General features: G+C 58.5%; 63 protein-coding genes and 5 pseudogenes (1 of these 68 cut by a window edge). 41 read left to right on the top strand and 27 right to left on the bottom strand.

The genetic code is table 11. The features are described 5' to 3' along the window. The 3 genes and pseudogenes from EV561_RS27715 to EV561_RS27705 all read right to left on the bottom strand — a co-directional run. A protein-coding gene (locus tag EV561_RS27715; protein WP_132526541.1) for a hypothetical protein crosses the window boundary here: on the bottom strand, nt 1-879 show its 5' portion. The gene continues 696 nt to the left of window position 1, outside the view; 879 of the gene's 1,575 nt are visible here — the first part of the coding sequence; it begins with the start codon at nt 877-879; its stop codon lies off the left edge, out of view. 289 nt (nt 880-1,168) lie between these two features. Continuing rightward, on the bottom strand, nt 1,169-1,654 hold the full coding sequence (locus EV561_RS27710) for a hypothetical protein (protein ID WP_245512982.1): 486 nt from the start codon (nt 1,652-1,654) through the stop codon (nt 1,169-1,171). 54 nt (nt 1,655-1,708) lie between these two features. Beyond that, nucleotides 1,709-1,990, bottom strand: a pseudogene (locus EV561_RS27705) (Tn3 family transposase); the annotation flags it as partial. Between the two features lie 155 nt (nt 1,991-2,145). On the opposite strand from EV561_RS27705, the gene EV561_RS27700 reads away from it, so the two are divergent. The 3 genes from EV561_RS27700 to EV561_RS27690 are packed head-to-tail and all read left to right on the top strand — an operon-like array spanning nt 2,146 to nt 5,504. Continuing rightward, nucleotides 2,146-3,762 (top strand): Mu transposase C-terminal domain-containing protein, encoded by a 1,617-nt coding sequence (locus EV561_RS27700; RefSeq protein ID WP_132526539.1) that lies wholly within the window; start codon nt 2,146-2,148, stop codon nt 3,760-3,762. Between the two features lie 6 nt (nt 3,763-3,768). Next, the gene (locus tag EV561_RS27695) at nt 3,769-4,644 is read left to right on the top strand and encodes a TniB family NTP-binding protein (protein ID WP_132526537.1); all 876 of its coding nucleotides are present in this window, start codon (nt 3,769-3,771) and stop codon (nt 4,642-4,644) included. Then, nucleotides 4,641-5,504: a TniQ family protein gene (locus EV561_RS27690; protein ID WP_132526535.1), complete on the top strand. Its 864-nt coding sequence runs from the start codon at nt 4,641-4,643 to the stop codon at nt 5,502-5,504. The genes EV561_RS27695 and EV561_RS27690 overlap by 4 nt, the downstream gene beginning before the upstream one ends. On the opposite strand, the gene EV561_RS27685 is transcribed toward EV561_RS27690, so the two are convergent. The 7 genes from EV561_RS27685 to EV561_RS27660 form a co-directional block, all read right to left on the bottom strand. Continuing rightward, a complete protein-coding gene (locus EV561_RS27685) occupies nt 5,496-6,452 on the bottom strand; it encodes an IS110 family transposase (RefSeq protein WP_245512980.1) in 957 nt (318 codons plus the stop codon). The genes EV561_RS27690 and EV561_RS27685 overlap by 9 nt on opposite strands. A gap of 95 nt (nt 6,453-6,547) precedes the next feature. Then, entirely contained in the window at nt 6,548-7,036 is a 489-nt protein-coding gene (locus EV561_RS38570) for an IS5 family transposase (protein ID WP_348633760.1), read from the bottom strand. After that, nucleotides 6,934-7,302, bottom strand: coding sequence for a transposase (locus EV561_RS38565; protein ID WP_348633758.1), 369 nt, complete (start codon nt 7,300-7,302; stop codon nt 6,934-6,936). The genes EV561_RS38570 and EV561_RS38565 overlap by 103 nt, the downstream gene beginning before the upstream one ends. 413 nt (nt 7,303-7,715) lie before the next feature. Continuing rightward, nucleotides 7,716-8,516, bottom strand: a complete 801-nt coding sequence (locus tag EV561_RS27675; RefSeq protein WP_112445865.1) for an SDR family NAD(P)-dependent oxidoreductase — start codon at nt 8,514-8,516, stop codon at nt 7,716-7,718. 17 nt (nt 8,517-8,533) lie between these two features. Further along, entirely contained in the window at nt 8,534-9,703 is a 1,170-nt protein-coding gene (locus EV561_RS27670) for a zinc-dependent alcohol dehydrogenase (RefSeq protein ID WP_132526533.1), read from the bottom strand. Nucleotides 9,704-10,150: 447 nt separating this feature from the next. Beyond that, nucleotides 10,151-10,726, bottom strand: coding sequence for a cysteine hydrolase (locus tag EV561_RS27665; RefSeq protein ID WP_113300443.1), 576 nt, complete (start codon nt 10,724-10,726; stop codon nt 10,151-10,153). Between the two features lie 10 nt (nt 10,727-10,736). Continuing rightward, nucleotides 10,737-11,090 carry a response regulator gene (locus tag EV561_RS27660; RefSeq protein ID WP_113300442.1) on the bottom strand — a complete coding sequence of 118 codons (354 nt, stop codon included), beginning with the start codon at nt 11,088-11,090 and terminating at the stop codon, nt 10,737-10,739. Nucleotides 11,091-11,206: 116 nt separating this feature from the next. On the opposite strand from EV561_RS27660, the gene EV561_RS27655 reads away from it, so the two are divergent. Continuing rightward, entirely contained in the window at nt 11,207-11,563 is a 357-nt protein-coding gene (locus EV561_RS27655; RefSeq protein ID WP_113300441.1) for a response regulator, read from the top strand. 103 nt (nt 11,564-11,666) lie between these two features. On the opposite strand, the gene EV561_RS27650 is transcribed toward EV561_RS27655, so the two are convergent. Beyond that, on the bottom strand, nt 11,667-13,457 hold the full coding sequence (locus tag EV561_RS27650) for a thiamine pyrophosphate-requiring protein (protein WP_132526531.1): 1,791 nt from the start codon (nt 13,455-13,457) through the stop codon (nt 11,667-11,669). 236 nt (nt 13,458-13,693) lie between these two features. On the opposite strand from EV561_RS27650, the gene EV561_RS27645 reads away from it, so the two are divergent. From EV561_RS27645 to EV561_RS27635, 3 genes are read left to right on the top strand one after another with little or no spacing between them, the layout of a single operon-like run. Next, on the top strand, nt 13,694-14,008 hold the full coding sequence (locus EV561_RS27645) for a plasmid stabilization protein (protein WP_112445845.1): 315 nt from the start codon (nt 13,694-13,696) through the stop codon (nt 14,006-14,008). Between the two features lie 51 nt (nt 14,009-14,059). Further along, the gene (locus EV561_RS27640) at nt 14,060-14,356 is read left to right on the top strand and encodes a DUF3175 domain-containing protein (RefSeq protein WP_112518394.1); all 297 of its coding nucleotides are present in this window, start codon (nt 14,060-14,062) and stop codon (nt 14,354-14,356) included. Nucleotides 14,357-14,391: 35 nt separating this feature from the next. Then, nucleotides 14,392-14,619, top strand: a complete 228-nt coding sequence (locus EV561_RS27635) for a hypothetical protein (RefSeq protein ID WP_112445847.1) — start codon at nt 14,392-14,394, stop codon at nt 14,617-14,619. On the opposite strand, the gene EV561_RS27630 is transcribed toward EV561_RS27635, so the two are convergent. Beyond that, on the bottom strand, nt 14,616-15,293 hold the full coding sequence (locus tag EV561_RS27630) for a UdgX family uracil-DNA binding protein (RefSeq protein WP_113335675.1): 678 nt from the start codon (nt 15,291-15,293) through the stop codon (nt 14,616-14,618). The genes EV561_RS27635 and EV561_RS27630 overlap by 4 nt on opposite strands. Before the next feature lie 6 nt (nt 15,294-15,299). Next, nucleotides 15,300-15,917, bottom strand: coding sequence for an NAD(P)H-dependent oxidoreductase (locus EV561_RS27625; RefSeq protein WP_112445849.1), 618 nt, complete (start codon nt 15,915-15,917; stop codon nt 15,300-15,302). Nucleotides 15,918-16,250: 333 nt separating this feature from the next. Here EV561_RS27625 and EV561_RS38560 point away from each other — a divergent pair. The 15 genes and pseudogenes from EV561_RS38560 to EV561_RS27555 form a co-directional block, all read left to right on the top strand. Beyond that, nucleotides 16,251-16,322, top strand: a pseudogene (locus tag EV561_RS38560) (hypothetical protein); the annotation flags it as partial. A gap of 166 nt (nt 16,323-16,488) precedes the next feature. Next, nucleotides 16,489-17,694: pseudogene (locus tag EV561_RS27615) on the top strand (IS701 family transposase); the annotation flags it as partial. Between the two features lie 96 nt (nt 17,695-17,790). Next, nucleotides 17,791-18,339 (top strand): NADP-dependent oxidoreductase, encoded by a 549-nt coding sequence (locus EV561_RS27610; RefSeq protein WP_281026137.1) that lies wholly within the window; start codon nt 17,791-17,793, stop codon nt 18,337-18,339. Beyond that, nucleotides 18,336-18,464, top strand: a complete 129-nt coding sequence (locus EV561_RS38455) for a zinc-binding dehydrogenase (RefSeq protein ID WP_281026136.1) — start codon at nt 18,336-18,338, stop codon at nt 18,462-18,464. The genes EV561_RS27610 and EV561_RS38455 overlap by 4 nt, the downstream gene beginning before the upstream one ends. Nucleotides 18,465-18,621: 157 nt before the next feature. Beyond that, on the top strand, nt 18,622-19,149 hold the full coding sequence (locus EV561_RS27605) for a DUF4142 domain-containing protein (protein ID WP_132526527.1): 528 nt from the start codon (nt 18,622-18,624) through the stop codon (nt 19,147-19,149). A gap of 26 nt (nt 19,150-19,175) precedes the next feature. Further along, nucleotides 19,176-19,754 (top strand): DUF2934 domain-containing protein, encoded by a 579-nt coding sequence (locus EV561_RS27600; RefSeq protein WP_132526525.1) that lies wholly within the window; start codon nt 19,176-19,178, stop codon nt 19,752-19,754. Then, on the top strand, nt 19,751-19,987 hold the full coding sequence (locus EV561_RS27595; RefSeq protein ID WP_112445852.1) for a hypothetical protein: 237 nt from the start codon (nt 19,751-19,753) through the stop codon (nt 19,985-19,987). Before EV561_RS27600 ends, EV561_RS27595 begins: the two co-directional genes overlap by 4 nt. 119 nt (nt 19,988-20,106) lie before the next feature. Beyond that, nucleotides 20,107-22,503, top strand: coding sequence for an FdhF/YdeP family oxidoreductase (locus EV561_RS27590; protein ID WP_132526523.1), 2,397 nt, complete (start codon nt 20,107-20,109; stop codon nt 22,501-22,503). A gap of 20 nt (nt 22,504-22,523) precedes the next feature. Further along, complete coding sequence (locus tag EV561_RS27585; RefSeq protein WP_245512978.1) at nt 22,524-23,123, top strand: c-type cytochrome; 600 nt, start codon at nt 22,524-22,526, stop codon at nt 23,121-23,123. After that, nucleotides 23,120-24,109: a cytochrome c oxidase subunit II gene (gene coxB / locus EV561_RS27580; protein WP_245512976.1), complete on the top strand. Its 990-nt coding sequence runs from the start codon at nt 23,120-23,122 to the stop codon at nt 24,107-24,109. The genes EV561_RS27585 and coxB overlap by 4 nt, the downstream gene beginning before the upstream one ends. Continuing rightward, nucleotides 24,106-26,019, top strand: coding sequence for a cytochrome c oxidase subunit I (gene ctaD, locus EV561_RS27575; RefSeq protein WP_132526519.1), 1,914 nt, complete (start codon nt 24,106-24,108; stop codon nt 26,017-26,019). Before coxB ends, ctaD begins: the two co-directional genes overlap by 4 nt. Beyond that, entirely contained in the window at nt 26,016-26,618 is a 603-nt protein-coding gene (locus EV561_RS27570; RefSeq protein WP_113300430.1) for a cytochrome c oxidase subunit 3, read from the top strand. Before ctaD ends, EV561_RS27570 begins: the two co-directional genes overlap by 4 nt. Next, nucleotides 26,615-26,923, top strand: coding sequence for a hypothetical protein (locus EV561_RS27565; RefSeq protein ID WP_132526517.1), 309 nt, complete (start codon nt 26,615-26,617; stop codon nt 26,921-26,923). Before EV561_RS27570 ends, EV561_RS27565 begins: the two co-directional genes overlap by 4 nt. After that, complete coding sequence (locus tag EV561_RS27560) at nt 26,911-27,789, top strand: cytochrome c oxidase assembly protein (protein WP_132526515.1); 879 nt, start codon at nt 26,911-26,913, stop codon at nt 27,787-27,789. Before EV561_RS27565 ends, EV561_RS27560 begins: the two co-directional genes overlap by 13 nt. Then, the gene (locus EV561_RS27555) at nt 27,782-28,198 is read left to right on the top strand and encodes a c-type cytochrome (RefSeq protein WP_112445860.1); all 417 of its coding nucleotides are present in this window, start codon (nt 27,782-27,784) and stop codon (nt 28,196-28,198) included. The genes EV561_RS27560 and EV561_RS27555 overlap by 8 nt, the downstream gene beginning before the upstream one ends. A 2-nt stretch (nt 28,199-28,200) precedes the next feature. Here EV561_RS27555 and EV561_RS27550 read toward each other — a convergent pair whose 3' ends face one another. From EV561_RS27550 to EV561_RS27525, 7 genes and pseudogenes are all read right to left on the bottom strand, one after another. Further along, nucleotides 28,201-29,100, bottom strand: coding sequence for a cytochrome c (locus EV561_RS27550; protein WP_132526513.1), 900 nt, complete (start codon nt 29,098-29,100; stop codon nt 28,201-28,203). Between the two features lie 65 nt (nt 29,101-29,165). Continuing rightward, nucleotides 29,166-29,366, bottom strand: coding sequence for a hypothetical protein (locus EV561_RS27545; protein ID WP_113335666.1), 201 nt, complete (start codon nt 29,364-29,366; stop codon nt 29,166-29,168). Nucleotides 29,367-29,648: 282 nt separating this feature from the next. Then, entirely contained in the window at nt 29,649-29,777 is a 129-nt protein-coding gene (locus tag EV561_RS38450) for a hypothetical protein (RefSeq protein WP_281026135.1), read from the bottom strand. Then, complete coding sequence (locus EV561_RS27540) at nt 29,774-30,229, bottom strand: sensor histidine kinase (protein ID WP_245512974.1); 456 nt, start codon at nt 30,227-30,229, stop codon at nt 29,774-29,776. Before EV561_RS27540 ends, EV561_RS38450 begins: the two co-directional genes overlap by 4 nt. 7 nt (nt 30,230-30,236) lie before the next feature. Continuing rightward, nucleotides 30,237-30,458 (bottom strand): annotated as a pseudogene (locus EV561_RS38000) (PAS domain-containing protein); the annotation flags it as partial. A gap of 42 nt (nt 30,459-30,500) precedes the next feature. Beyond that, a complete protein-coding gene (locus tag EV561_RS27530) occupies nt 30,501-30,791 on the bottom strand; it encodes a hypothetical protein (protein ID WP_113297429.1) in 291 nt (96 codons plus the stop codon). Nucleotides 30,792-30,889: 98 nt separating this feature from the next. Continuing rightward, complete coding sequence (locus EV561_RS27525) at nt 30,890-31,162, bottom strand: usg protein (protein ID WP_113297428.1); 273 nt, start codon at nt 31,160-31,162, stop codon at nt 30,890-30,892. A gap of 275 nt (nt 31,163-31,437) precedes the next feature. Here EV561_RS27525 and groES point away from each other — a divergent pair, with 275 nt between their 5' ends. The 6 genes and pseudogenes from groES (at nt 31,438) to EV561_RS27495 (ending at nt 37,607) form a co-directional block, all read left to right on the top strand. Further along, complete coding sequence (groES, locus tag EV561_RS27520; RefSeq protein ID WP_113297427.1) at nt 31,438-31,752, top strand: co-chaperone GroES; 315 nt, start codon at nt 31,438-31,440, stop codon at nt 31,750-31,752. Between the two features lie 52 nt (nt 31,753-31,804). After that, nucleotides 31,805-33,433, top strand: coding sequence for a chaperonin GroEL (gene groL, locus EV561_RS27515; RefSeq protein ID WP_132526507.1), 1,629 nt, complete (start codon nt 31,805-31,807; stop codon nt 33,431-33,433). Nucleotides 33,434-33,492: 59 nt separating this feature from the next. After that, nucleotides 33,493-33,737 (top strand): annotated as a pseudogene (locus EV561_RS37995) (hypothetical protein). A 42-nt stretch (nt 33,738-33,779) separates the two neighbouring features. Beyond that, a complete protein-coding gene (locus tag EV561_RS27505; protein WP_132526505.1) occupies nt 33,780-34,202 on the top strand; it encodes a hypothetical protein in 423 nt (140 codons plus the stop codon). 89 nt (nt 34,203-34,291) lie between these two features. Then, the gene (locus tag EV561_RS27500) at nt 34,292-35,386 is read left to right on the top strand and encodes a glycosyltransferase family 4 protein (RefSeq protein ID WP_132526503.1); all 1,095 of its coding nucleotides are present in this window, start codon (nt 34,292-34,294) and stop codon (nt 35,384-35,386) included. Nucleotides 35,387-35,402: 16 nt separating this feature from the next. Next, nucleotides 35,403-37,607: an amylo-alpha-1,6-glucosidase gene (locus EV561_RS27495; protein ID WP_132526501.1), complete on the top strand. Its 2,205-nt coding sequence runs from the start codon at nt 35,403-35,405 to the stop codon at nt 37,605-37,607. 28 nt (nt 37,608-37,635) lie between these two features. Here EV561_RS27495 and EV561_RS27490 read toward each other — a convergent pair whose 3' ends face one another. Next, nucleotides 37,636-37,857, bottom strand: coding sequence for a hypothetical protein (locus tag EV561_RS27490; protein WP_112389076.1), 222 nt, complete (start codon nt 37,855-37,857; stop codon nt 37,636-37,638). 215 nt (nt 37,858-38,072) lie between these two features. Here EV561_RS27490 and EV561_RS27485 point away from each other — a divergent pair, with 215 nt between their 5' ends. The 11 genes from EV561_RS27485 (at nt 38,073) to EV561_RS27435 (ending at nt 46,898) form a co-directional block, all read left to right on the top strand. Continuing rightward, nucleotides 38,073-38,549 carry an Hsp20 family protein gene (locus EV561_RS27485; protein WP_112389075.1) on the top strand — a complete coding sequence of 159 codons (477 nt, stop codon included), beginning with the start codon at nt 38,073-38,075 and terminating at the stop codon, nt 38,547-38,549. A gap of 98 nt (nt 38,550-38,647) precedes the next feature. Beyond that, on the top strand, nt 38,648-39,157 hold the full coding sequence (locus EV561_RS27480; RefSeq protein ID WP_112389074.1) for an Hsp20/alpha crystallin family protein: 510 nt from the start codon (nt 38,648-38,650) through the stop codon (nt 39,155-39,157). 71 nt (nt 39,158-39,228) lie between these two features. Next, complete coding sequence (locus EV561_RS27475) at nt 39,229-39,990, top strand: NADH dehydrogenase ubiquinone Fe-S protein 4 (protein WP_132526499.1); 762 nt, start codon at nt 39,229-39,231, stop codon at nt 39,988-39,990. A gap of 9 nt (nt 39,991-39,999) precedes the next feature. Further along, the gene (locus tag EV561_RS27470) at nt 40,000-40,323 is read left to right on the top strand and encodes a DNA-directed RNA polymerase subunit omega (protein ID WP_132526497.1); all 324 of its coding nucleotides are present in this window, start codon (nt 40,000-40,002) and stop codon (nt 40,321-40,323) included. Between the two features lie 32 nt (nt 40,324-40,355). After that, a complete protein-coding gene (locus tag EV561_RS27465) occupies nt 40,356-40,721 on the top strand; it encodes an SPW repeat protein (protein WP_112389071.1) in 366 nt (121 codons plus the stop codon). A 105-nt stretch (nt 40,722-40,826) separates the two neighbouring features. Beyond that, nucleotides 40,827-42,212, top strand: coding sequence for a DegQ family serine endoprotease (locus tag EV561_RS27460; RefSeq protein ID WP_112445716.1), 1,386 nt, complete (start codon nt 40,827-40,829; stop codon nt 42,210-42,212). A 144-nt stretch (nt 42,213-42,356) separates the two neighbouring features. Continuing rightward, the gene (locus EV561_RS27455) at nt 42,357-43,280 is read left to right on the top strand and encodes a DnaJ C-terminal domain-containing protein (RefSeq protein WP_112389069.1); all 924 of its coding nucleotides are present in this window, start codon (nt 42,357-42,359) and stop codon (nt 43,278-43,280) included. 2 nt (nt 43,281-43,282) lie between these two features. Then, nucleotides 43,283-43,615, top strand: coding sequence for a chaperone modulator CbpM (locus tag EV561_RS27450; RefSeq protein ID WP_132526495.1), 333 nt, complete (start codon nt 43,283-43,285; stop codon nt 43,613-43,615). Between the two features lie 296 nt (nt 43,616-43,911). Next, on the top strand, nt 43,912-45,354 hold the full coding sequence (locus EV561_RS27445) for an ATPase domain-containing protein (protein WP_132526493.1): 1,443 nt from the start codon (nt 43,912-43,914) through the stop codon (nt 45,352-45,354). Beyond that, complete coding sequence (locus EV561_RS27440) at nt 45,351-46,400, top strand: sensor histidine kinase (protein WP_132526491.1); 1,050 nt, start codon at nt 45,351-45,353, stop codon at nt 46,398-46,400. The genes EV561_RS27445 and EV561_RS27440 overlap by 4 nt, the downstream gene beginning before the upstream one ends. A 135-nt stretch (nt 46,401-46,535) precedes the next feature. Continuing rightward, nucleotides 46,536-46,898: a response regulator gene (locus tag EV561_RS27435; RefSeq protein WP_132526489.1), complete on the top strand. Its 363-nt coding sequence runs from the start codon at nt 46,536-46,538 to the stop codon at nt 46,896-46,898. Between the two features lie 119 nt (nt 46,899-47,017). Here the strand turns inward: EV561_RS27435 and EV561_RS27430 are convergent, their stop codons facing one another. From EV561_RS27430 to EV561_RS27415, 4 genes are all read right to left on the bottom strand, one after another. Continuing rightward, complete coding sequence (locus EV561_RS27430; protein ID WP_132526487.1) at nt 47,018-47,227, bottom strand: hypothetical protein; 210 nt, start codon at nt 47,225-47,227, stop codon at nt 47,018-47,020. A 49-nt stretch (nt 47,228-47,276) separates the two neighbouring features. After that, the gene (locus EV561_RS27425; protein ID WP_132526485.1) at nt 47,277-47,702 is read right to left on the bottom strand and encodes a response regulator; all 426 of its coding nucleotides are present in this window, start codon (nt 47,700-47,702) and stop codon (nt 47,277-47,279) included. Continuing rightward, nucleotides 47,699-48,826 (bottom strand): PAS domain-containing protein, encoded by a 1,128-nt coding sequence (locus EV561_RS27420; protein WP_132526483.1) that lies wholly within the window; start codon nt 48,824-48,826, stop codon nt 47,699-47,701. Before EV561_RS27420 ends, EV561_RS27425 begins: the two co-directional genes overlap by 4 nt. Nucleotides 48,827-48,888: 62 nt before the next feature. Then, entirely contained in the window at nt 48,889-50,649 is a 1,761-nt protein-coding gene (locus EV561_RS27415) for a PAS domain S-box protein (protein WP_132526481.1), read from the bottom strand. Between the two features lie 254 nt (nt 50,650-50,903). On the opposite strand from EV561_RS27415, the gene EV561_RS27410 reads away from it, so the two are divergent. Next, nucleotides 50,904-51,140 carry a hypothetical protein gene (locus tag EV561_RS27410; protein ID WP_112445734.1) on the top strand — a complete coding sequence of 79 codons (237 nt, stop codon included), beginning with the start codon at nt 50,904-50,906 and terminating at the stop codon, nt 51,138-51,140. A 325-nt stretch (nt 51,141-51,465) separates the two neighbouring features. Next, nucleotides 51,466-52,080, top strand: coding sequence for a hypothetical protein (locus EV561_RS27405; protein ID WP_132526479.1), 615 nt, complete (start codon nt 51,466-51,468; stop codon nt 52,078-52,080). On the opposite strand, the gene EV561_RS27400 is transcribed toward EV561_RS27405, so the two are convergent. Both EV561_RS27400 and EV561_RS27395 read right to left on the bottom strand, forming a co-directional pair. Then, a complete protein-coding gene (locus tag EV561_RS27400; protein ID WP_245512972.1) occupies nt 52,073-52,936 on the bottom strand; it encodes a reverse transcriptase domain-containing protein in 864 nt (287 codons plus the stop codon). The two genes, EV561_RS27405 and EV561_RS27400, sit on opposite strands and share 8 nt — an antisense overlap. A gap of 428 nt (nt 52,937-53,364) precedes the next feature. Then, a partial coding sequence (locus EV561_RS27395) for a hypothetical protein (protein ID WP_207910603.1) occupies nt 53,365-54,661 on the bottom strand: 1,297 nt, incomplete at its 5' end.

Below are 54,661 nucleotides of genomic sequence, written 5' to 3'. Positions count from 1 at the left end.
GATCGTCGCGTCCTGGTACTCATCGCCGTAAGCATGGAAATAATAGCAGTTGGTGCCGCCTGGTGCACATGCGGTATCACGAGGCGCTATACTATCAAGGAATGCCGCCGCAGCGCTGTCCTGCGTCACGTCGGCGGCTGTCGCGTCAACCTGCTTCAGCGCCTGCATTGTTAGTTCGCCGATGGCGACATTGACCGCATCCTGACTGCAGCCGGAGGGACTAGTGGCGTTGCCGCAAAGACGCTGATCATAGGCGAACTGCGCCGCATTGTTCTTGATAAGGTTGGCCTCATCGATGTGCAGCTGCCGGTTATACTTTTCCGCGTCCAGCGCGGTAGCAGCACCTTGCGTGCCACCGGCCGCCATGCCAACCAGAACGGAGGCCCATTGACCAAGCGCATTGCGCTCGTCCTGTGTAAGATCGGGATTGTCTGCGAGTGCCTTGTCGACAACTGCGCCAATCAGCTCCTGCGCAGCGCCGGACAGCGCGCCTGTGCTAACGCTGCCACCTGAGATTAGAGCAGTGAGTGCACCAGCGGCCGCATGCAGCGCGACCTTTTCGGAGCCACCATCGGCGAGCCCGTACTTCTGCCCGAGATAGCCGATTGCCATATTCATCAGTTGCGACAGCGCCGCCGCACTTTGCTGCTGGGCCTTCAGCTTGTCGATGTCGAAAGGATCGACCTGGGTGCTGGCTTTGGAGGCGTCGGTGTTGAGCCCGGAGAGATCCTGCTGCTGGTTCGTCAAGTTCCAGTTGCCAGGCGTAATCGTCGCCAGCGTCTCGCCATGATCGTCTTGCTTGGCCGGCTGGCCGACGACCGGGACGGGAATGCCGGCACCGATCAGGCTGAAGCCGTAGCTCGTTGAGGAGGCCGACATCGAGTTTTCGATGTTGGAATAAAGGATCTGGTTGGCCGTCAGATCGTTATTCTTGGGATCGGCGGTCGAGCCAATAAAGCCGCCGGCAAGCTCGATGGTGCCGTCGGTATCGACGTGATAGCCGCCAGCGCCGGCAAAGATGCCGCTTTGCTGCGATACGTTGGCGTAATCGCCCGTGATCGTGCCCTGGTTATAGCCGCCGCTGATGCCACCCGAGCTGATACCGGGGTTTGAATAGCAACGGAACAGAAAACCTACATAAGAGTTTGCTGCGCGCTCAGCTCAGCGCTCATGCATATGGTTCCAGCGCTTGCGGTTCACGCCATCGATGCGGCTGTGTCGCTTTATGGTTTTCACGGTATTGCACGAGATTTGCGGCGGACACGACCGAAATTGGCTCGCCGCAGATTTCTACGAGAGACCCATGAAGGAGAGGGCTTTCCCACGCGTAGGGAACGTCTCCCCAGAACAGGGTTGTCGGCCGCTCTTCTGGCCCTTGAACAAGCGTAAGCTCGCACACTGTTCCAAGAAAACGAAACGCCCGTTTATGGCGGAAGCGCTTTTGTGGCACTTCCTGGAAATCGGGAAGTTCGCGAAGCACCCTGTCAAATACCTGGAAGTCCTCGCCACAGTAAAGCAGATCGATATCACCGTGCGTGGATGGCGCACGCACGCCAAGGATCTCCTCGGCCCAGCCTCCGAACACGTGGCAGATAACTCCGGCCTGTCGGAGAGCGGTGGCGACTATAGCCACTTTCTCACGGGTGTTTTCCATCATTCCTCCCAACGGGGCTCGATAGCGATCGGTGAATCTGTAGTCCGGGGGACCTCATGGTTCATCGTCCGGATCGGTGGCTTTAGGGTCGCGTAGGGGCCTCAGTTCGCCTCGGGCGACGAATTCCGGGAGTGTGAAGGCATAACGACCGAGCATGTTGATGTGGCGGAAACTGAGCGGCGACAGGCGCGCGACATCTTCTGGCCTGACCTCGTAGCTTTCGGAGACAAGCTGGTCGATGGCAGCATCCATGTAGATCGTGTTCCAGAGGACGACGAGATTGACGACCAGGCCGAGCGCACCAAGCTGATCTTCCTGTCCTTCGCGATAACGCTGTCGTTTTGCATTTAACCGCAAGACTCCGACGACAACAATTTCAACAAGATAGGCTTTGCACTTAATTTGAGACTTGGCAGTTAATTTGAGATTTCCCCTTTGATTTTGGCACGTAATGTGAGATTCAACCGTCGACGAAATAGACGGTGTTTCTGATGAACGATCCATTGCCCGACGAGATTGACGAAGCGCTTTGGGATGAGGCGTGTCGACGAGCCGAGGCGATTCGAGAATTTCTGATGCGTCGATGTGGCAAGGTGGCAGCCGGGGATATGGTGCAGCTGGCCGGCGAACTCGAAGTTAGTCGGGCAACCGCATTCCGTCTTATCAAGCTATTTCGAGATGGGGGAACCGCAATGTCGCTGGTGGAGCGTAAACCCGGCCGGCCGGACGGCAGCCGAGTGCTCGACGACAAGCGAGAAGAAATCATTCGCACCACTATCAACCGATATTACCTGAATAAGAACCGCTCCAGCATCTCTCAACTGGTTCGGGATGTACAAACGGGCTGCATATCGGCCGGGCTCAAGCCGCCACATCGCCGGACGATTGAAAATCGTCTCGAGGACATCGACCTGCAGAAGCGCGCCAAACGACGGGGCGAAACCGAAGTCGTCAAGCGAACAACTGCTGTTCCAGGAATGCTCACTGCCTCCCGTCCACTTCAGATCGTCCAAGTCGATCATACCAAAGCAGATATCTTTGTCGTCGACGAGGAAACGCGTCTGCCACTCGGTAGGCCTTGGCTAACTCTGGCGATGGACGTTTGCAGCCGGATGGTGACTGGGTTTTACCTCACAATGGAGGCTCCTTCCCGGCTCTCGACCAGCTTATGTTTGCTACATTCCGTCTTTGACAAATCACCTTGGTTACGGGAGCGCGAGATCATCGAACCGTGGCCCGTCGCCGGACTCCCAGAGACATTGCATGTCGATAACGGCAGCGACTTCAGGAGCCGTGCTTTCAAGAGGGGGTGTGAGGACGCCGGCATCGCCATCGATTGGCGACCGCCTGGTGAACCGCGCTTCGGCGGCCATATCGAACGGTTGATCGGCACCCAGATGGGAAAACTCCACTTGCTACCGGGCACGACTTTCAGCAATCCGCAGGAGCTTGGCGAATACGACTCCAAGCGGCATTCAGCTTTGACTTTGCGGGAACTTGAGCGATACATCACTCTCGACATTGTCGGCACCTATCATCAGTCGATTCACAGGAGTCTAGGCCGCCCGCCAATCGCAGTCTGGCGCGAGCACGAAGGTCAAATTCCACTCCGATTGCCGCAGAACCGCATGCGTTTTTGGCTGACATTCCTGCCCGAGCAAGAGCGCAGATTGCAGCCAACCGGGATCCATCTGTTTGGACTGCGCTATTGGTCGGCAGCCCTGAGTGCCGACGTCGGGAGGACGGATCGCCGACTGCTCGTCAAATACGACCCAAGGGATATGTCCCGAGTCTTCGTGCGGCGGCCTTCGGGCAGCTTCGTGGAAGCTCGCTACGCCGATCTCACCCTAGCCTCGGTAACGCTGCACGAAGCATTGGCTGCAAGGCGTACGCTGCTGGCGAAAGGGCGGCGAGAGGTCAACTCGCGCACTATCGTTAGCACAGCCATTGAACGGCGAAAACTGGTGGATGCGGCAGTGAAGGCGACAGCGTCCGCACGACGAGGCCGCCCTGCCAGCACAAAGACGAAGGTGGATGACGGCGGTTGGGGCTCGCTTCGGGGTATCGACTCCAGCAAACCTGTGGCTTTTGACGAGGACACGGAGTGAGCGAGAATGAACACAGAAACCTCCCACCTGACTGCAAACGCCGCGGCACTGCTCGGCGAAGCGGGCAAGCAGCGCGTCCGCGCGATAAGATCACGTCGCTGGCTCGTCTATCCACGTGCCAAGCAGGTACTCGATCGCCTCAACTTCTTGGTAGACCATCCACGCGGAACGCGAATGCCTTCCATCGCCATATACGGCGACAGCGGAATGGGCAAAACAATGATCATGAAGCGTTTCCGTGACCAGCATCCGCCAAGCTTCGATGCGCTCACCGGCAGGTTGAAGACGCCTGTTCTCGCGATGGAGATGACCAGTCGGCCTGGCGAAAGACGATTCTATGCTGAACTTCTGACCCTCCTCGGCGCACCGCAGCGGCCGCGCGCCGATATCGCACAAATGGAGCAAGCTGCGTTGCGCATCATGGAAGCGATCGGCGTGCAAGTGCTGGTAATCGACGAGGTGCATAACATCCTCGCTGGAACATATCGCGAGCAACGGATCGTCCTCAATACGCTGCGTTTTCTGAGCAACCGCCTTCAGATCTCGCTCGTCGGGGTCAATGACGCCCGTGAGGCCATTGGTGGCGATGTACAACTGGCGCGCCGCTTCGAACAGTTCACACTGAGCCGCTGGGCTGCAAATGAGCAGTTCGAAATCTTGGTCGCCTTGATGCTGCGCAATACGCCATTGCGTCACCCATCCGTTTTGACCGCAAAATCATTGCGACGGATATTGCAGATTACCGAGGGTATCACTGCCAACATCTTCCACATGATCAACTCCGTGGCGATCGAGGCAATCGAAAGCGGAAGCGAGCGCATTACCGATGAAGCCATTGAAAAGTGGGAGCCGGAATTTGACGCCGAAGCAGCGTTCGCATGACGGGGATATACGCACGGCAATTGCCGGTAAGGTTCCCTCCCTGCACCGATGAACTTCTGTCGTCGTGGATCATTCGGCACGCCGCATTTTACGCCATCTCTCCCTTGGCCATGCTTCGGCATTGCCTTCCGGAGGTGCTGTCATTGCGCACGGCCGATTTAGATCTCACCGAAGGTCAGGTCGACCGCATCGCCTCTATGTTCTCAGTCAATCCGGTCACTGTCCGCCGCATGACTTTCACGAATATTCCGCAATCGTCGCGGCGGCTGATTGCCGGCGAGCCTCGGCAATTATGCAGCAGCTGTCTACGAATTGTCGACGGGTCGCACATCGTTCTTCGAAGCCAGCTTCTCGGCTGGCGGATCACCTGCCCGCTTTGCGGAGGTCGCCTTCAATCCATTGGCGGGCGTGACTGCCCCTCTCCTTTCAGCGGCTATCGCCGTCCTGCGCTGATAGGTGAAGGGATGCTTCACGACGAGGCCGAGCATGGTATCCGAAACTGGTTATCGCCAAGTGAGATTGCCCGCCTCCTGCTGATGCGGCGCGTTCCAAAGCCGTTCCCCGATCGCTACGAACCGTCAAGCTACAGAGTGCTCGGCGTCATTATTCCCGATCTCGATGACGTTCTAAAGATGCAAACTAGGGAACTTCCGACCCCAGCAAGTCCGATTTTGCAGCTGCACTTGCGGCCAGCTCTTTTGGCGGGTGTGGCCATCGTCCAGCGAGCCGGGCCGGAGATGCTTTCTATGCTGCGTGGCCATCTGATGGGTGAGAATAAAGCCCGCTTCGGCAACGCCATAGAAGAGATGGTGGACTGCGGGCGCCAGTCGCGGACGGCTTCGCAGTTGCATTTAATCTGAGACTCCCAGCCCGCGGAATCTCAAATTAAATGCCAACCAAGAAAGGAACGGCCGCATTCTTACATTTAAGTGCAAAACGACACTGCGTGTGAGGATCGAGTTGGCCGCTTCGTAGAGGAGTTTCCGCACCGTGCTGTCACCTTGTTTGGTGATCCGCCCCGTCCAATCGATTTCTCCTGATTGATGACGTTTGGGGACGAGGCCAAAGTAGGCACCGGCAGTGCGTGATTGTCGGAAGCGGCCGACTTCATCAACGGCAGCGACAAAAGCAGCAGACGTTTGCACACCGACACCGGGGATGCTCATGAGTTGCCGGCAAGATTGCGATCGATGAGCGAGCTCACGTAAAACCCGATCCATCTCCTTGATCTGCGCCGTCAGGCCTGTTCTCACTGCAAGCAGCGCGGTAATGCTCTGGCCGAGACTTGGTATCTTTGCTGCCGCCATCACTCGGTCGATAAACGCCTTGCCCTGACCAGGGCCGGGTTTGAAGCCGAAGGTCGCGCACAGACCACGGATCATGTTGTCGAGCCGTACCCGGGCTTCGACCAGGTGGTTGCGTGTCGTAATGATGCTCCGCACGCCATGCGCGGCGGGGGATTTAACATGCACCTCCTTGTAGAACCCGGTTCTGGCCACTTGGGCCAGACCGGCGGCGTCATGTGGATCGGTCTTATTCGCCTTCAATGCTTTTAGGCTTTGATGTGCCTGCCGGGCATCGATGCAGACAATCGGAATATCCAGAGCACGCAAACCATGGCATATCGCCGGCGACATACGTCCGGTTTCTATGACAGCTCGTTCGACGCCGCCGACGTCGCGTAATGCATTTGCGATCATATCGGGACTGCTCTCGACCTTCATCGAGGCGACCTTCTTACCAGTTTCGTCCACAATGCAGACCTGCGTGGTTTCCATCGACAGGTCCAGTCCGGCGTAATACGTCATGGCTGCGTCCTTCCTTCAGCTTTCGATAGCCAGAAGTGTGACCCATCTTTCAGGTCCGAGGGAGGCAGCCACAAATTACCCGATGACTCGTTAAATCAAAGCCAGAATATGACGGCTGCTGCGATACATATCGCGGAGAAGAAGGTGTGGGCGCATCGATCATATCGGGTGTGAATTCTGCGCCAGTCCTTGAGTCTGGCGAACATGTTTTCGATCTTGTGGCGCTTTTTGTAGAGCACTGGATCGTGTGGGATCGCCACCTTCCGATTTGCCCGTGATGGAATGCAGACAGATATCTTACGCTCCGCCAGCGCGTCTCGAAACCAGTCTGCATCATAGCCCTTATCGGCCAGCAGGGTCCTGGCCTTGGGAAAGGCGTGGAGCATCTTCGCAGCACCTTTATAATCGCTCATCTGCCCTTCGCTCAAAAGCAAGATCAAAGGTCGACCATGACCATCGCAGACAGCATGCAGTTTGGAGTTCAAGCCGCCCTTGGTGCGTCCGATACGTCGGGGAACATCCCCTTTTTTAGCAGGCTGGCTGCGGTGCGATGGGCTTTCAAATGGGTGGCATCGATCATCAATTGCTCGGGCTTGCCCCGTTTGGCGGTCAATTCGGCCAAAATCCGGTTGAATACGCCGAGCCTGCTCCAGCGGATGAAACGGTTGTAGATCGTCTTGTGCGGGCCATATTCCCTGGGCGCGTCGCGCCACCGCAGTCCGTTGCGCAGGACGAAAATGATACCACTCAAGATCAGCCGATCATCAACGCGCGGGACGCCGTGGGACAGCGGAAAATACGGCTCGATCCGCCGCATCTGGGCTTCCGACAACAACAGCAAATCACTCATCGCTGGCTCCTTTCGATCCAAATGAATCAAAGCCATCGCGCGTGCGCAAGCTATTTAATGGGTCCTGAACCTAGTCGGTCGAGTAACGGCCTCATCGCGCTCGCGCGGCTTCGCCGCCGCGGGCGCGGAAGCGATGTTTATTTTTTTCAATGGGTTTCCTTAGCCGGCCAGTCGGCTGGCATCAATTTGATTGGGATTCGCCCGTCACAAAACATGGAGGGTAAGCGTTTGCTGCCGCAGGCAAACTCTGCAGTCAAACCCTAGGGTTTGCTCAGCAAGTCCCGCATATGGGGATTCGCAATGGCGATTACAATCTTCCGAGGAATGTAGTACTAGCGAAAGCAGAGGAGAGCCTCACTCAGGTGGGGCCCTCAATAGCACCAGACCTCCCGAAGCCGAGCAGTGGTGTCTGCTCAGTTCTTTGCCGTTCCCGGCGCCGCCATCTTCGCATGCTGAGCCGCCAGAACTGACGCCGGCGTGACGTTGGCCATCGCCGCCTGGAATTTGTTCTTCCAACCGGCGACCACATCGCCCTCCCCATCCATCATGGCATCGAATCCGACCTTGGCAACGTCGGCCGGATCGTCCTTCTCGGCCTGGCCGACGTCGGTATCCAGCATGTTGGCGCGCTCGAAGAAGCGCGTGTCCGTCGGGCCCGGCATCAGGCACGAGACGGTCACGCCGGTATCCTGAAGCTCGTTGCGAAGGGCAAACGAGAAGCTGTTGAGGAAAGCCTTGCTGCCGTTATAGACGGCTTGATAACTGCCCGGAATGAACCCGGCGATCGATCCGGTGATGAGGATTTTACCCGCGCCCCTTGCCCGCATCTGGTTGCCGATCTGCTGGATCAGATAGACCGTACCGACGACGTTCGTATCGATGACCTTGCGAGCCTCTGCGAAGTCCTGGTCGAGGAAGCCCTTGCCCAGCCCGCGCCCGGCATTTGCCAGCAGCAGATCGACAGAGCGGCCGTCGGCCTCGATGCTTTCGGCAAGCCGATCGACGCCTTCGACAGTCGAGAGGTCCGTGACGACAGCATCGACGTTTGCTCCCATCCGGCGGAGTTCGGCGGCCGCGTCATTGATCTCCTCCTCGTCGGCAGCAATGATCAGATCGTAACCCTTCGATGCAGCAATCTTTGCGAGTTCAAAACCGATACCACTCGAGGCGCCGGTGACGACGGCGAGGCCGGTTTTCTGTTGTGCGCTTCCCATGATCATGCTCCTCTTCCTCAGGGTTTCAGAGCGACCTTGATGCAGCCGTCCTTTTTCTCAAGAAACGTCTTGTAAAGATCCGGTCCATCTTCCAGGCTTCCCGTGTGGGTGATGATGAACGATGGATCGATCTCGCCATTCTGGATGCGGTCCATCAGGATCGGCAGGTAGTGCTGCACCGGCGTCTGGGCCATCTTGAAGGTAAGGCCGCGGTTGATCGCCGAACCCATGGGAATCTTGTCGAGGAAGCCGCCGTAAACGCCGACGATCGAGACAGTCCCGAAGTTGCGGCAGCAATGGATCGCCTGACGCAGCACATGCGGACGATCGGTGCCCATAAAGGTCGCGACCTTGATGCGATCGAGACGCGCGTCCCAACTGGCGGATGGGTCTGACTCCGTTCCGACAGCGTCGATGCAGGCATCCGCGCCGCGGCCGTTGGTCAGCTCCATGATCCGGTCATAAATATCCTTGTCCATGTAGTCGAGCGTGATGGCTCCGGATCTTTCGGCAAGCGCCAATCTTTCCGGCACTGTATCGATGGCGATGACCCGCTCGGCGCCGAGAATGAACGCGGACTTGATCGCCATCTGACCGACGGGACCGCAGCCCCAGATGGCGATCGTATCACCCGGCTGGATGTTGCAGAAATCGGCCGCCATGTAGCCGGTCGGGAAGATGTCGGACAGGAAAAGGACCTGCTCGTCTGTCAGTCCCTCGGGCACTTTGATCGGACCGACATCGGCATAGGGCACGCGCAGATATTCTGCCTGCCCCCCGCTATAGCCGCCGAGCAGATGCGTGTAGCCGAATAGCCCCGCAGGTGAGCTTCCCCAAAGCTTCTTCGCTTTCGATGGATCGGGATTGCTTCGTTCGCAGCCAGAAAAAAATCCGCGTTTGCAGAAGAAGCATTCGCCGCAGGAGATGGTGAAGGGAACGACGACGCGGTCGCCGACCTTGAGCTTCTTGTTGTCCTTGCCGACCTCGACAACCTCGCCCATGGTTTCGTGTCCCATGATGTCGCCACTATGCATATCGGGCATGATCCCATTATACAGATGGAGGTCGGAGCCACAGATTGCACAGGCGGTGACCTTGATGATCGCGTCGCGGCCTTCTTCAATCTGCGGGTCAGGAACGCTTTCGCATCGAATGTCGTGCTTGCCGTGCCAGGTTAATGCTTTCATATCTTCCTCCCGCGGCCGTCATGCCGTGCTGCGACGGAAACCACGACTTCGAGAAGTTGTTCCCTTTCGCATGGTTGTAAGAGAGCAGAACCTGGAGGCAGGCTGCGCATTTCTCCGCCATGGCCGGACGATCACGATTTCTTCGGATCCAGAGATTGCCGTTGCACTCGCGCGACATCGTCATGATGTCGCGGCAGCTGCCCTGTCGGCGGCGGGTTGGTGCGCGGTCGGTGTCGGGCTTGATTTTCGGCAGAAATGGTTTCTTCTCACAACATGCTCTGACCCTTGTCGTTTTGCTCCTCTTGCTTCTGATGGAGCATTCTCAAAACCTAAACCTGAGGGCGCTCCAGGCCAAAACTGACGAAATGATCCGTTCAAGCGATAGCCAACATAACCGATGATCGGCGCCGAGCAGCGTGAACCACATGAACTCGACGCGAATTCGGGTTAGACTGATTGCAAAAATTCCTCTGTCATGAGGAGTTCGAGCTGCACCGAAAAACGGTCGCCCAGCAGTTCGAGCGACGCATCATGGGTCTCGTCGGCGCCGGAACAGACGGCGTCACGAAGAACGATAACGCTATAACCGAGGTCAATTGCTCCTAGTGCCGCCGATAGAACGCAGACGTCAGTCTCGCCGCCGGTCAAAACCACGGTGCCGACGCCCTCGGCCGAAAGTATCCCATGAAGCGTGTCGCCCATCCACGGCGAATAGGTCATCTTGTCAAAAACGCGCGCGGGAGGGACCAGTCGTTGCAGGATGGGCAGAAGATCGAGCATCTGGGGGTCTAGACGCTCGCGCGTCATTTGCGACCACTTTTCATAATAGTCCCGCCACATGCCGGGCATGTCACTGGAGCGCGAGGGGGTAATGAACCGGGTGAAGATGGTGCGCTCCGGGAAGCGCCCTGCAAGTTCCTCGACTTGCGGACAAACTTCCTTCATCCACGGCACGTGCCAGGGCGTTTCCTCTGCAAAGATCCGTTGCATGTCGATGCAGAGATGGATCCAGGGCCCTCTCATTCTGGTCTCCCTACGCAGCCATCGCCACAAGCGTTTTTGTGACAGCAATGGAGTCACAGGGTTTGGCGAAAAATACGCCTCGCGACGGCAGTTTGTCTGGGCGCGGCATTTTCATGCCGGAGACCACGATGATCTCCATTGGCCAGCGGTCGCGGATGGAGACGGCGAGTTTCAGGCCGTCCATCCAGCCCGGCAGGTCGATATCGGTGAACCGGATAAAGACTTCTGGCACAGTCTTCAGGATCCGCACCGCATCCGCGGTGTTCATTGCCTCAAGCGCCTCGAACCCGGCTTCTTCGACCAGATCCACGGCGGCCAGGAGCAAGAGGGGTTCGTCTTCGACGACCAGGACTTTGGGCTTCATGCTACTTCCTAATTTTACAGTTCTACGGCAAAATTCCCGTCGGCGGCACAAGTTCCGGAGCCCACTTTTTACAGCCCCGGCCTCAAACGTGCGTACGGCGGTGGCAGGAGATTCATGTGTCCACGATCCTCATCCTCGAAGACGAACCGTTTATCGCGCTGGACCTTGAGGAGACGCTGGTTGAAAGCGGCCATCAGGACCATGTGACACTTTCGACGTGCAAGGACGCCTCGGCCTGGTTGGACGCCCACACACCAGCCGCCGCGATCATCGACCCGCGACTGTCGGACGGGATCTGCACCACCGTCGTTCGACGCCTTTCAGATCTTGGCGTTCCCTTTGTCGTCTACTCCGGAGAACCGGATTCGCTGATCGAAAACGAGCCGGTCTTTGGCAAGGGCGAAATGCTCGGAAAACCGGCGTCGCCCGACCAGGTCAGTGCGGCCCTTAGCCGAGCGCTCCAAACGGAATAGCCTCTGCATATCCATCGACCGAGACGTCTGATGCCCTTGCCAGGGCGTCTTCCTCTTGTCTGACCGATTTGTTCTGAAGGGTGATTTAATAGGTCCACAGACACTACCCGTCGCTCTTTCCGGGAAGCACCGAGCTCAATACCTGCCGCACCGTGCCGCGGATAATGCCTCCTTCATTGGGATCACCTTTTATCAGCGTCGAGGTGAGGTTCTTGACCTGCTCGAACGTCAGGTGTGGCGGCATCGGCGGGACTTCAGGGTCGGTCTTGACTTCGAGTAGCACCGGCCGGTCCGAGGCAAGTGCTTCGTCCCAAGCATGCCCCAGGTTCTCCGGGCGATCGACAAACAGGCCTTTGAGGCCAATGAGTTCGGCGAACCGGTGGTACGGCACGTTCGGAATGCCTTGTGAGGCCTCGAACTTCGGATCGCCCTCCATCACCCGCTGCTCCCAGGTCACCTGGTTCAGATCCTCGTTGTTGAAAACGCAGATGATGAAGCGGTGGTCGGCCCAGTCACGCCAGTATTTTGAAACGGTGATCAGCTCCGCCATGTTATTCATCTGCATGGCGCCATCGCCGACGAGACCGATGACAGGACGGTCCGGATGGGCGTATTTGGCAGCAATAGCATAGGGAACTGCGGCACCCATCGATGCCAGTCCGCCCGAAAGCGACGCCATTATCCCGGGCCTAATCTTGATATCGCGCGCATACCAGTTCGCACAGGAGCCGGAATCGCTGGTCAAGATGACGTTGTCAGGCAGGCGTGACGACAGCTCCCAAGCGACCAATTGCGGGTTGACGGGATTGGCTTCGGCGTGGGCCCGTTCCTCAAGGAGCTTCCACCAGGCGGCAACGTTCTTTTCTATGCGGTTGCGCCATTTGCCATCTTTCTGCTCAAGTAGGGGCAGCAATGCGTTCAACGTTTCCTTCGCGTCGCCGACGAGATTGACGTCCATTGGATAGCGGAGCGACAGCATGCCCGGCTGGATATCGATCTGGACCGCCTTCGCCTGTCCTTCCTCGGGCAGAAACTCCGCATAGGGAAAGCCGGAACCGATCATCAACAACGTGTCGCAGTCGCGCATCAGGTCCCAGGAGGGCTCAGTTCCGAGAAGACCAATCGACCCTGTGACCCAGGGCAAGTCGTCGGGAAGTACGGCCTTGCCAAGTAATGCTTTCGCAGCCCCGGCACCAAGCCGATCGGCGATGGCGATCACCTCGTCGGTTGCGCCGAGCGCGCCGGCACCCACCAAGATTGCAACCTTTTCGCCGGCGTTGAGGACATCCGCTGCGGCTTGCAGGTCCTCTTGGTATGGCACGATCTTGGGGGCTCGATAGCCAAACCCAGAATGGACGGTCCCGTGGGCGCGCGCCGGTTCTTCGTAAGCCATTTCCTGTAAGTCATTGGGCAGGATCAGCGCCGTCACCGTTCGATTTGCCAGCGCGATGCGTACGGCGCGATCGATGAGATGGCGAACTTGCGCAGGTGTCGATGCCTGGTGCGCGAAGTCACCGGCGACATCCTTGAAAAGAGCCGCGAGATCGACCTCTTGCTGGTAGTGTCCGCCAAGTGCACCCCTTGCCTGCTGGCCGACGATGGCAAGAAGCGGCTGATGATCGGCTCGCGCATCGTACATGCCTGTCACGAGATGTGCCGCCCCTGGGCCTGAGGTCGCGATACATACGCCGAGCTCGCCGGAAAATTTCGCATAGGCAGACGCCATGAACGCGGCCATCTCCTCATGGCGTGCCTGGATGAACTCGATCTTGTCGCCGGCACGGTTCAGCGCGCCGAACACGCCGTTGATGCCATCGCCGGGATAGCCGAACATGCGGCGGACGCCCCACACGTGAAGACGGGAAACGACGAAATCGCCGACGGTCTGTGTCATATCGATGCCTCTTGGGTCACATCAAAATAGGTCTGCAACAAACCCTTGTTTCCGGGTGTTGGTTCCGCAATGGCGGCAGATCCCTTCTGCTCCGAAAATCCGATCTGGAGCGGTTCGATCCGGACGTCCTGAGCGTCAGTCGCAGAGACGCGATCACAATTCACAGTCAGCGGAACTTTGGTCGAAAACCGCAGTTTTCCCTGCGTCAAATCTCATGTCAGTCAAGGAGATGTTCCATGCCCCAAGGTGACAAGTCCGCCTATACCGACAAGCAGAAGCGCAAGGCCGAGCATATCGAGGAAGGCTACGAAGATCGTGGCGTTTCCGAAAAGGAAGCCGAGCGCCGCGCCTGGGCCACCGTCAACAAGGAGAGCGGCGGTGGCAAGAAGTCCGGATCGGGCCGTGGCCATGCCGAAAACCATGCATCCTCCGAAAAAGGCGGGCGCAGGGGTGGTGCCGCTGCTGCATCGCGGACCAAGGAAGAGCGTTCCGCTTCGGCCAAAAAGGCCGCTGCCACTCGCAAACGCAATGAGCACCACGCCCATCATTGACCCCTGATATGGCGCCCGACCCAGGGCGCCGCTTCACATGCGGAGGATCCGATGCCGAAAAAGAAACCCAAGCAGAAATGGTCGCAGGACGTGACCGACAACAGCGATGCGATGGACCTCGAAGGCGGGGTGTTCAAGCAGCGCAGCGCCAAGAAGATCGCGGATTCGCTCAAGCATTCCGCGGAGGAAAGCCCGCGGCGAAAGGCCAGCCCTTTCCAGTCTGCGATGTCGATGCTTACCTTCTATATCAATCGTGCCGGTAAGCAGTTGTCTCGATCACGCCTGGCGACCCTCAATCGCGCCAAGGACGAGTTGCGCAAGGACTTTGGCAAGCAGCCGAAGCGCTAAAGAGCCTCTCGTTTGATGCTGAAGGGAGAGTGGCTATGCCGGTCATAAAAGCGCCGAATGACAATCCGCGCGACGACGATCTCGAATGCCAGCAGGCTTTGGAACCGTCGTTTCTGTCGATCATCGAGGAAGCCGTTGCTGCCGGCTGGCCCCGCCGCCTCGTGCTGCAATCGCTGGGCGATCTCGCCGATAACCTTTGGACCGATGAGGAGCAGCTCGGACCGCAACCGGAACTACCGGCCGTCGGGAGTTTCGATCCTTAAGCATTTTGCCGTGCCGTCATCAGTGACGCATTCAGATGGTCGCCAATGCTCTTGAGGTCGCTGATAAAGCGCTGGCGCTCGCTCTCACGATCATCGTGATCGCGGATCCGGAGCAGATAGGACGGATGGATCGTGACCAGGATAGGCGTCCCGCTTGCTGCAGGTAGAACGTGTCCTCGTTCCTTGGTCAGTCCGACCGATCGGCCCATCAGAGTGTAGAGGGCTGTCGCCCCGAGCGCCACGATGAGGTCAGGCCGGAGGAGCTCAAGTTCGCCGCCCAGCCACCAGGCGCAACGTTGTATCTCACCGGCGTTTGGCTTGGCATGAAGGCGCCGTTTGCCGCGTCGTTCGAATTTGAAGTGCTTGACCGCATTGGTCACGTAGCAGAGTGATCGATCAACGCCGGCTTCCTGCAGACATTCGTCGAGCAGCCTACCCGCGGGGCCGACGAAAGGCTTGCCGGCGATGTCCTCCTGATCTCCCGGTTGCTCGCCAATCAGCACAACCCTTGCCTCGGACGGGCCTTCGCCGAACACGGTTTGGGTAGCATCCCGGTAGAGATCACAGCGTTCACAGGCCTCAGCTTGGTGCCGCAACGCGCTCAAACTTGTTGCCTGTGGATGGGGTTCTGCAAGAGCAGGCGGGACCTGCGCCTTGCGGGTGGTCGTCGGCATTGCCTGCTAGCCCTCCTCGCCCGGATATTGGGATTTCTTCAGAAGCTTGGCGAGATGAACCGTATTGCGCGCCAGCATCGATATCATCGTCTGAACCGCCTCCGGGGTCTTTTTGAGATCGACAAAGTTCGTCGATCCCATGGCCTCGCCGACCCAGTAGGCAACCGCATTGGCCGGAATCGTGAAGCCGACATCGTTGAGGGCCTGAAACACTTCCGCGGAAACGTGGTGGGCGCCATCCTCGTTACCGACCACCGCAACTGCTGCGACCTTGCCATAGGACACCATGCGGCCCTGATCGTCGGTCTCTTCGAGAAACGCGTCCATCCGCTCGAGAGCCCGCTTGCAAACGCTTCCCGGCTGCCCGAGCCAAATCGGCGTGCCGATCAGCAGAATATCGGCTTCCAGAACCTTTTTGCGGATGGCTGGCCACGCGTCTCCTTCGCCTTCGTCCGACGTCACGCCCGGCTTGATGTTATGATCGGAAAGCCGAATGCTCTCGGTTTCGACGCCGTGCGTCTTGAACTCTTCGGCAATGAGTTCGAGCAATTTGCCGGTGGAGGATGGCTCTGAGGCATCCGAGGATTTCAGAGTGCCGTTCAAGGCAAGTGCTTTCAAAGACATAGTTGCTCCTGCTGTGAAAATGGGCCGGCTGTTCCAACAGCCTGATGGTCGGGAAGCGTTGGTACCTCCAACTCGCAAAGCGAAACCGATCATCACCCGAGTTGTTCCCTGCGCGCCGACTGCAAGGGAACGATCGCATTGCGGTGCGGTTTCCGTTTTGAACAACAAAAAATCCCGAACATCAAAGGAGTTTCATCATGCAGGCTGTGCGCATTCATCGCTTCGGCGGACCGGAGGTCATGGCAATCGAGGGAATTGACCGTCCGATCCCGTCTGCTAACGAAGTCCTCATCAAAGTCTTTGCCGCAAGCGTCAAATCCGGTCGATGCCAAGATGCGCGAAGGGAAATGTCCTGTGGTTACCGAGAAGGACTTGCCCTATGTGCTCGGGCGCGATGTCAGCGGACAAATCGCGGCCGCCGGCGACGATGTCTCAAGCTTCCTCATCGGCGACGAGGTCTTTGCGTTTCTCTCGCCAGAACATGGCGGCTACGAGGAATTCGTCCTAGCACTACTTTGGCAGATTAATCCTCGGTTAACGATGATCGGCCATCTTTGGCATTCCAACAGGGGTGCGAAGGGTGGCAGAGCAGGATGTTGCGCTGACGGAATGGTTGAAGCCGTTCGTCGAGAAGCTTGGCCACAAGAAGCGGCGGCAGATGTGCCCGGTGTATATTTCGGGCCTCATCGGGCCGGGAGATCGCAAGAGTATCGAGCCGATGGCGGAACGGCTTGCGCCTGATCGCTACGACCGCCTACATCATTTCATCTCGGATGGCATTTGGGACGCCGGTCCGCTTGAGGCGGAATTGGCCGTGCAGGCTGACAGAATAGTCGGAGCTCCAGATGCATTTCTGGTGATCGACGATACGGGCCTTCCGAAGAAGGGCGACCACTCGGTAGGGGTCGCGCCGCAATATGCGTCGATGCTGGGCAAGCGCGCCAATTGCCAGACGCTGGTGTCACTGACGCTGGCACGCGACGAGGTTCCTGTCCCGGTGGGTTTGCGGCTGTTCCTGCCCGAGAGTTGGACCAGCGATCAGGACAGAATGGCAAAAGCGGGCGTTCCCGAGCTGTCGCGCCTATCGCGCACCAAGCCGGAGATTGCGCTCGACGAGATCGATCGGCTGATTGCCGCAGGTGTTCGGTTTGGTACTGTGCTCGCGGATGCAGGTTATGGTCTATCAGCCGCATTTCGCCAGGGTTTGAGTGCGCGGGGTCTCACCTGGGCCGTCGGCATTCCCAAGCATCAGAAGGTTTATCCCCATGATGTCGCATTGATCTTTCCTGTTGCTGGTCATGGACGGCCACGTAAACATTCCATCCCCGATACGCTGTCGACAGCCGCCGAAACGATGCTGGCGGCCTCGACGTGGACGAAACTCAGCTGGCGGCGTGGCACCAAAGGCCGATTGACCGCGCGCTTTGCTGCCCTGCGCATTCGAATTGCGGATGGCAGCCCCCAACGTATCCTCGACAAGGGACAGCAGCATATGCCAGGCGAGGAAGCCTGGCTGGTTGGCGAGTGGCGCTCAAACGACGAACGCAAATATTACCTGTCCAATCTTCCAGCAGAGGCGACATTAAAGCAGTTGGCGGCGGCCATTAAAGCTCGTTGGGTCTGCGAGCAGGCTCATCAGCAGATGAAGGAAGAACTCGGCCTCGATCACTTCGAAGGCCGATCATGGCAAGGCCTCCATCGACACACGCTGATGACCATGATCGCTTATGCCTTCCTGCAACATCAGCGCCTATACAAGGCAAAGCGGGAAAAAAAGGAACAGACGCGGCCCGCCTAAACCGACACTGCCAGCTATTCGACGCGCCGTCATAGCCGCGCTCTCAAACCACCATCCACCACAACGATGTCCACATTGCCGTATCCGCTTTCAAATCATCCCAAAATCAATTCTGCCAAAGTAGTGCTAGCACGAGTTGACGAAGTCGCCGCGAAGCCAAAATCACTGGATGCGGTCGGCGCGGCCGCCGTGCCGCTTGCCGGCATCACCGCCTGGCAGGGTCTCTTCGACCAGGGCGGTCTGCGGCAGGGCCAGCGCGTTCTTATCCACGGTGGCGCCGGCGGGGTCGGACATTTCGCCATTCAGTTCGCCAAGGCAAAGGGCGCCTGGGTCGCAACCACTGTATCGGCGTCCGACAAAGAGTTCGCCAGAGACCTCGGCGCCGATCAGGTGATCGATTACAAGTCCGAAAAATTCGAGGACCTCGTTGAGCCTGTGGACCTCGTGTTCGACCTGGTCGGCGGTGAGACCCAGGAGCGCAGCTTCAAAGTCGTGAAACCGGGAGGCGCGTTGATTTCCACGCTGCAGGAGCCGGACGAGGCGCGCGCTGCTGATTGCAACATTCGCGCTGCCCGTTACACCGCGCAGCCGAACGGGCTCAATTGCAGCAAATCGCGGACTTGATCGATGAGAGCAAGGTCAAGGTGGTGATCGCGAGCACCTTTGAGCTTCGCGAGGCCGCAAAAGCGCAGGCAGCCCTCAAGGAGAACCACATCCGCGGCAAGGTCGTTCTGAAAGTCGTGGATTAATCCACCGATCTGGAGGCGCACCTGGAGACCCTTCATCCGGGCGCGTCTCTCTTGTCGATATCTTGGCAGCGGGCACCGCGCTCCGCTCGGTCGATTTTCCGTGGAACAGTCAGGCTGGCAAATCCGTTTTTAGGCGATGACAATTCAGGAGATCCCTATGAAACATCTTGCTATCGCTTCGCTTGCCCTCGTGCTTGCCGGTCCGGCCTTCGCGCAATCTGCCGCCGAAAAAACAGGCGTCAATTCGCTGATGGGCGTCGCGCCGAAGACGGAAGACTTCGTCAAGGAAGCCGCCACCAGCGATATGTTCGAGATCGCCTCGAGCAAGCTTGCCCTGGAGCGTGGTGACGAAGCAACGAAAGCCTTTGCCCAGCAGATGCTTACCGATCACCAGAAGACCACGGATGAACTCAAGGGCTTGGTGACCAGCGGCAAGGTCAAAGCACCGCTTCCGGCAGCGATGACATCCAGTCAGCAAAGCATGCTCGACAAGCTGAACGGCCTTCAGGGCGCCGACTTCAACAAGCAATACCACTCTGATCAGGAGTCCGTGCATGAAGATGCGGTCGATCTGTTCAAGCGATATGGCGATGAAGGCGACAATGCCGATTTGAAAGCGTGGGCCGCCAGTACACGTCCAGCTCTGGAACACCATCTGATGATGGCAAAGGACCTCAACAAGTAGTGCTGTGAAAAAGTCAGGAGGCAGTCATGATCGACGAAGAGGAAAAAAGACTGCGCGCCTATCAGATCTGGGAAAGCGAGGGGCGGCCGGAAGGACGGGATCTTGCGCACTGGTATCAGGCGGCAGACGGCGAGGCCAGCGCTACAGGTCAAGGCGCTCACTACATGCCTTACTCTGCTGGCGCGGCGTCTGCCGGGTCACTGGTGATCAAGTTCTATCATTCCGGCAATCAAGTTCGCGGATATGTCCGCAAGATCGCCGAGACCGGGCAAGACGATTCGATATTTCCTGGTGAGGAGATGGAGCCGGAGGCTGCTTTCGAACTGGCCCAATCCCACAATGGAGGTTGCGGCGAGCCGATCTTCGTGGAGCTGACAGAAGGCGTCGAATGGGATCCGTCATGGGGGGCACTCGAAAATAATGATCTCGAGACGGTTCCAGCCGAAACGGATGCTTCTCGCGCTGCGGATAATCCGACCGCCGCCCGGCGTCGCACGCGTCTGGCTCGAGAGGCAGAAAAGGGACTGCGCCGCGCGGTGGGCGAGACGCAGGCCGAGGAGGATGTGAGAAACCGCCGGTCCGAACGCTCAGGAGCTCAATCATGACAAAAAATGGCAAACCGTCCAAGGCGCAGATTGAACAGGACGCCAGAGGGCAGTCCGAAAGCAACCATGCTGGTGGATCCAACAACGGCGTCAGCAGCGCCAAGCCGCGCGTGATCACTCATTCCGACGACGCGACGGTCAACAAGAAAACGCCCGGCAAGGGCAAAGACTCCGCGGACTGGCACATCAATTATGACGAGCGCGACATGAACGAGGGCGAGTTTCGAGGATAGAGCTATGAAGCAAGCTGCGCCTTCCCGGCGCAGCGGAACTTGGTGCGACATCGAAGGTTTACTATAACCGAGGAGCCTCAACCGAGATGGCTCGCCTCGTGGTATCTCTTGAGGCATCCATGACGTCGAAAACACGCTCTCCCAAAATCAAGCCCTATTCCGGACCTGCGGGCGGATGGGGTTCTGCAAAATCCGTGGCCGAGATCACCCTGAAAGAGCATGTCGCTCTGCGTGGGCCGAAGCTGCTATCGGCGCAGAACAAGCCGGAAGGTTATATGTGCGTGAGTTGCGCCTGGGCAAAACCTGCCAAGACTCACCCTCTTGAGTTCTGCGAGAATGGGGCCAAAGCCACAGCCTGGGAGGTGACATCGCGACGTGCCGACCGGGCATTCTTCGATAAACATCCTCTTCGCGAATTGGAGCTTTGGAACGATCACGACCTCGAAGAACAAGGTCGTTTGACGCATCCGATGCGCTGGGACGCAGCCACCGATCAATATCTTCCGGTCACCTGGGCCGAGGCGTTCGAAGAGATAGGTCGGGAGCTACGCGCTCTCGACCCGCATCAGGTCGATTTCTACACGTCGGGTCGGGCATCGCTCGAAACGAGTTACATGTACCAGCTGTTTGCGCGCATGTACGGCAGCAATAACATGCCCGACAGCTCCAACATGTGTCACGAGAGCTCATCGGTCGCTCTTCCGGAAAGCATCGGGGCCGCTGTTGGAACAGCCGTCCTTTCGGACTTCCAGAATACCGACTGCATCTTCTACATCGCGCAGAACGTTGGTACGTCGTCGCCGCGCTTGCTGCACGATCTCCAGGATGCCGTCGATCGCGGCGTCAAGATCGTCACTTTCAATCTGTTGCGCGAACGCGGCCTTGAGCGGTTCGTCAACCCGCAGTCGCCGACGCAGATGCTCACCGGCAACGAAACGAAGATTTCCTCCGAATATTATCAGGTCAACAACGGTGGCGATATCGCCGCACTATTTGGCGTCTGCAAGGCGCTGATCGAAGCCGACGATGCCTTGAAAGCCTCCCATCAAAGCCGTGTCGCCGGTGACGACGGCAAACCAAAGGATCCAGATAACGCTGCAATGGTTGCCTTTGCGGCCTCGATTGCGGCCGCCGACAAGAAGCATGTCCTCGACCATGACTTCATCAAGGAGCACACCACCGGCTTCGAGGAATTCGCCAACGCCGCACGCGGCCATCGGTGGGAGGAGCTGGAGCGGGTTTCAGGTCTCAGCCGTGATGAGATGACGCAGGCAGCGGCCACCTACGCCGAATCCGAGGCGGTGATGCTGGTTTATGGCATGGGTTTGACGCAACAGCTTATGGGCGTCCAGAACGTCCATATGGTCTGCAATCTGGCACTGTTGCGCGGCAATATCGGCAAACCGGGCGCCAACATCTGTGCCGTCCGCGGTCACTCCAACGTCCAGGGACAGCGGACTGTCGGCATCACCGAGAAGCCGGGCTTAGCGCCGCTGGACAAGCTCTCTGAACTCTACGGCTTCGAACCGCCGCGCTGGACGGGCCGCTCGACGGTGGAGACCTGTGAGGCGATCATGAGCGGGCAGTCGCGAGCCTTCATCAGTCTCGGCGGCAACTTCCTGAGAGCCGTCCCCGACACGATTGCCATGGAAAAAGGGTGGCGTAGGCTGCGGCTTAGCGTGCAGATCGCCACCAAGCTCAATCGCAGCCATGTCGTCCATGGCGAGATTGCCTATCTGCTGCCGTGTCTCGGTCGCATCGAACTGGACGAGCAGGCGACCGGTCCGCAGGCCGTATCGATGGAGAGTTCCATCGCCCATTTCCACGGCTCCCGCGGCAAGACGAGACCGGCAAGCCCGGAACTCCTTTCGGAGCCGGCAATCGTCGCCGGCATGGCCAAGGCGACCCTCGGCGAAACCAAGGTACCCTGGGAAAGCTGGGTCGGGAATTACGCGGAGATCCGCGATGCGATCGAGCGAACCTACCCGGAGACGTTCAAGGATTTCAATAAACGCCTGTTTACGCCGGGTGGGTTTGTCAGGCCGCTGCCGGCGCGCGAACGCAAGTGGGTGACGAAGAGCGGCAAGGCGAACTTCCTGACGCCGGAGAAACTCTTTCCGGATTTTTCGACGGCGCGGAGCACCGACGTCCTCCACCTGGCGACGCTGCGATCTAACGACCAGTTCAACACCACGATTTATGGGTACAGCGACAGATTTCGCGGTGTGGAAGGCACTCGCAAGGTGGTGTTCATGAACCCGGAGGATATCCTTCGGTTTGGTTTCAAGGATGGCGACAGTGTCGATCTGACCACTGCGATCGATACAGACAACGTTCGGACTGTGACGGCGTTGAGGATCGTTGCCTATGATATTCCCAGGGGATGTTGCGGCGCGTATTATCCTGAGACGAACCCGCTCTTTCCGCTGGCTCACCATGATCCGAAATCGAAAACGCCCTCCTACAAGCTCCTTCCGGTGCGTCTCGATCGATCCTCAGAAGTTCCACATGATTGAGGGGGTGACCGGGTGAGCACATGATGTTCGGGAGCATCAACGACGCAAAGTGGTCGTTTCTGGCAACCTTTCTGCTGGTCGCCGCCGGGGCCGCGCTTCTCGGCTGGGCTCGGCAGCCGCGGGAACTCCGGACCGATCCACCCGTCGTCGCCGACCTCGACCGGTTCCGGCTAATGTCCAATGGCATCAGCGGTGCGCCGCCCGAGAGTTATTTCGCTGAGGGGAAACCTTACGAAAGCGACGCTTATAATCTCAGCCAGGGCCAGCGACTCTATAGCTGGTTCGGCTGCCAAGAGTGTCACGGCGATGGGCGCGGAAACGTAGGTCCTTCCTTCCTCGACGGTTGGTGGCTGTATGGTCCGGAGATGGTGTCGATTGTCGCGTCGATCCGCGACGGTCGCCCGCACGGCATGCCGGCCTTTCGTGACCGGATGACGATCGAGCAAATCTGGCAACTGGCCGGTTATGTCCAGACCATCGGCGACTATTCGGCCAAAATGGCGGCGACGGGTCGCAGGGACGACCGCCACACGCGGCCGGCCGAAAACCGGGCGCCGGCGAAGATCCTGTTCAACGAAGGACCGGTCGGCGCCCACCCAGACCAGGGGCCCTCCCCTTGAGAACCGCTCGGATCCTTGCGCTGTCGATGATTGCTGCTGTCGCTGGCTGTAGCGGCAACCAGTCGGCTCTGGATCCTCAGGGCGCTCCGGCGATCCATGTCGAGCACCTGATCATCGGCATAACCGTCATCTGCACGGTCGTCTGGCTCCTGGTCATGATCGTGCTCGGCTGGGCACTGCTGCGGAAACGGTCCGGCGACGGCGGCGAGGCCCGTGAACGGCCCTTGACGATGAGCGTTGGCAGTGCCGTTGCCGCGACGGTCATGATTATCGCAGGTCTGACGATCGCAAGCTTTTACACCACACGCGGCATCGGTTTGCCGGAAAACGCAGCGCTGACGATCACCGTCAGGGGGCAGCAGTGGTGGTGGCAGGTCATCTATGCCGACGCCAATCCGGCGCTCAGCTTCCAGACTGCCAACGAAATCCATATCCCGGTCGGTCAGGATGTTCGGATCCAGCTCGAAAGTGCGGATGTTGTGCACTCGTTCTGGGTGCCGAGCCTTGCCGGCAAACAGGATCTCGTGCCGGGCCGCAGCAACAGTCTTCTTCTGCGAGCGGAACGGCCCGGCAACTATCGCGGCCAGTGCGCCGAATTTTGCGGCCTGCAGCACACTCACATGGCGATGATGGTCATTGCCGATGAGCCTGCGGATTATCAGCGGTGGATTGCGGTCCAACGCGAAAACGGCGTGATGCCGACGGACCCCGACGCTGCCGCCGGAAAGCTCGCTTTTCTGTCAAAACATTGTGCTGCATGCCATACGGTTCGCGGTACTCCGGCCATCGGCACCACCGGCCCCGACCTGACCCATGTCGGCAGCCGTCAGACGATTGCGGCCGGGCTTCTCGAAACCACACGCGGGTCGCTCGCGGCCTGGATTGCCGATCCGCAGACCCTCAAGCCGGGCAACAACATGCCGATGGTTCCCCTTACCAGCGTCGAGCTGCGGGATATCTCCGCCTATATGGAGAGCCTTAAATGACCATCAGGGAGGGCGGCCAGGATCTGCGCGATACCGGATTGGGCGAGATCGAGCTCGACCACCGTCTTGCAGCGACCTGGTCGACACCCAGGGGATTGTGGGGCGCCCTTTCGACCGTCGACCATAAAATCATCGGCCGCCGCTACATCGTGACGGCCTTCGTGTTCCTGGCGCTCGGTGGAATCCTGGCGATGGCGATGCGGCTGCAACTGTCCGAGCCGGAAGCGCGGTTCATCGGTCCGGATCGCTACAATCAGATATTCACCATGCACGGCACGAACATGATGTTTTTGTTTGCCGTGCCCGTGATGGAGGCGATGGCCGTCTATCTGGTGCCGCTGATGGTCGGCACCCGCAACATCGCCTTCCCGCGCCTCAACGCGTTCTCTTACTGGATGTATCTGGCCGGCGGGCTGCTGCTGTGGATCGCCTTTGCGGTCGATACCGGCCCTGACGTCGGCTGGTTTGCCTACGTGCCGCTATCTGGACCGCAATATGCTGCTGGAAAACGCGCCGACATTTGGGCGCAGATGATCACCTTTACCGAAGTCTCGGCGCTGGCCGTCGCCGTCGAGATCGTCGTCACCGTGTTCAAGCAACGCGCACCCGGCATGTCGCTCGACCGCATCCCATTGTTCGTCTGGTCGATGCTGGTCACATCCTTTCTGATCATCATGGCGATGCCAGCGATCATGATCGCCAGCTCGGCGCTGATCCTCGACCGACTGGTCGGCACCCACTTCTTCAATCCGGCCGAAGGCGGCGACGTATTGCTGTGGCAGCACCTGTTCTGGTTCTTCGGCCACCCAGAGGTCTACATCATCTTCCTGCCAGCGGTCGGTATGGTCTCGACGATCGTCGCGACCTTCACGCGGCGCCCCGTGTTCGGCTACCTCGCCATGGTGATGGCTTTGATCGCGACAGGGGTTCTGGCCTTCGGACTCTGGGTGCATCATATGTTCGTCGCCGGGCTGCCGCGTCTGGGCGAAAGCTTCTTTACGGCGTCGAGCATGGCGATCGCCATTCCTGCTGGTCTGCAAATATTCTGCTGGCTGGCGACGATGTGGGCCGGCAGACCGGTGTTCAAGACACCGTTCCTGTTCGTCATCGGCTTCATGGTGATCTTCGTCATCGGCGGGATGACAGGCGTCATGGTGGCCTCCGTGCCCTTCGACACGCAGGTTCATGATACCTATTTCGTAGTTGCTCACTTCCATTACGTTCTTGTGGGTGGCGCGGTCTTTCCGCTGCTCGGGGCGATTTATTACTGGTTCCCAAAGATCACCGGCCGAATGATGAGCGAGAGGCTCGGTCGCTGGGCGTTCGGCCTGATCTTTACCGGCTTCAACCTGACCTTCTTTCCCATGCATATCCTCGGGCTGCAGGGCATGCCGCGCCGCATCTATACCTATCAGCCGGAAATGCCGTGGTCTGGCTTGAACATGTTCGTTAGCCTGAGTGCCGTCATCCTTGCGGCCGGTTTCCTGCTGTTCTTTATCGATGCCATCCGTAGCGCCGTCTCCGGTGTGGCCGCGCCTTACAATCCCTGGGACGCATCGACGCTCGAATGGTCGACCTCGTCGCCGCCGCCATCCTATAATTTCTCGCGCTTGCCGGTGGTCAGTAGTCTCGCGCCCTTGTCAGAGAAATCAGAAACGCTTCCCGTTGCCTCCGGCCTGTCGGTCGACCGCCGCGAATTGATCGTCAGCAGCGTCGTCGAAGCGCTTCCAGAGGCGCGCGAGTCGTCACCTGACAACTCGATCTGGCCGCTCTGGTCGGCACTCGCAACCACGGTGCTGTTGATCTGGTCGATCTTCACGCCCTGGGCAGTCGTCTGGGGATCGATTCCTGTGTCGATTGCCCTGATCGGATGGTTCTGGCCGAAAGGCACTCCGGAGGACGACTCATGAAACAATCCGTCGTACTCGATCTCACGAAACTGCCCCCGCATGGGCTTGGCACCGCAAGCCTGACCTGGTGGGGAACGCTTGCCTTCATGCTGATCGAGGGAACAGGCTTTGCGCTTTCGATCGTTGTCTACCTCTACCTCATGAGCCTGGCACCGCACTGGCCGTCGAATGCACCGCCCCCCGATCTGCTGCCCGGAACGGCCTTGACGGCGTTGCTGATTGCCAGCCTGCTTCCCAACGTCCTGATTGCCCGCTGGGCACGGCAGCAGAATTTGGCGAAGGTCCGTGTCGGCCTGATCATCATGTCGCTGCTGGGGGTGGCGCCGCTCATCGTTCGTATCTTCGAATTTCCGGCCATGCACGTCTCGTGGGACCAGAATGCCTACGGCTCGATCGTTTGGGTGATGCTTGGACTGCACACGACCCATATCATAACCGACCTGATCGACACGCTGGTGCTGACCTGCCTGATGTTTTCCAGGCATGGCGACAATCCGCGGCGCTACGGCGATGTCAGCGACAACGCCATGTACTGGAACTTCGTGGTGGCAACCTGGTTGCCAATGTATGTCTGTCTCTACTGGGTACCGCGCCTATGACCAGAACCTGGATGCGATATGGCGGACTTGTCGTGCCGCCGCTGGCCTGGGCCGTGGGGACGCAGCTTGGGCAGATCACCCCCTACCTCGATTGCCGGCGACAGATGGTTTGGACACCCGCCCTTTGCTCGGCCCTCTTGTTGATGTCGATTGCAGGGGCTGCTGCCTCTCGTCTCGCGCCAAGACCCGTCGGCCGGACCGAGCGGTTTGTCATCGATGCGGGATTTGTGATCGCCTCCGCCTTTGTCTTTGCGCTGCTATTGCAGGGGGCGGCGTCGATGCTGCTGGACCCATGTCAGCGCTGATCTGCACCTTGATCTCGCTGATGATGGCCGCTCCGGCGCTGGCCCATGGAGACGATCCTCATACGGCTGCGTCGGTTTGGACATTCGATCCGTGGATCGTGCTACCAATCACCGTGATCAGCGCACTCTACACGTTCGGCATCGTGAGGCTTTCAGGTCGGGCGCGCCGGCTTGGAGCGAGGCACCGCCAAAGCTTGTTCTTCTACAGCGGCATGCTGACTCTCGCGGGCGCGCTGATCTCGCCGCTCCACTGGCTCGGAGAACACCTTTTTACCTTTCATATGATCGAACACGAGATCGTCATGGCCGTCTCGGCACCGTTGATCGTGCTTGCGCGCCCGGTCGGCCTCCTTCTATGGGGTCTGCCAAAACGAGCGCGTCTTGGCTTAGGCGCTGCCATGCGAACTCCTCTCATCCGGCGGTCATGGGACTGGAGCACGGGAGCGACCAGCGCCACCGCCATCCATGGTGTCGCCATCTGGGGCTGGCACCTGCCCTTCCTGTTCGACGCAGCCGTGACCAATACCGCTATGCATCGCCTCCAGCACCTCAGTTTTTTTGCAACGGCGGTCCTGTTCTGGTGGGCTGTCGTCTGGAAAAGCGACTACGGCGCCGCTGCCTGGCACATGTTCCTGACGATGTTACACACGAGCATCCTCGGCGCCTTGATGGCGCTGGCACCGCGCGTTCTCTATATCGCCCAGACGCAAACCGCTTCTGCCTGGGGGCTGACACCCCTGGAGGATCAGCAACTGGCCGGCATGATCATGTGGGTGCCGGCCGGTACCATCTATGCAGCTGCGGCGATGACGATGCTGGCGCTCTGGATCCGCGGTTCCAGCGAGAGAGGAGCGCGAAATGCCTGATGTTGCCGGCTTGGCCCCTCGCCCCATAGTCTGGGTTGCCGCCGCTGTTGCTGCCGGGCTGAGCGCCTTTGTGGTTACCAATACAATACGCGACAGTCAGACAAGGACGGCCGCAGCTGTGGCGCTGACCGGTGGCGATCCGGCGCGCGCTCCCGCACTCTTTCGTCGCTATGGTTGTTCGGGTTGCCATACCATTCCGGGCATACCGGGGGCGGACGGCCAAACCGGCGCGCCACTCACCGGGTTATCCAAACACGTCTATATTGCCGGTGTGCTGGAAAACCGCTCCGACAACCTTGTTGCATGGATCGTTTCGCCGCAGAGCTTTTCGCCGCAGACGGCGATGCCCAAGACGGGCATCTCAGAGCAGGAAGCTAAGGACCTGGCCGCCTATCTCTACGCACATTGAGGTTAGGGATGGGGCGTCGGCAAGGCCGGGAGGGCCTTGATGTAGCGCGCAATCGCATCACGATCGCTGTCGGGTAACATGGCCGTGTTGGTCACGACGTCGGCCATCGACGATCCGACACGGCCATGGTCGGGCGTGTCGCCTGTTTTTAGCATCGTTGCAATGTCTCGCTCGGTCCACTTGCCCAGGTTCTGCTGCGTGATGTTGGGCACGAACCCCGTACCTTGCGGATCGACTCCTCCGGCAAACCGGGTGTCGGGTTTGATGGCACCGAAGACGTTCCGACTGGAGTGGCATTCGGCGCAGTGGGATACGTTCTCGACGAGATAGGCGCCGCGATCATGGATCGGCTCGCCGCTCAATCGGGCCTCCGATTGGCCCTCACGAAAAAATAGCAGCTTCCAGAATCCGACGAACCGGCGAATGCGAAACAGGATCGAAGGGTGATGCGGCGGTGCCCGTCCCGAGACCTTGGGAAGCGTCATGAGATACGCGTAGAGGTCCCGGATGTCGCCAGCCGTCATTCCAGTGAAGCTCGTATAGGGAAAAGCGGGATAATAATGCTCATGCTCAGGCGACACCCCGCCGACGAGCGCGTTCGCCAGATCGACGGCCGTCCATCTGCCGATGCCGTCCACCGGATCCGGAGAAATGTTAGGCGGCCGAAAGGTGCCGAATGGTGAGCCGAGCGCCATGCCGCCCCCAAGCCGCAGTCGATCGGGTTCGCCAGGGGTCGCATGGCAGGACGCACAATCCCCAGCCGCGAAGATCAGTTGCCCGTGCACCGCGTCACCGGCACCCTTGAACTGCGGATCGCCTTGCGAAAACGGCGGGCGGGCTGCGCTTATATACAAGCCGGCCGCCGCCGCGGTGCTGGCACACAGAATGACGACGACAGCCATTTTCCCGAGCGTGGCCGGGGCAACATTCACAGCCCGGGGTCGCGCAGCTACCGATTGTGACAAGATCAGTCGTCTTTCGTCTTGAAAGCGTCGGAAACCTTTTTGACCTCAGGGTCGCTATTGCTTTCGCCATTCGCATCCCGGTCCTGGTCGGGATCGTCCTTCGCGCGAAGGTAGCCCCTCGGCGTGTTTTTCTGGGGACCTTCCCAGCGTGGAGACTGATCCGTCGTGCCCGGAGCCCCGTCATTTGGTGAATTCATACCCATGTTCGCTTCCTCCTATGATCGAAGCTAACTGAGGCAGGAAATGAAAGTTCCACCGTGCCGCGCCACAGCGCGTTTTTGACTGTTTCCTGCAGGGGCTCATCCGGTAGACTATCAACATACGACTGCCGGGAGTGGCAACCGGGCAAAATTCTCGAATTCAGGGATTCACAGATCTGAAGCCAAAGCGTAGCAAGAAGCGCTCCTTGAGCTCGCGGCGGACCTGGGGCGACGGCCGATGCGCGAGGCACCCGGTCGTCGCCACTCAGCCGGATCGTCTGCTGATCATGCATCTATATCCAGCACCGCGTCGATTTCGCAGACGACCCCGGCGGGATCGTAGCTGATTGTCGAACGGCCGTTCAGTTCGGCCGCGAGAAACCTCTCAACCAGACGCGATCCGAAGCCCTTCATCGCTGGGGCTTCATTGCGGGACCACCGTGTTCAGCCCACCTGAAATGTAGCCTTGCTTTCGTGCTCTCATCACCGTCGCCAAGCCGCCAGGAGATCGAGATCTTGCGTTGAGCAACCGACAATGCGCCGTACTTTGCAGCATTCGTCGCGAGCTCGTGGATAGCCAAAGAAAACGAGACGACTGCCTTCTGCGGCAGAAGCACAGGGATGCCTTCGATCTCGAAACATTCTGCGGGATAGGGCTCCAGGACTTGCCTGACCAGCGCTGAAAGATCGGCGCGCTGCCAGTCTCGATGTGTAAGGAGATCATGCGCCTTCGCCATAGAGGTCAGCCGTTCCCGGAAGGCGTCTACTTCGTCCTGCCCCGTCCCCTCCCGCCCTAGGGTCTGTTTCGAGATTGCGATGACGGTGGCAAAGACGTTCTTCACGCGATGATTGAGCTCGCCAGTCAATACCGTAAAGCTTCTCGGCGGGGGCATTCCAGCTGGTAATCGTCAAGTCGAGATCGATGCCAAGGATCGCGTCATTCGAGGACTCGATGATGGCAGCCAGGTGGCGTTCAGCCTCCTGCGCATTCTTGCTTGCCGAGATGTCGATGGCAATGAACCCAACTTGTCGGAACCGGCCATCCTCACCCCGGAGCGCCGAAACCGATATCGCCGTCACAACATTGGTCTTCATTCAGGATTGAGACGGCATCAGAAGCCTAGCGGTTTCACACCTCTAGTGGCGTGCGTGGCTCACCATACGATAAGGATGCACGGCCTTGAACTGCGAGATCATGGCGGTTGCTTGCTGTAACACGCGCTCGGCTTTACGCACGTCGTCACGCGCCAGTTCGTCAGCATTGATGAAGATCGCCTGTGCCATATTGGCGGAAAGCGCGGCAAAATGGCGGTTGCCTTCGACATATGCCTCGCGTGCAGCTGCCTCCAGGACATGCGCGATATCGGCAAAGACCTCTTCGCGCTCCTCGATGCTGAGGTCTTCGATGACTTTGATCTTCTCTTCCATTCTCGATCTCACTCCGGATAGACGTGTGATAGTGACCGAGCTCATCGGAGCCTCGATCGCGCAAAGAGCTAGGAAGCGAAAATTTCCGTTTCAAGAGCTTAGTTAAGCCTGAACTCGCCTTCGAGACGACGCCATTCGTTTGGCCCTATCAGACGCTGATGGCTGTAGCGGACGGAATGCAGCGGCCCGTCGAGGCTGGCGCGCCAGAAGTCGAGGAATTTATGCATTTCCGGAAAATCGGGAGCCAGATCGTAGTCCTGCCAGACATAGGTCTGCAGCACGGATTCGAAATCAGGAATGCGGTAGAGGATGTGCGCGGTGGTGAGGCCGTAGCCGTTAAGCTGACGCTCGAAATCCGACGAGAATTGCATGCTCATCTCCGTTTCATGACACTGCCAAAGGTGGCAAAAAATCATGCATCCATCAACGGTTTTCTTAAACCTTCGAAGGCGTTTATCGTTCCTCTCCAGCATGTTAGCAGCCGCCGGGGTAGAGTGCTAATTTTTCTTGCCGACCCTCTTGAAATCAAAAAATCTCGAAAATAAATTTTCCCCGCGAACGCTCAGATGAGGTTCGCACCCGTCCGGATTGGTCACCCGGTCCGGCAGGGGATTTTGCGTCATCTTTTTGTCCAATGGAGGAAAACATGTCGTTCCGACCGCTTCATGATCGCATTCTTGTCCGCCGGGTCGAATCCGAAGAAAAGACCAAGGGTGGGATCATCATCCCTGACACTGCCAAGGAAAAGCCGCAGGAAGGCGAAGTCGTCGCCGTCGGTCTTGGTGCACGCAACGAGGCCGGCCAGATCCAGGCGCTCGACGTCAAGGCTGGCGACCGCATTCTGTTCGGCAAATGGTCCGGCACCGAAATCAAGATCAACGGCGAAGACCTGCTGATCATGAAGGAAAGCGACGTCTTGGGCATTATCGAAGCTCAGGCCGAGCAGAAGCGCGCCGCGTAATCACGCACTGCCGCTCATCAGTCAAAAAGCTGCCTATTGAAGGAGTGAACAAATGGCTGCGAAAGAAGTCAAATTCAACACCGATGCCCGTGAACGCATGCTGCGTGGGGTCGATGTTCTCGCCAATGCGGTGAAGGTCACGCTCGGCCCGAAGGGCCGCAACGTCGTCATCGACAAATCCTACGGCGCGCCGCGTATCACCAAGGACGGCGTTTCGGTCGCCAAGGAAATCGAACTGGAAGACAAGTTCGAAAACATGGGGGCACAGATGCTGCGCGAGGTGGCATCGAAGACCAATGATCTTGCCGGCGACGGTACCACCACCGCAACTGTTCTCGCGCAGGCAATCGTCAAGGAAGGCGCCAAGGCGGTTGCATCGGGCATGAACCCGATGGACCTGAAGCGCGGCATCGATATCGCCGTGGATGCAGTCGTTAAAGAGCTGAAAGGCAACGCCCGCAAGATCACCAGCAATTCCGAAATTGCCCAAGTCGGCACTGTGTCTGCCAACGGCGACGAGGAGATCGGCAAGTATCTCGCTGAAGCGATGGAAAAGGTCGGCAACGAAGGCGTCATCACTGTCGAGGAAGCCAAGACCGCCGAGACCGAGCTCGAAGTCGTCGAAGGCATGCAGTTCGACCGCGGCTACCTCTCGCCCTACTTCGTGACCAATCAGGACAAGATGCGGGTCGAGTTCGAGGACCCCTATATCCTCATCCACGAGAAAAAGCTGTCGAACCTTCAGTCCTTGCTGCCGGTCCTCGAAGCCGTCGTGCAGTCCTCCAAACCGCTGCTGATTATCGCGGAAGATGTCGAAGGCGAGGCGCTCGCAACGCTCGTCGTCAACAAGCTGCGCGGTGGTCTAAAAATTGCTGCCGTTAAGGCTCCGGGGTTCGGCGATCGCCGCAAGGCGATGCTCGAAGACATTGCCATCTTGACCGGTGGCACCGTCATTTCCGAGGACGTCGGCATCAAGCTTGAGAACGTCACGCTCAACATGCTTGGCCGAGCCAAGAAGGTGGCGATCGAGAAAGAAAACACCACGATCATCGACGGCGTCGGTTCCAAGGCCGAGATCGACGGCCGCGTCGCCCAGATCCGGGCGCAGATCGAAGAAACCACCTCGGACTACGATCGCGAGAAGCTGCAGGAACGTTTAGCCAAGCTGGCAGGCGGCGTTGCGGTGATCCGTGTCGGTGGCTCCACCGAAGTCGAGGTGAAGGAGAAGAAGGACCGCGTCGACGACGCCCTTCATGCGACCCGCGCGGCCGTCGAAGAGGGTATCCTGCCGGGCGGTGGTGTTGCGCTATTGCGCGCCGTCAAGGCACTCGACAATCTTGCAACCGCCAACCAAGACCAGAAGGTTGGTATCGAGATCGTCCGCAGGGCGATCGAAGCCCCCGTTCGCCAGATCGCCGAAAACGCTGGCGCGGAAGGCTCCGTGATTGTCGGCAAGCTCCGCGAGAAAACCGACTTCTCCTTCGGGTGGAATGCGCAGACCGGCGAATATGGTGATCTCTATGCTCAGGGCGTCATCGATCCAGCCAAGGTCGTGCGGACCGCGCTTCAGGATGCTGCGTCGGTCGCCGGTCTGCTGGTGACCACGGAAGCGATGATCGCCGAGAAGCCCAAGAAGGACGCTTCACCCGCCCTGCCCGCTGGCGCCGGCATGGACTTCTAAGAGGTAATTGCTGGGGCTCGCCCGTCGACGCGGGCGAGCTCCGATAAGGAGGTGAAAGGATGGTTCATGCAATAACAAAACCTTTGCCAACTCCTTTCGACAGCCGTGATCTCGCCGTCTGCCAGAGGGTTTCAATGAAATCCGGTCGGGCGCTGGGATTGCGAAGGAGTCCGAGGAAGCGGAGCGCATGGCGGCCATAACGATAGAATTGTACAGGCAAGGTGTTCGCGAGCCGCGCCATCTCAGAACAATGGTCGAGTCCGCGCGAGGTCTGTTCGGACGCCAGGGAATTTTACAAAGCTGAGCCAAACAACAACGTCAATTTGGCATCACATGGGGTCAAGCTATGAGAAAGGAAAGCTTCGAAAATTCAACACCAGTGAACGCGGCAGCAGCAATCAGCGCTGCTCATCTGCTGCATCCGGGCAGGCATTTTGCTCATCCGCGCGACGTTCTTGCGGCCGACGAAATCGGCAGGGACGAGAAACGCGCCATTCTTGCGTCCTGGGCATCCGACATCTTCGCCATCGAACCCATTCCGGCCCTTCGCCTTTATCCAGGTACGGACAAGGCCGTCTCCTATGACGCGATCATCGAAGCGCTGAAGACGTTGGACCGGTCTGATATGCTGCCCGGAAAGCAGGACGCATCCCGTAATCAAGACAATCAAAGATGCCGCCGTCGCCGAGTTCAATCACGTCGGTTTGGCGGCCTTGGTCTGTGCAGCTATCGGAAAGGAGGACGCCACCGACAACCATTCGAGATATAGAAATCCAATCTGACGTGCCGCGTGCCTCTTTGAGGACGCGGATCTGGTTTTTACCGACGACTCTTTGCTCAATAGAGGAGGTTTTGCCGATGAAGATCGCTCAGATCGCACCGCTCGCTGAAAGTGTTCCGCCCAAACTCTATGGGGGAACCGAGCGCATTGTTTCCTATCTCACCGAAGAACTGGTCGCCCAGGGCCATGAGGTCACGCTTTTTGCCAGCGGCGATTCCGTCACCGACGCCAGGCTCGTGGCGTGCTCGGACGTCGCGTTGCGCCTCAACCCCGCCGTCAGAGATCATCTGCCCTATCAGGTCGTGATGCTGGAGGAAATTCGCCGGCGGGCGCACGAATTCGATGTGCTGCACTTCCACATCGATCTACTACATTTCCCGCTGATCCGCGAGTTCGCCGACCGCACGGTGACGACGCTGCACGGCCGCCTTGACCTGCCGGACCTCAAGCCCTTCTACTCGGCTTTTCCCGATATCCCGCTGGTGTCGATCTCCAATGATCAGCGCCGCCCAATGCCGCCGGTCAACTGGTCAGGGACGGTCTATCATGGCCTCCCTCTCGACCTGCTGTCATTCACGGAAAAGCCCAAGGGCAACCATCTTGCTTTCCTTGGACGGATATCACCGGAAAAGCGGCCGGATCGTGCGATCGAAATCGCAACCAAGGTCGGGATGCCGCTGAAGATGGCCGCCAAGGTCGACAATGCCGACAGGGCCTACTGGGAGACGGTGATCGACCCGATGGTGAGGCGCCATCCGAATGTCGAATTCATCGGTGAGATCAACGAGCATCAGAAGGCCGATTTCCTCGGCAACGCCGGCGCCTTGCTCTTCCCGATCGACTGGCCCGAGCCGTTCGGACTGGTGATGATCGAAGCGATGGCCTGTGGCACGCCCGTCATCGCCTTCGGATGCGGCTCCGTGCCGGAGGTCATCGACAACGGTGTCTCTGGAGTCCTCGTCGATAGCGTGGCCGACGCGGCCGAGAACATCGAATGGGCGCTCAAGATGGATCGAAAGAAAGTTCGCGCGACATTCGAGGCGCGTTTCAGCGCCGCGCGGATGGCACGGGATTATCTGGACATCTACCGGAATCTTCCTGGCGTGCGCACCAAGGCGGCCCCACTACGCCGTGCCAACGGGCAGGACCTCGATCTGCACGTCGTTGCATAATTCGGAGGCCAGTAGCATGTCGATCGCTTCTGTACACGACGCTTCCGAGCCAGCAGGCGGCCACGCACCGATGGCGCAATTTTTCATTCCGGCCACAGCATCACTGCAAGAGCGACGGTCGCGCACCCTGAAGCACGGGGATACATTCGCCGTCTTCGACCACAATGGTGACGCGCTTTCTGGGCCCGGCAGCCCGGAAGGCGTTTTCCATCGGGACACGCGGTACCTCTCCCACCTCCATCTGACGATTAATGGCAAGCGCCCGATGCTTCTCTCGTCGACGCTGCGCGACGACAATGCGACGCTGACCTGCGATCTCACCAATCCCGACCTCTTTGATGAGAAGGGGAAGCTCACACTTGAGCATGATCTCATTCATATGCGCAGGACACGCTTTCTGTGGAATGCCGGTTGTTACGAGCGCTTGGCCGTAAGGAACTACGACGAGCGAAGACAACAAGTGCGTATCGAAATTTCGTTCGGGGCGGACTTCGCCGATCTGTTCGAGGTTCGCGGAACCGTCAGGGCGAGGAGGGGCCGCCATCTTCCGTCCGTGATGGAACAGGATCGCGTTCTTCTCTCCTATATCGGCCTCGACGATCTGAAGCGCGTCACGCAGTTGTCGTTCGATCCCCGCCCAGACGAACTTGGGAGCGGCCATGTCATTTATGATCTTGATCTGGCGCCACATGAAACGCGGTCGCTGTTCATCCAGATCTGCTGCGACCAAGACAAAGACCGGCCTCTCGGCTACCAGTCTTTCTTTCTGGGCCTACGGGATGCGCGCCGTGCATTGCGCTCCTCTTCCTCCCGCGCGGCATCGATCGTCACGTCCAACGAAATATTCAACGAGGTGGCGCGGCGCAGTGTCTCCGATCTATATATGCTAACGACCGATAAGCCCGAAGGTCCCTACCCCTATGCCGGCATCCCCTGGTTTAGCACTGTTTTCGGACGTGATGCGCTGATTACCGCGCTCGAAACGCTGTGGCTTGATCCGCACATTGCCCGCGGTGTCCTTGGCCATTTGGCCGCAAACCAGGCCACGGAAGTCGATCCGGCTGCAGACGCCGAACCTGGAAAGATCCTCCACGAAGTGCGCTATGGCGAAATGGCTGAACTGGGTGAAGTGCCCTTCCGCCGCTATTACGGCAGCATCGATTCCACGCCGTTGTTCGTCCTGCTGGCAGGGGAGTACCTGAGGCGAACAGGCGACCTTGCCACGATCAACCATCTTCTGCCAAATATCGAGGCAGCGCTCACCTGGATCGACGAGCACGGCGATCGCGACGGCGATGGCTTCGTGGAATACGGGCGGTTAACGCAAGAAGGCTTAATCAATCAGGCCTGGAAAGACAGCCACGACTCGGTATTCCACGCCGATGGTACGCTCGCCAAAGGCCCGATCGCCATTGCCGAGGTTCAGGCCTACGTCTACGGTGCCTGGCAGTCCGCAGCCGAGATCTTCCGCCGGCTCGGCAGACCTGAACGCGCGGCAAAGTTCCTGGCACGGGCCGAAGGCCTGCGTCATGCCTTCGATACGAGTTTCTTCGATGAGGAACTTGGCACCTTTGTGCTCGCGCTCGATGGGAATAAGCGGTCTTGCAGGGTCCGCTCTTCCAATGCCGGTCATGCCCTGTTCACCGGTATCGCCTATCCCGAGCGAGCCGTCCAGGTTGCCAGGACACTGATGAGCGCCTCGTCCTTCTGCGGTTGGGGCATCCGAACCATCGCCTCCACCGAGGCACGCTACAATCCGATGAGCTATCACAATGGCTCGGTTTGGCCGCATGACAATGCAATGATCGCCAGCGGTCTCGCCCGATATGGCTACCGAGCTGAAACGGCAAGAATTTTCGAAGGGCTCTTTGCGTCTTCGACATATATCGACCTGCGCCGTCTTCCCGAACTCTTCTGTGGCTTGCCACGCCAGCGGGCTCAGGGGCCAACCTTCTACCCTGTCGCCTGCTCTCCACAGGCGTGGGCGGCTGCAGCACCCCTCCTTCTGCTGCAATCCTGTCTCGGCCTTGAATTCGAGCCGAATGCTCGGATCATCAGCTTCAACGAGCCGCAACTGCCCTCGTTCATGGATGAGGTAATGCTGCGACACCTACGGGTCGGAAACGGCTCGGCCGACGTCGCAGTTCGCCGCTCAGGACGCAGTGTCGTGGTAGACACCCTCGGTCGACGGGGCGAGGTTCGCGTACTGACCACCGCTTAGGCAAGCCGCTTCCAGACAGGCGTCTTGCCTAGTCCAGTTCGTCGTTGTCTGAGACCAGCAGGTCAATCAACAAGGCGATTTTGCCCGTGGGTGGCGGCCGTCGTTCATTCATCAACGCTTCGTCATTGTTGACCCATGCGAAAGCTTCCGCCAGTTCAGCCTGACTGGCACCAGTGGCCACGACATCAGCTATCAAAGTTTCGTCGACAGGTCCGAGGATGTCGATGACGTCTTCGGAGGTCATTGTCATGCCGATTTCTCCTTTTGTATCACCACACGAATCTGGTGGACCAAACAAAAAAATCAAATTTTTTACACCAGGCAATTCCACAGCTCTTGAAACCGCAAGCCACTGAATTATATTGATATTGTTCGATCGCCCAATGGGGATCGACAGGTCCAGGAGGCGCCATTGTGCTCTTGGCGCCTCCTTGTATCCATGTTGCTTACAAGGAGGATATGGTTATGAGGACAAACCTCGATTTTTCTCCCCTGTTCCGGTCGAGCATCGGCTTCGACCGAATGCTGAACGCGCTCGAGGCTGCAAGCCGCATCGAGACGATCGACAACTGGCCGCCTTACGACATCGTCAAGACCGGTGAGGATGAGTACCGCATTGCCATGGCAGTGGCGGGCTTCACGCAGGACGAACTGACGATCACCCAGGAGCAGAACATGCTCTTCGTATCGGGTCAGAAGGCGAATGCCGACGATGTGCAGTATCTGCATCGCGGCATCGCCGGCCGCTCGTTCCAGCGCCGGTTCGAACTTGCCGACCACGTCAAGGTCGTCGGCGCCGGTCTCGTCAACGGTCTGCTGACCATCGATCTCAAGCGCGAAATCCCGGAAGCGATGAAGCCGCGACGAATCGAGATCGCGACCGAGACGGCTCTGCCGAAGGCCGAGATCAAGCAAATCGACGCCGAGAAGCAGGCGGCTTAAGCTCCAACAACAGCACAGTTGGCAAAGACGGCGCCGGGTATATCGTCCGGCGCCACCAGAGAAGCTTTGCCAATCGAACCAACGGAAAGGAGAAAACCATGAGTGTTCGTGATCTGATTCCCTGGGGCCGAAACAATGGCAACCAGGCCCCGACTGTCCTGCGCGACGACGACCGGGATCCCTTCCTGTCGCTGCATCGTGAGGTGAACCGCCTGTTCGACGACGTCTTCCGCGGCTTCGGCTCCGGCCTGCCGGCCTTCGGCAGCGCTTCTGCGTTCGGCGCCGGCTGGCCGAACGTCGAGATCGCCGATACCGACAAGGAGATCAAGGTGACCGCCGAGGTGCCCGGCCTTGAAGAAAAGGACATCGAAGTCCTGCTCAACGACGGCGTGCTGACGCTGAGAGGTGAGAAGCGCTCCGAGAACGAAGACAAGGATCGTCAGTTCTCCGAGCGCTACTACGGCCGTTTCGAGCGCCGCATCCCGCTCGGCGTCGAGGTCGATGAAGACAAGGTCGCTGCCAGCTTCAGGAACGGCGTTTTGACCGTGACCCTGCCGAAGACCGAGAAGGCGCAGACGCAGGTCAAGCGGATCGCCATCAAGAGCTAACCGAACCAGCCTGCCCGGCGGCCGGCCTTGTTGGGGGCCGCCGGCATCCTTCGCCAATAGGGAGGGATAAAATGATGGAGATTATTAGAGAGACACACACCAAACCAAGCAAAAGCCTCGCTTCCGTTAGCCAGGCCTCCAATGATAACCGGCGGAAGCGTCTCGCTTTCGGCCGCTCCGTGTTTCCCGAAGACGTCGTCGCCCGCATCTTCAGACCATCACACTCGGTGATGACATCGGGCAAAGCACGAATGAACGGCTGGCGGCTTGTCTTCGAGCGCCGCAGCGCGCCGTTCATTGAGCCTTTGATGGGCTATACGGGCACCACGGATACGCTGACGCAGGTGGAGCTGGAGTTTCCAACGCTGCGATCCGCCATCCGCTATGCCGAGCGGCAAGGCCTGACCTATGTCGTGCAGGGTCCGGCAAGCAAAGCTGCGGCCCTGACAAAGAAAGGAATTCGTCGCCGATTGAACCGGCCATCTCACGCCTTCTCCGATGCGACATTGGAGCGGCTCGGCCTCGCCGCGCTTCAGGAGAGCTACGGTCAGGCAATGGTCGAGGCGGCGGAACGGCACGATGCTTCCGGTCCCGCCACATGGTCATCGCCCATAGATGTCATCCGTGATCCGACGCTGTCTCTCGAAGCAAAGCGCTCGATCCTGATGAACTGGGCATGGACCGAATATCTGATCGACCAGGCGACCAACGAAGGCATGCCGGTGAACAATCGTCCGTCCCGCCTTAATGAGGTCGAGCAGGCGCTGCTTGCGCTCGAACGAGACGTTGAGCGCAGGCAGGACCGTACCACTGCCGATCGGAAAGCTGCATGAGGTGCACCCATGGACCCGCATGTCGTTTTCGGTTGCCAGGAGATTGTGCCGAACAGGTTTACGCTGACGATGGCCGCAGCTGCCCGTGCCCGTGCCCTCAACCGCGGTGGGGGGCCGAGGCTTGATCTGCCGCATGCCAGTGTAAGCGATCTTGCGCTGCATGAGATCGCCCGTGGCGCGTTCAGCCACGACGAGCTCGCGCCGTTCTTGCCCGAATTGGCAGCAACAACGCTTCCTCCGGCTCCTAATCCAACCACAACCGAGCTTCGCGGCGACGGCGCGGCAAGCGCCGCCGCCGCACCCGCCTTCTGTCCGCAGGAGACGGTTCAATGATGATGCAACCAACCGATGAGGAGAAATGAACGATGCTGAAGTCCCTGTCTTCCAACAACCGGACCGCTTTCGATATCGTCAATATCGTTGCCGGTCTTGGTCTTCTTGTCTCACCGTGGCTAATTGGCTTCGCCGCTGAAACCTATGCCGCCTGGAATGCCTGGCTCGTCGGCGCGGCCATCGCCGTGATCGCCGCTGTGGCTCTCTATGCCTTCTATGAGGCGGAGGAATGGGTCAACCTAGTGCTCGGCATTTGGGCGGTAGCTGCTCCATGGGTTCTCGGCTTCTCGGCCGTGACGGCCGCAACGTGGGTCCATGTTGTTGCCGGTCTTGTCGTCGCGGTGCTCGCCGCCGGCAACATCTGGTTCAGCCATAGCCGCCCGCTCTCGACTGCGTGAGCCGATCAAGAGAGGCGGATCTGGACATCCGGACCCGCCTCTTTTTTCAATCCTCCGTCGGTCACGCCAGGAGGCACACCCATCATCAGATTCAAGGAGCAACCGATGTTCGATCTCACCCCGAGGCTTCGCACGATTGCCATTTCCGCAGCCGTCGCCGCCGGAGCCATTTTCTTCACCACAAGCCCATTGCCTGCGCAAATGACAGGACAGGCTTCTTCGTCCACCGGCCTGCCGACGCTGGCGCCGATGCTGGAACAGGTCACACCCGCCGTCGTCAATATCGCGGTCGTCTCCCGAGCGCCGGCGCAAGACAACCCGCTCTATAGCGATCCCAACTTCCGAAGGTTCTTCAATCTGCCGGAGCAACAGCAGCAGGCTCGGATGAGCGCCGGCTCCGGTGTCATCGTCGACGCCAACAAAGGATATGTGCTGACCAACCATCACGTCGTCGACGGCGGATCAAAAATCTCGGTCACGCTGAAGGATGGCCGACAGCTCCCGGCAAAACTGATTGGCAGCGACAAGGAGACCGACATTGCCCTGCTCCAGATCAATGCCAAAAACCTCACAGCCATTCAGATCGGGGATTCCGATGCCCTTAAGGTCGGGGACTATGTCGTCGCCATCGGCAATCCCTTCGGACTTGGTCAGACGGTTACCTCTGGCATCGTCAGCGCACTCGGTCGCAGCGGGCTCAATATCGAAGGCTATGAGGACTTCATCCAGACCGATGCCTCGATAAACCCCGGCAATTCCGGTGGGGCGCTCGTGACGCTCGACGGCATGCTGATCGGGATCAACACTGCGATCCTCAGCCCGGCCGGCGCCAATGTCGGCATCGGCTTCGCAGTCCCGAGCGACATGGTGCTATCGGTGATGAACCAACTGGCGACCCAAGGCGAGGTGCGCCGCGGCAGACTCGGCATCGGCATCCAGGACCTGACGCCCGACGTGGCCGAGGCACTCAAGCTCGGTGAGCTGCGCGGCGCACTGATTGGCAGCGTCGAACCTGGCTCAGCGGCCGCGCGGGCCGGATTGAGGACCGGCGACGTGGTTACCGCGATCGACAATCGCCCCGTCCACAGTGCAACGGATCTCAGGAACCGGATCGGCCTCACCCCGATCGGAACCAGGATCAATGTGACGGTAAAGCGCGGCGATGGCGAGCGGGTGATCGCCGTCGCGATCACATCGGAAGACCGGTCGTCCGCCGACCTCTCCGGCACGCCCCTCGATGGCGCCAAAATGCGGGAAGCATCTGCCGAAGAGGCTCGCCAGGCCGGTGCCCCCGGCGTTGTGATCGAGGGTCTCGGCTCAGGTAGCATGGCGGCCCGCAGCGGACTGCAGGCCGGTGACATAATCGTGGCGGCCAATCGCTCGCCGGTCTCTTCCGTCGCGGATTTGCGTAAGGCGCTTGCCGACAAACCGGCAATCCTCGCGCTTGAACTGATCCGAGATGGCGATCCTCTCCTTCTCGTCGTCCGATAGCGGAGCGATGATTAAACGGTCCCGCTCACTTGCGAAGTGGGACCCAATCGACCTTTCGTCTTGCCCTCCAACCGGAAACCGGGCCGCCGCCTATATGAGAGGAGAATTGATCGCAGTGTATGTTACCTGTGACAGGAGATATGCATGAGCCGAGATCCATATGAGCTTCTGGGCGTGAAACGGGATGCGCCGCAAAAGGAAATCCAGAGTGCATTCCGCAAGCTGGCCAAGAAGCTGCATCCCGACTTGAACCCCGGCGATAAAAATGCCGAGGCCAGGTTCAAGGAGATTTCCGCGGCCTACGAGCTTTTGAGCGATGAGCAGAAGCGCGCCCGCTTCGACCGTGGCGAGATCGATATGACGGGGGCCGAACAGGCGCCCCGCAACTTCTATCGCGACTATGCCTCGGCCAGCGGTCCCGGTGAGCCCTACCACAATAGCGGCGGGTTTGCCGATTTTGGCGATTCGGACGATATTTTCGCGAGCTTCTTCTCGCGCCGCGCCGGCCCTGGCGGCGGGTCCCCGTTCCGCGCTCCCGGACGTGACCGCCATTTCTCGATGGAGATCGATTTTCTCGATGCGATGAAGGGTACCAAAACCCAGGTTAAGCTACCCGAGGGTCCGGCTATCGAAGTGCAGGTTCCCCCCGGGACACGTGATGGCCAAACGCTGCGGCTGCGGGGCAAAGGCGAACCCGGGTTCGGGGGCGGTGCCGCCGGCGACGCGCTGATCGTTATCAGGGTGCGGCCTCACCGCTTTTTCACGCGCGACGGTGACGACATCCGCCTCGAACTTCCGGTCACGCTCAGCGAGGCCGTGCTTGGCGGCAAGGTGCGCGTGCCCACTCCCTCCGGCCCAATCGACCTAGCCCTCCCCCCCAATTCCAGCAGCGGCAAGGTCTTGCGTATCAAGGGCAAGGGTGTGCCGCGCGGAAATGGCAGCGCCGGTGACGTCTATGTGACTGTGAAGGTCGTGTTGCCCGACCGTCCGGACGAAGAGCTGACCAGCTTCATCAAACGCTGGGCTTCTGGAACGACACAAAATCCGAGAAAGGGCATGGAGGGCTGACCATGGACGATCATGAATTCTGTCTTCGCCTCAAAATCGAAGTAACCGAGCTCGAACTGTGGATCCGGGAAGGTTGGCTGGCGCCGCAGATCGCCGAGCACCAACGGCGCTTCCGGGATGCCGATCTAGCTCGCGCCCGGCTGATCCTAGATCTGACGCACGGCATGGGCGTCAACGAAGCCGGAGTTGATATTGTCATGGATCTTGTCGACCAGCTTCACGGCATGCGCGGCGCGATGCGCGACATCGTAACGGTCGTCAGCGGAGAGGATGTTGCATTCCAACAACGTTTGGTAGCAGCTCTGGACAAGCTCCACACCATTTGGCGAATGTGAGAGGATTCGCGGCAGGTAAGAAAGCAATCTCGTGGCGGATGTTCCTATGACGACACCATTGAGGCGCTAGAGACGTTGGACAAGAACGATGAGCGCGAGGACGAGGTTCGTCCGCCGCGATGAGAGCGAGCCTGCTGTAAAGCCGTAACACTACCTTTAGGCAGGTCTGCGGCTTCACCACAACCAGCCTGTCATTGATGTTTCGAGAAACCTAAATATAACGAGCAGGCATCTTTCAACGACGATGATGCGCGCGCTCCGGCCCGGATCACGCTAACAGTTTTGAAAGATGAGTTATGCCGAAACGAAAAGCGCCAGCGGTTGTCAGCACAGGCATCTCCGGATTGAACGAAATTCTGCGTGGTGGTCTGCCGGCATCCAATCTCTATATGCTGCAAGGCGCTCCGGGCTCCGGAAAGACGACAGCAGCGCTACAGTTCCTTCGCGCCGGGGTGGAAGCGGGAGAGAGCTGTATTTACGTGACACTGTCGCAAACGGCGGCAGAGCTTGAAGCCATTGCTGTCTCACACGGCTGGACACTCGATGGCATTCGGGTCGAAGAACTGTCGACATCCGGCTCGGTCAGCGAAGCCGATGACCAGAGCATATTTCTGACCGCAGACCTCAGGCTCGACGAGACGCGAAAGGCGATCGAGGCAGCTATCGAAGAACACAAGCCGCGGCGCCTTGTTTACGACTCCCTCCTCGAAATCCGCCTGATCACGGGTGACTCTCCTAGGTTTCGTCGCGAACTAATCGGTTTCAAGTCCTTTCTTGCCAAGCGCAACGTCGTCGCACTTCTCCTTGACACCCAGACGCCCGGCGATGACCGCAGCGGCGAGGAAGTAGAGGGGCTCGCCCATGGGGTCATCCGTTTCGACAAGTCACTGGAGGAGTACGGCGCCGTGCGACGTCGTGTGGAAGTTTCCAAGATGCGCGGTGTCCCCGTTGCCGATGGTTATCACGACATGGCAATCCGGGAAGGTGAAGGGATCATCGTTTTTCCTCGTATTATGCCCAACACTGCATCTGAGGCCACCAAACCGGAACTGATCAAATCAGGTGTTGCAGCGCTCGACGACATGTTTGGCGGCGGCCAGGAGGCTGGAACCACTACGCTGGTCATCGGACAGTCGGGCACTGGCAAGTCGACTATGTCGTCACTCTATGCGACCGCAGCACTCGACCGCGGCGAGAACGTTGCGCTATTCTTGTTCGAAGAGAGGCTGGAAACGTTCTTCCGCCGGTCGGAAGGCCTGGGAATGCAGCTTCGGCAGTTTCATAAGGATGGAAAGCTCATCCTGCGGGATTTCAATCCGAACGAAATCTCACCGGGTGAATTTGGTCAAATCGTCCAGGACGCGGTGACGCAAAACAAAGTCCGCGTCGTCGTCATCGATAGCCTGACCGGCTATCTGAACTCGCTACCGCATCGGGAAAAGGCGGTCCGCGACATTCAATCCCTTCTTAAATTCCTGGCTCGTTCGGGCGTGCTGACGATGCTGATTGTCGCTCAGCACGGCCTGATTGGTCAGAATGTCGGCATCGACGTAGATGTCAGCTTTCTGGGCGACACCGTGCTCCTGCTGCGGATCATGGAGCATGAGGGTCGGCTGCGCCGCAACATCACCGTTGTCAAAAAGCGCCACGGTCCACATGACCTCAACATCCAGGAACTGCTGATCGAGAGCGGCAGCGTCAGCGTCGTTTCCTATAACCCTCTTCCTGACCCGAAATGAATGAAACACCGAGTGAACTGGATTGGGTGCTCATAATTGCCCCGTTTCGCAAGGACGCCGAGTACATCGCGGCTTCCTTGCAGGAGCAGAACGTCGAGGTCCGGCACGGCCAGGCTGGCGAGGATTTGGCTGAAAATCTGGCGCTTTCGCCCGGCGTCATCCTCATCACCCATGAGGCGCTAAGCCCGCATGTCGTCGCAACGATCGGCCATCATCTCGCCGACCAGCCTGATTGGTCCGAAGTGCCAATCGTGGTCCTGCTTGAGCGCGCGGCTCCCATTGCACAGATCCGCACTCAGCTTCAACGCGCCTGGCCGAGCGCCCGCCTCCTATTCTATACACGCCCAATCGCGCGACTGGAGCTGGCCAATAGCATTCAGACCAATCTGCTCGTCCGATTGCGCCAGAAGCAGGTGCGCGATGCCATTGAACGCGAAGTCGAGTTGCGGCTGGAGCTCAATCATCGCATTAAGAACATTCTTGCCAGCGTCACCTCAATCTTTCAAATGACGCGACGCGGCGCGTCTACGGTTGATGAGCTTGCGGCAGATTTCACAGGCCGGCTTCGTGCTCTGTCCGACGTTCACACCGCAGTGTTCGAAGCAGGCGGAGACGAAATCTCACTGTTATCCGTGATCGCGGTAACCGTCGCACCCTATAACGGTGAGAGCTTGACTCGGATCAATATTGCCGGCCCGGACCTCCTTGTCGGACGGATCGCTGCGACAACCATCGCCCTTTGCCTCCACGAACTGACGACGAATGCCATCAAGTACGGCGCACTGTCTCAGGGCGACGGCAGGATCAACATTGCCTGGTCCGTTTCGAAGGAAGATCCGCCAGTATTTTCAATGAACTGGATCGAATCGGGCGGCCCCAAAGTCGTTCAACCGACGCGGCAGGGCTACGGCACAAAATATGTCCGCTCGGCTCTCGCCTCGCTCTTGGGGGCAGCGCCGACGATCACGTTCGATCGCAATGGGTTTCGATGCCACGCCGCGGGTCCGCTAGCAAGACTTGTGCGGCAGTCGGCGGAAGCTGTTTGATACAGTATCCGTTATCGGAAGGTTTAAACACTTACTGAAGACATTCCCGAACCTGGCGGATCATATTCGTACGAGAGACGTTATTATACTCTTGGACCATTTTATCTGCCTGTAAATCATGATGGAGCGTTGGGGATGGGCGGCAACGGTATAACGGTCCTTGTCGTGGAGGACGAGGCTCTCGTTCGGATGGATATTGCGCTATTGCTAGAGGACGAAGGTTTTCATGTGCTGGAAGCATCGAACGCCGACGACGCCATCAGCCTGCTCGACGCACATCCGGAGGTTCGTCTGATGTTCACCGATATCGATACGCCCGGCAGCATGGATGGCTTGAAACTTGCGGCCGCGGTTCGAGATCGATGGCCACCAGTCAAGATCATCGTGACATCGGGTCATCGCCACATGAGCGATGATACCCTTCCGGTCGTCGGCCGCTTTTTCAGTAAGCCCTATGATCCGTCAGACGTGATTCTCGCGATACGCGAAATGATCTAACACGATGACGTCCTACGCTGAGCATACCGTCAAGCCGAGGATGCCGATGCTCGCAACTGCGCAATCGCAACCGACCACCAGGATGCCTGATGCCATCACTACCTCGAGGCAAGCAAGACTTACTGGCCTGTGGTCGCCGACGGCCAATCGTTTGAGGGCTCGTCGATCTGATGATCTGGGATCTCGTCCATCGTATCACGAAGCTGGGCAGATTCCTTCTCGATCATGTAGATCACCGCGGATCTCTCGGCACCTTGAGCGACGAGCTCATCGATCAACGCGTGCAGCCTCGGTTTGACCTCTTTCAAAATGTTTTGGTTGTCACTCATCACTTCCTCCCATTTTTGCTCCGTGTTGGCCGACGCTCCTCCTCGGGTCTTAGCCAAACCGCTTCCCTGCATTCGCGTCTTCCGCCAGAACCAGACTTGCGGGCGGCGACCCACTCTCGTCGCCTCCGACGAGTGCGGAAATGTAAGTCAGGGCATTTTTCATTCCGTTCATCGTGTAGGGCTTTTCGATTGCACCGAGTGCGCCGGCAAACCCTTCCGGGATCTTCTTGATATTGCCGCTCACGAAGACATAGGGGATGCCCGCAGCTGCTAGTTCGCGACCCACGTCGATCCCCGTCGGGCCATCCATGAGATGGATATCGACGAACGCGAAATCAGGCTTCGACGCGTTGATTTGCTCGCGCGCCTGGATGCTGCTCATGGCGAGGCCTGTAACCTGATGGCCCGCCATCTCCACCTCGCTTTCAAGCTCCATGGCGAGCAGCATTTCGTCTTCGACGATCATAACTTTCAATGTGTATTCTCCTGATGGTCGCCGACAAGCAGCACCACATCGACAACCGTCTTTCGTCCATCCTGTTTACGTTCGATTTCGGCGCCGAGCTGCAAAGCAGACGCCTCGATCAACATGCGTCCGAGCTCGGTGCTTTCAATATCAGGCTCAACTGGTTCGGACGTGTCCTCGACACGGATCAGAAAATGACCGTTGAGGCGTTTGACCAGCACGTGGATGTCGCCGCCGCCGTCCATGAGGCCCCGTCGAACTGCATCGCCGACCAGCTCATTGACGATCAGCGACAAAGGCGTGGCTTTGACAGCGGGCACGAGCAGCGGCGAAAGATCCCAAGACAGACGGATGTCGTTGCGGCCAGTGGCATCGACAAGATCTGTCACCAATTCCTTTGTGAACTCTGAGATATCGAACTTCGACACGTCGTCGAGCGTGAACAGCTTTCGTTGAACCGTGCTGAGGGCCTCTATTCGGTTGAGGACCGACATGAGTGTCTGCCTTTGCCGATAATCGGTGGTGATGCGTGCCTGCATTTTGACAATCGAGGCCATCGTCAGCAGGTTGTTTTTCACCCGATGGTCCACCTCGTGGACCAGCAGCGTGCGCGCCTCCAGTGCCGCCTTAAGGGTGGCGGTGTTTTTTGCCACCTCCGCCTCCGCCTCATGGCGCGCAGCCGCCAGGTCTGCTTCCCGGCTTTTGACCGTTGTGAAATCGAGCTGGGACGCAAAGAAATAGATGATTGTCCCGGCCTCGTCCCGGACGGGGCTGATAAATACGGCGTTCCAAAACGTGGTGCCGTCTTTTCGGTAATTGAGGATATCGACAGCAACATCGTGGCCGGCCGCGATGCCCTCCCGGATCTTTGCGATCGTTGCTTTGTCAGTCTCTGGACCCTGCAGGAAACGGCAATTGCGCCCGATTATCTCGTCATCTCTGTAGCCCGTGAGCCTTCGGAAGGCTTCGTTGCAGAAGATGATCGGATTGTCGGACTGGTTCGGATCGGTGACGATCATTGGCATCCGGGTCGCCTTGAACGCGGCCGCAAATGGATCCTCGCTTACATGTCCGGCGACGAGACGGTCGCCGGCGTTGCGGGCATCGGTCCGATATTGATCCTTTTCTTGCATGGGGGTCCTGATCGTATTGTCCGCAACAAATGCCACGGCTTGGGAATTGGTTCCGGTTTTTGTCAGGGCAAAGACGTTATCGTCGCCTCGATCTCGCAAATCACACCGGACGGATCATAGGCGATTGTCGATTTGCCGTTCAGCTCCGCGGCCAACAAGCGTTCGACGAGGCGGGACCCGAAGCCCTTGCGGGTCGGAGGGAGAACCTCCGGTCCGTCCATCTCCCTCCAAACGAGGCGAAGATCTCCGGTCTCTTTAGCGAAGCTCCAGCTGATGGCAATTCTGCCTGTCGCATTGGAGAGTGCACCATATTTGGCAGCATTTGTGCCGAGTTCATGGAGAGCAAGCGAGAGTGACGCAACGACCTTTTGCGGCAGCAAGACCGGATCGCCAGAAACATCAAACCGCTCTGAAGGATATGGAGCGATAGCCTGCTCTACCACAGCCTTGAGATCGGCACTCTGCCAATGCCCCTCGGCAAGAAGGTCGTGGGCATGCGCCATGGCCGAAAGGCGAGCCTCGAAAGCGGTAACCGCACCGCTGGCCTCAGCATCTTTTACCAGGGTCTGACGGGCAATCGCCATGACCGTCGCAAAGACATTCTTCACCCGGTGGTGCAACTCGCCGATCAGCACCGCCTGAAGCCGATCCGCTTCCTTCTTCGCAGAAATATCGTGAGCGATCTTGGATGCGCCGATAATCCGGCCGGCACTGTCGTAGATTGGCGAAACGCTGAGGAGAACATCGACGAGATGGCCATCTTTGTGACGGCGTCTGGTTTCGTAAGGCTCCACCGTCGATCCGGCCCTGACACGGTTCAAAAGCGTCGGCTCCTCGTCGATCCGATCAGCAGGCACAAGGATCAGTACAGACTGACCGATGATCTCGTCCGCCTTGTAACCGTAGAGCCTCTCCGCCGAGGCGTTCCAGGACGTGATAGTCATATCGAGATCGATGCCTAGGATGGCATCATTGGAAGATGCAATGATGGACGCCAGCTGGCGCTCGACCTCCTGCCCTTTTTTGCGTTCGCTTATATCGATCGAGACGACCGCAACCTGGCGAATCCTGCCGCTATCGTCTCGAAGCGGTGAGACGGTGTTGTTCACCCAGACGAGACTGCCATCTTTTCGGACGTAGCGCTTTTCGAGATCGAAGCTCTCGCCGGTCTGTGCAAGCCGCTGATACAATCGGGTTTGCTCGGGCATATCGTCGGCATAGGTGATGTCGCGGATGTTCTTGCCGAGCAGCTCCTGTTCGTCGTAGCCAACAATCTCGCAAAATCGCTTGTTGACGTGCAGGATGTCACCATTGAGGCTCCCTTGGCCAATCCCGGCCGCCGACTGCGATATTACCGCCCGCAGCCGTTCTTCGCTTGCCTGGAGCGCCCGATCGCCGCGGACGCGATCCGTGGTCTCGTTGACAATGCAGAAGACGCCGCAAACCGTCCCGTTTTCATCGCGGACCGGAGAATAAGAAATGTCAAAATAGACAGTTTCCGGGTAGCCGTGCCGCTCGATATAAAATGGGCGGTCCTTGGCGGCGACCGTCTCGCCTTTGTCCAGGACTTGACGCAGGAGCGGTTCGAGGTCGTCCCATAGCTCGCTCCAGTTTTCTCGTGCCGGGCGACCGAAAGCCTTCGGGTGCCGTTGTCCGATCGACGGCGCATAGGGTGCGTTGTACAGGGCGACGAAGTCCGGCCCCCAGAACAAAACGATCTGCGCCATGGAAGGCAGCATAATGTCGACGGTGGATCTCAGGCACGGAGGCCAAACCGAAGGCGGGCCAAGCATGGACTGGTCCCAGTGTCCCCGCTCAAGCATTCGAGAAATTTCGTCCTGCCCTGAGAAAGTTGTCCCCGTTTCGTTCTGCATCGGCGCCCACTCTAAATCGTTGCGACGTCGCAAACGTTCGTCCCAGTGCTCAATGTATAGCGTGAGATGGTCGCAGCAAGGTCTTTTCACAATGAAATCAGCTTCTAATCCGACAGACCGCTACCGATTTCAGCTCACCAAAGCAGCAGACTTGACCCTTTCTGGCTGATTTCCCATATGTGCGCCGCGAGAAGGGAACGGGTATGCGCGCATTTTTAGAAACGTCATTCGGTCCGAACGAATTGTCGGTTATCGACCAATCATTCAAAGACTGGTTGGAAACTCACCATGTGACTAAAAACAGCGCAGAGGCTGAGCTTGCCGCTGCGATCATCATAAACCTGTATCGCGAGGGACATGACACCAGGCAGGAATTGGACACTGCCATGTCCCTGCATCGCGGTCTTGCCGATCTTGGCGAGTTGGCATCGCGCTCTTGAACCAATTCGAACCATCGACCGGTCCACGCCAAAATCATGGAAAGACAACAACTTCACCGGCGGCCGTTGTGCATAAGCAACTGAGGGGCCACCGAAATCCCGATGTGTCTTGCGGCGCTCAGCCGGCGACCGGCCGCCGCACACTAGCCGTACGACCCAACCAACAGCGCTGAGTGGCATCACGCGGCGTTTAGCTAACATTGCATTAGTCACATGAGAAGCGTGTTCCAAATGCCCAGAAGCAAATTTAATCGTGCAACACTCGGCGCCTGCCTTCCACCGAAACCCGAATTCGTGCACTCAGGTTGCAAAGAGGAGCGACACCATGAGCACTGAGGAGCCAGAAAAGTCCAAACCGGAAACGCCGAGCAGCCGGATCTACGATCTATTCAGGGTGCTCGTTTCCTCTGTGCTCATCAGCCTGCTTTTGGCAGGTATCAGCACATCGGCGGTGAGACTCTGGGAGCGCCTTTATCCGGAGAAAGTTGTCAAGGTCTGGCAGGTGTCCCAAGGCGACTACCAACGCATCTCAATCGCCCTGAATAACTCGAATACCAATCTTGTGCGCCTCAAAGAGTTGGTCGCCAACAATCCGGAAGCGTTGAAGTTGGCAACGACCATGCAGGAGGAGCTTCAGGCTGCACATACGTCGCTCGCGAATTCGCCATTCATCGAGCAGCGCGATACTATAAGCGTCTCGTGGAATCTCATCTCCTCAGCCTACGCCAAAAGCGCGACGGGCGACACTGGCGGTCAATCCGACAACACGATTATCTACATTCTCTTAGCTTTGGTTGCCTTCGTGCTCGTTGCCTTCACCGGCATCTATGCCTTCTGTAAAGATAAGTCGCAACGCGCATTCATCGAGAAGACCATCACGACCATCGTTGGATTCGCGCTCGGGATGATAACCGGCTCAACTACCGCGCGGTTCAAGTAGTCGGTGGCTCAGGAGCTGCGGGCGCGACCGGCGCGGGCTTCGGGAGCGAACGGAAATATGCGGTGCGCCGCTTTTTCTTATGACCTGTGCGCCACGTCTTCGACTCCACGATATCGCAGTAGGTCTTGAATCCCTCCTCGCTTGCAGGAGAGCGATCCACAGCGAAGAACTCGTCAACGCGATCCTGCAAAACCTCGGTTTTGCCGTTGGTCAGACTGCAATTGAAGATGTCGATTTGCGGCGCAGGGGCGCGCGTCTTCTCGTCGTTGAGGGTGAAGCCAGCTTCGGCGACGGCGGCGACAAGCCCAGCGAATGCCGTCTGCAGCTCGGCCTCATCATTACCCGAGAGACAGATATCATCCATATAGACCGAGACGGTAACGGATGGGGGAAGGCCGCGAAGGAAGACGCCTATTGGGGATTTCGAGATAACTAGCGTCGCCAGGATGGGCGACTGGACGAACCCATAGGGGAGCACATACCCTGCCCCGTAAGGATTTTTGACTGTTGACCACTTCGCATAATATTCCGGCCGCTGGACATGGATGTCCTTCAACGCGCGTTTAACGCGATTGCGCTGGATACTGTAGAAGAATTTCGAGATGTCGATGCGGCAGAAAAACTGGTTGTTCCGATGCCGATGCAGCGCGAGAACGTGCGACCCGTCCTTGAAATGGTAGACAAAGCTGTCGAATTTATATGCCTTGTTCACTTTGCGCTTGAGTTCAGCGCCAAGTTTTTCCCCGAACGGGTTAGGCGCATAAATCGGCTTGCCGTTCTTTTTGTAAGAATACAGGAAGTTTTCGAACGCTAAAGGCATAGTTGACAACCTTGCTGTAGATATCGAGCGCAACATTGATGATCTCCAGGGCGGAGTACAACATCGTCAAGACAGCTACAGCAAGGTCGAGATGCTTATGAAATTTCTTCATCGGCAAATCCTCCATTGCGAGACTTCAGCAAACTGCAACCCATGTTTAACCATGGAGTCGTCAACTGAGAGAACAATAGTATATTCCCGAAGCTCGTACATGAGGACAACCCGAAGGTCGAGCTTTCCGTAGAGCCGTGAGCTACAGCCTATTGCTGAAATCGATTTGGATATACGTTTGCCTTCTAAGAGTTGCAAGGGGGTACAACCTCTGAAGGAATAAGATTCTTACTGGCGCTGTCGAGTACCACCACCACCGACCGCCGGACATGTTGCCCGATCACCCAGGTCTCGATCAATTCAAGTCTTGTCCGCCGGTCGCAATGCTGTTTGACACAGGGCTGCGGCCGCTATCATTCCTTCGTGCTCTTCCGCGCGTTTTTGTACGACGTTTTCTTTCGAGTTAGAGCCTTCTTGCGTTTCTCGCCCGCGTTTGGGCGCGCAACGTCCAACACGATCACCGATATCTTACCTTCAGATTCTGGTGGTAAATCGGCGACCAGCATCGTCTGTAGTTCTTCGGCGGTGGAAGGAGATTTTTTCCGGTCGAGCCTCGCCGGAACTCTAAATTCAGAGCCGAACCAAAAAACGAGATAGATGCCGTAGCCAAAGGCGCCTTCGTCCGCAGCATAGCCGGTAAGCTGGTCGATGGGCGCACTCCAAAGCTCCGAATTATAGTGCCGTTTGGCTTCAATCGGTAGGTTTTTGCCTGCATGCGTCAGCAGCAATATATCGGCGCGGGTATTTTCAGCGCGCCGAGCCTCCGGAAGGGATGCCGCAACGCCGTAGCGCTCCAATCGAGACCTAAGCAGCTCAAGAAGTCGATCCCGATCCTCGTTTTCGATCTGGGGTTTGGTCGCAGCGCCCGTGTGGTCCGTATTCCAATAGCGCTTCCATGGCATTTCGCTGCCTGTCCGAAGGCTTGCCTTATATCGTTCGATTTCTTCCAGGACGACTGCAGCAAGATCCGCTGGGTTCGCCGGTGGCCCGCCGTTAAGTGCGGCTTTCAATTCCGAAGCGGTCGGCGCAACGAACATACTGTCTCGCAACATCGAGGCATGCTCCGCAGCGGCGTGGCTCAACACCGGGCTCCAGCTTGGGTCGACGCCCGGAATGAGCGCCTTCAGGAGTTTTCCGGCATCCGCGCGACTTGACGCACTGAGGCGATTGATCGCTGCCCGAACAATGCGGCTTGAACTGTCTGGATTGGCCCAGTCACGTTCTTCTGCAGGCTGATCCCCACCGAGCGTGGCTATGCGGAGATAGTCAAGGCGATCTTGATCAAGAGATAGCTGATTGAATTTTTCGACCAAATCGCCATTCGGAGCAAGAAGCGCGGCACCAACCGCCTTGCGCGAATGGCCGGCGGCGAATTTGACAGGGTCAAGCGCCAGATCGATGAAACTCCATAGCACTGCCGCTTCCGCGTCGAGGGTGCCACCGAGCGCATTTGCGACAAGATCCAAAATTTCATCTCGCGTCAAAATTTGAGCGGACGCGCTTAAGGCCTGTCTGAGCGCGGCCGGCGGCAAATTTGGTCGCTCCTTTAACAGGATGCGGAAAAAGGCGCTTGCTGCGAGCGGACTGCCGTGATTCCATGCCTCGGTGATTGGTCGGCAGGAGTGGGACATGCGCGGCAGTGATATCCAG

This window comes from Rhizobium sp. BK376, from assembly GCF_004341625.1.
Lineage (GTDB): Bacteria > Pseudomonadota > Alphaproteobacteria > Rhizobiales > Rhizobiaceae > Rhizobium.
The sequence above is the reverse complement of the archived record's forward strand: the minus strand, read 5'-3'. Positions and strand labels throughout refer to the sequence as shown.

Bases quoted from the DNA above. Each gene is read 5' to 3' on its own strand.
- EV561_RS27495 (WP_132526501.1), top strand. From the start codon at position 35,403: ATGTCGATCGCTTCTGTACACGACGCTTCCGAGCCAGCAGGCGGCCAC.
- ctaD (WP_132526519.1), top strand. From the start codon at position 24,106: ATGACCATCAGGGAGGGCGGCCAGGATCTGCGCGATACCGGATTGGGC.
- EV561_RS27665 (WP_113300443.1), bottom strand. From the start codon at position 10,726: ATGAGAGGGCCCTGGATCCATCTCTGCATCGACATGCAACGGATCTTT.
- EV561_RS27640 (WP_112518394.1), top strand. From the start codon at position 14,060: ATGCCGAAAAAGAAACCCAAGCAGAAATGGTCGCAGGACGTGACCGAC.
- EV561_RS27465 (WP_112389071.1), top strand. From the start codon at position 40,356: ATGCTGAAGTCCCTGTCTTCCAACAACCGGACCGCTTTCGATATCGTC.
- EV561_RS27590 (WP_132526523.1), top strand. From the start codon at position 20,107: ATGACGTCGAAAACACGCTCTCCCAAAATCAAGCCCTATTCCGGACCT.
- EV561_RS27630 (WP_113335675.1), bottom strand. From the start codon at position 15,293: ATGCCGACGACCACCCGCAAGGCGCAGGTCCCGCCTGCTCTTGCAGAA.
- EV561_RS27500 (WP_132526503.1), top strand. From the start codon at position 34,292: ATGAAGATCGCTCAGATCGCACCGCTCGCTGAAAGTGTTCCGCCCAAA.
- EV561_RS27550 (WP_132526513.1), bottom strand. From the start codon at position 29,100: ATGGCTGTCGTCGTCATTCTGTGTGCCAGCACCGCGGCGGCGGCCGGC.
- EV561_RS27455 (WP_112389069.1), top strand. From the start codon at position 42,357: ATGAGCCGAGATCCATATGAGCTTCTGGGCGTGAAACGGGATGCGCCG.
- EV561_RS27530 (WP_113297429.1), bottom strand. From the start codon at position 30,791: ATGGAAGAGAAGATCAAAGTCATCGAAGACCTCAGCATCGAGGAGCGC.
- EV561_RS27480 (WP_112389074.1), top strand. From the start codon at position 38,648: ATGAGTGTTCGTGATCTGATTCCCTGGGGCCGAAACAATGGCAACCAG.
- EV561_RS27570 (WP_113300430.1), top strand. From the start codon at position 26,016: ATGAAACAATCCGTCGTACTCGATCTCACGAAACTGCCCCCGCATGGG.
- EV561_RS27585 (WP_245512978.1), top strand. From the start codon at position 22,524: ATGATGTTCGGGAGCATCAACGACGCAAAGTGGTCGTTTCTGGCAACC.
- EV561_RS27555 (WP_112445860.1), top strand. From the start codon at position 27,782: ATGCCTGATGTTGCCGGCTTGGCCCCTCGCCCCATAGTCTGGGTTGCC.
- EV561_RS27710 (WP_245512982.1), bottom strand. From the start codon at position 1,654: ATGGAAAACACCCGTGAGAAAGTGGCTATAGTCGCCACCGCTCTCCGA.
- EV561_RS38565 (WP_348633758.1), bottom strand. From the start codon at position 7,302: ATGAGTGATTTGCTGTTGTTGTCGGAAGCCCAGATGCGGCGGATCGAG.
- groES (WP_113297427.1), top strand. From the start codon at position 31,438: ATGTCGTTCCGACCGCTTCATGATCGCATTCTTGTCCGCCGGGTCGAA.
- EV561_RS27435 (WP_132526489.1), top strand. From the start codon at position 46,536: ATGGGCGGCAACGGTATAACGGTCCTTGTCGTGGAGGACGAGGCTCTC.
- EV561_RS27475 (WP_132526499.1), top strand. From the start codon at position 39,229: ATGATGGAGATTATTAGAGAGACACACACCAAACCAAGCAAAAGCCTC.
- EV561_RS27690 (WP_132526535.1), top strand. From the start codon at position 4,641: ATGACGGGGATATACGCACGGCAATTGCCGGTAAGGTTCCCTCCCTGC.
- EV561_RS27645 (WP_112445845.1), top strand. From the start codon at position 13,694: ATGCCCCAAGGTGACAAGTCCGCCTATACCGACAAGCAGAAGCGCAAG.
- EV561_RS27650 (WP_132526531.1), bottom strand. From the start codon at position 13,457: ATGACACAGACCGTCGGCGATTTCGTCGTTTCCCGTCTTCACGTGTGG.
- EV561_RS27695 (WP_132526537.1), top strand. From the start codon at position 3,769: ATGAACACAGAAACCTCCCACCTGACTGCAAACGCCGCGGCACTGCTC.
- EV561_RS27505 (WP_132526505.1), top strand. From the start codon at position 33,780: ATGAGAAAGGAAAGCTTCGAAAATTCAACACCAGTGAACGCGGCAGCA.
- EV561_RS27670 (WP_132526533.1), bottom strand. From the start codon at position 9,703: ATGAAAGCATTAACCTGGCACGGCAAGCACGACATTCGATGCGAAAGC.
- EV561_RS27600 (WP_132526525.1), top strand. From the start codon at position 19,176: ATGATCGACGAAGAGGAAAAAAGACTGCGCGCCTATCAGATCTGGGAA.
- EV561_RS27405 (WP_132526479.1), top strand. From the start codon at position 51,466: ATGAGCACTGAGGAGCCAGAAAAGTCCAAACCGGAAACGCCGAGCAGC.
- EV561_RS27415 (WP_132526481.1), bottom strand. From the start codon at position 50,649: ATGCTTGAGCGGGGACACTGGGACCAGTCCATGCTTGGCCCGCCTTCG.
- EV561_RS27440 (WP_132526491.1), top strand. From the start codon at position 45,351: ATGAATGAAACACCGAGTGAACTGGATTGGGTGCTCATAATTGCCCCG.
- EV561_RS27460 (WP_112445716.1), top strand. From the start codon at position 40,827: ATGTTCGATCTCACCCCGAGGCTTCGCACGATTGCCATTTCCGCAGCC.
- EV561_RS27660 (WP_113300442.1), bottom strand. From the start codon at position 11,090: ATGAAGCCCAAAGTCCTGGTCGTCGAAGACGAACCCCTCTTGCTCCTG.
- EV561_RS27675 (WP_112445865.1), bottom strand. From the start codon at position 8,516: ATGGGAAGCGCACAACAGAAAACCGGCCTCGCCGTCGTCACCGGCGCC.
- EV561_RS27565 (WP_132526517.1), top strand. From the start codon at position 26,615: ATGACCAGAACCTGGATGCGATATGGCGGACTTGTCGTGCCGCCGCTG.
- EV561_RS27400 (WP_245512972.1), bottom strand. From the start codon at position 52,936: ATGTTGCGCTCGATATCTACAGCAAGGTTGTCAACTATGCCTTTAGCG.
- EV561_RS27430 (WP_132526487.1), bottom strand. From the start codon at position 47,227: ATGAGTGACAACCAAAACATTTTGAAAGAGGTCAAACCGAGGCTGCAC.
- EV561_RS27470 (WP_132526497.1), top strand. From the start codon at position 40,000: ATGGACCCGCATGTCGTTTTCGGTTGCCAGGAGATTGTGCCGAACAGG.
- EV561_RS27485 (WP_112389075.1), top strand. From the start codon at position 38,073: ATGAGGACAAACCTCGATTTTTCTCCCCTGTTCCGGTCGAGCATCGGC.
- EV561_RS27700 (WP_132526539.1), top strand. From the start codon at position 2,146: ATGAACGATCCATTGCCCGACGAGATTGACGAAGCGCTTTGGGATGAG.
- EV561_RS27595 (WP_112445852.1), top strand. From the start codon at position 19,751: ATGACAAAAAATGGCAAACCGTCCAAGGCGCAGATTGAACAGGACGCC.
- EV561_RS27450 (WP_132526495.1), top strand. From the start codon at position 43,283: ATGGACGATCATGAATTCTGTCTTCGCCTCAAAATCGAAGTAACCGAG.
- EV561_RS27605 (WP_132526527.1), top strand. From the start codon at position 18,622: ATGAAACATCTTGCTATCGCTTCGCTTGCCCTCGTGCTTGCCGGTCCG.
- EV561_RS38450 (WP_281026135.1), bottom strand. From the start codon at position 29,777: ATGAAGGGCTTCGGATCGCGTCTGGTTGAGAGGTTTCTCGCGGCCGAA.
- EV561_RS27525 (WP_113297428.1), bottom strand. From the start codon at position 31,162: ATGCAATTCTCGTCGGATTTCGAGCGTCAGCTTAACGGCTACGGCCTC.
- EV561_RS27635 (WP_112445847.1), top strand. From the start codon at position 14,392: ATGCCGGTCATAAAAGCGCCGAATGACAATCCGCGCGACGACGATCTC.
- EV561_RS27685 (WP_245512980.1), bottom strand. From the start codon at position 6,452: ATGACGTATTACGCCGGACTGGACCTGTCGATGGAAACCACGCAGGTC.
- EV561_RS27420 (WP_132526483.1), bottom strand. From the start codon at position 48,826: ATGCAAGAAAAGGATCAATATCGGACCGATGCCCGCAACGCCGGCGAC.
- EV561_RS27545 (WP_113335666.1), bottom strand. From the start codon at position 29,366: ATGGGTATGAATTCACCAAATGACGGGGCTCCGGGCACGACGGATCAG.
- EV561_RS27410 (WP_112445734.1), top strand. From the start codon at position 50,904: ATGCGCGCATTTTTAGAAACGTCATTCGGTCCGAACGAATTGTCGGTT.
- EV561_RS27490 (WP_112389076.1), bottom strand. From the start codon at position 37,857: ATGACAATGACCTCCGAAGACGTCATCGACATCCTCGGACCTGTCGAC.
- groL (WP_132526507.1), top strand. From the start codon at position 31,805: ATGGCTGCGAAAGAAGTCAAATTCAACACCGATGCCCGTGAACGCATG.
- EV561_RS27560 (WP_132526515.1), top strand. From the start codon at position 26,911: ATGTCAGCGCTGATCTGCACCTTGATCTCGCTGATGATGGCCGCTCCG.
- EV561_RS27625 (WP_112445849.1), bottom strand. From the start codon at position 15,917: ATGTCTTTGAAAGCACTTGCCTTGAACGGCACTCTGAAATCCTCGGAT.
- EV561_RS27445 (WP_132526493.1), top strand. From the start codon at position 43,912: ATGCCGAAACGAAAAGCGCCAGCGGTTGTCAGCACAGGCATCTCCGGA.